Source organism: Kutzneria buriramensis (assembly GCF_003387475.1).
Taxonomy (GTDB): domain Bacteria; phylum Actinomycetota; class Actinomycetes; order Mycobacteriales; family Pseudonocardiaceae; genus Kutzneria; species Kutzneria buriramensis.
This window is the reverse complement of record NZ_QUNO01000005.1, coordinates 168,880-226,055: the sequence shown is the minus strand read 5'-3', so window position 1 is coordinate 226,055 and position 57,176 is coordinate 168,880. Positions and strand designations below refer to the sequence as shown.

At 70.5% G+C, this 57,176-nt stretch carries 55 protein-coding genes (1 of these 55 running past the window's edge); 25 read left to right on the top strand and 30 right to left on the bottom strand.

What is annotated here, in order from left to right:
* Positions 1-167: 167 nt before the first annotated feature.
* Genes BCF44_RS16355 through BCF44_RS16345 form a run of 3 tightly spaced genes read left to right on the top strand, consistent with a single transcriptional unit; the run spans position 168 to position 2,287 of the window.
* A complete protein-coding gene (locus BCF44_RS16355) occupies positions 168-572 on the top strand; it encodes a helix-turn-helix domain-containing protein (RefSeq protein WP_116175143.1) in 405 nt (134 codons plus the stop codon).
* On the top strand, positions 565-1,128 hold the full coding sequence (locus tag BCF44_RS16350) for a hypothetical protein (protein ID WP_116175142.1): 564 nt from the start codon (positions 565-567) through the stop codon (positions 1,126-1,128). Before BCF44_RS16355 ends, BCF44_RS16350 begins: the two co-directional genes overlap by 8 nt.
* Complete coding sequence (locus BCF44_RS16345) at positions 1,121-2,287, top strand: MAB_1171c family putative transporter (protein ID WP_116175141.1); 1,167 nt, start codon at positions 1,121-1,123, stop codon at positions 2,285-2,287. The genes BCF44_RS16350 and BCF44_RS16345 overlap by 8 nt, the downstream gene beginning before the upstream one ends.
* 3 nt (positions 2,288-2,290) lie before the next feature.
* On the opposite strand, the gene BCF44_RS16340 is transcribed toward BCF44_RS16345, so the two are convergent.
* Positions 2,291-3,061, bottom strand: coding sequence for a class I SAM-dependent methyltransferase (locus BCF44_RS16340; protein WP_116175140.1), 771 nt, complete (start codon positions 3,059-3,061; stop codon positions 2,291-2,293).
* Between the two features lie 10 nt (positions 3,062-3,071).
* Positions 3,072-4,661, bottom strand: coding sequence for a PucR family transcriptional regulator (locus tag BCF44_RS16335; protein ID WP_116175486.1), 1,590 nt, complete (start codon positions 4,659-4,661; stop codon positions 3,072-3,074).
* A 130-nt stretch (positions 4,662-4,791) separates the two neighbouring features.
* Between BCF44_RS16335 and BCF44_RS16330 the strand changes: the two genes are divergently transcribed.
* The 6 genes from BCF44_RS16330 (at position 4,792) to BCF44_RS16305 (ending at position 11,160) form a co-directional block, all read left to right on the top strand.
* Positions 4,792-6,099, top strand: coding sequence for an aspartate aminotransferase family protein (locus BCF44_RS16330; protein ID WP_116175139.1), 1,308 nt, complete (start codon positions 4,792-4,794; stop codon positions 6,097-6,099).
* A complete protein-coding gene (locus tag BCF44_RS16325) occupies positions 6,096-7,583 on the top strand; it encodes a CoA-acylating methylmalonate-semialdehyde dehydrogenase (RefSeq protein WP_116175138.1) in 1,488 nt (495 codons plus the stop codon). Before BCF44_RS16330 ends, BCF44_RS16325 begins: the two co-directional genes overlap by 4 nt.
* 193 nt (positions 7,584-7,776) lie before the next feature.
* Positions 7,777-8,223 carry a chitosanase gene (locus BCF44_RS16320; RefSeq protein ID WP_170217565.1) on the top strand — a complete coding sequence of 149 codons (447 nt, stop codon included), beginning with the start codon at positions 7,777-7,779 and terminating at the stop codon, positions 8,221-8,223.
* A gap of 63 nt (positions 8,224-8,286) precedes the next feature.
* Positions 8,287-8,607 carry an ArsR/SmtB family transcription factor gene (locus BCF44_RS16315; RefSeq protein WP_170217564.1) on the top strand — a complete coding sequence of 107 codons (321 nt, stop codon included), beginning with the start codon at positions 8,287-8,289 and terminating at the stop codon, positions 8,605-8,607.
* On the top strand, positions 8,604-9,062 hold the full coding sequence (locus BCF44_RS16310; RefSeq protein ID WP_116175136.1) for an SRPBCC family protein: 459 nt from the start codon (positions 8,604-8,606) through the stop codon (positions 9,060-9,062). Before BCF44_RS16315 ends, BCF44_RS16310 begins: the two co-directional genes overlap by 4 nt.
* Positions 9,063-9,090: 28 nt before the next feature.
* A complete protein-coding gene (locus BCF44_RS16305; RefSeq protein WP_116175135.1) occupies positions 9,091-11,160 on the top strand; it encodes a S9 family peptidase in 2,070 nt (689 codons plus the stop codon).
* On the opposite strand, the gene BCF44_RS16300 is transcribed toward BCF44_RS16305, so the two are convergent.
* Complete coding sequence (locus tag BCF44_RS16300; protein ID WP_116175134.1) at positions 11,141-12,091, bottom strand: SDR family oxidoreductase; 951 nt, start codon at positions 12,089-12,091, stop codon at positions 11,141-11,143. The two genes, BCF44_RS16305 and BCF44_RS16300, sit on opposite strands and share 20 nt — an antisense overlap.
* Positions 12,092-12,179: 88 nt before the next feature.
* Here BCF44_RS16300 and BCF44_RS16295 point away from each other — a divergent pair, with 88 nt between their 5' ends.
* The 4 genes from BCF44_RS16295 to BCF44_RS16280 are packed head-to-tail and all read left to right on the top strand — an operon-like array spanning position 12,180 to position 15,197.
* Positions 12,180-12,944, top strand: a complete 765-nt coding sequence (locus BCF44_RS16295; protein ID WP_116175133.1) for an SDR family oxidoreductase — start codon at positions 12,180-12,182, stop codon at positions 12,942-12,944.
* Positions 12,944-13,894 (top strand): LLM class F420-dependent oxidoreductase, encoded by a 951-nt coding sequence (locus BCF44_RS16290; RefSeq protein WP_116175132.1) that lies wholly within the window; start codon positions 12,944-12,946, stop codon positions 13,892-13,894. Before BCF44_RS16295 ends, BCF44_RS16290 begins: the two co-directional genes overlap by 1 nt.
* Positions 13,895-13,907: 13 nt before the next feature.
* On the top strand, positions 13,908-14,507 hold the full coding sequence (locus BCF44_RS16285) for a TetR/AcrR family transcriptional regulator (RefSeq protein WP_246015137.1): 600 nt from the start codon (positions 13,908-13,910) through the stop codon (positions 14,505-14,507).
* 45 nt (positions 14,508-14,552) lie between these two features.
* Positions 14,553-15,197 carry a response regulator transcription factor gene (locus BCF44_RS16280; RefSeq protein WP_116175131.1) on the top strand — a complete coding sequence of 215 codons (645 nt, stop codon included), beginning with the start codon at positions 14,553-14,555 and terminating at the stop codon, positions 15,195-15,197.
* 208 nt (positions 15,198-15,405) lie between these two features.
* Here BCF44_RS16280 and BCF44_RS16275 read toward each other — a convergent pair whose 3' ends face one another.
* Together BCF44_RS16275 and BCF44_RS16270 are read right to left on the bottom strand one after the other, a co-directional pair.
* Positions 15,406-16,884 (bottom strand): alpha/beta hydrolase, encoded by a 1,479-nt coding sequence (locus BCF44_RS16275; protein ID WP_116175130.1) that lies wholly within the window; start codon positions 16,882-16,884, stop codon positions 15,406-15,408.
* Positions 16,885-16,990: 106 nt separating this feature from the next.
* Positions 16,991-19,447, bottom strand: coding sequence for a GcvT family protein (locus BCF44_RS16270; RefSeq protein ID WP_116175483.1), 2,457 nt, complete (start codon positions 19,445-19,447; stop codon positions 16,991-16,993).
* Positions 19,448-19,530: 83 nt separating this feature from the next.
* On the opposite strand from BCF44_RS16270, the gene BCF44_RS16265 reads away from it, so the two are divergent.
* Entirely contained in the window at positions 19,531-20,436 is a 906-nt protein-coding gene (locus BCF44_RS16265) for a phosphotransferase (RefSeq protein ID WP_170217563.1), read from the top strand.
* Between the two features lie 2 nt (positions 20,437-20,438).
* On the top strand, positions 20,439-21,953 hold the full coding sequence (locus BCF44_RS16260; protein ID WP_116175128.1) for an amino acid permease: 1,515 nt from the start codon (positions 20,439-20,441) through the stop codon (positions 21,951-21,953).
* Positions 21,954-22,037: 84 nt separating this feature from the next.
* On the opposite strand, the gene BCF44_RS16255 is transcribed toward BCF44_RS16260, so the two are convergent.
* Positions 22,038-22,616, bottom strand: a complete 579-nt coding sequence (locus BCF44_RS16255) for a TetR/AcrR family transcriptional regulator (RefSeq protein ID WP_116175127.1) — start codon at positions 22,614-22,616, stop codon at positions 22,038-22,040.
* 59 nt (positions 22,617-22,675) lie between these two features.
* On the opposite strand from BCF44_RS16255, the gene BCF44_RS16250 reads away from it, so the two are divergent.
* The 3 genes from BCF44_RS16250 (at position 22,676) to BCF44_RS16240 (ending at position 26,040) form a co-directional block, all read left to right on the top strand.
* Positions 22,676-23,686: a glycoside hydrolase family 113 protein gene (locus tag BCF44_RS16250; RefSeq protein ID WP_116175126.1), complete on the top strand. Its 1,011-nt coding sequence runs from the start codon at positions 22,676-22,678 to the stop codon at positions 23,684-23,686.
* Positions 23,687-23,694: 8 nt separating this feature from the next.
* Positions 23,695-24,636: a hypothetical protein gene (locus BCF44_RS16245; protein ID WP_116175125.1), complete on the top strand. Its 942-nt coding sequence runs from the start codon at positions 23,695-23,697 to the stop codon at positions 24,634-24,636.
* Between the two features lie 78 nt (positions 24,637-24,714).
* On the top strand, positions 24,715-26,040 hold the full coding sequence (locus tag BCF44_RS16240) for a glycoside hydrolase family 27 protein (protein WP_116175124.1): 1,326 nt from the start codon (positions 24,715-24,717) through the stop codon (positions 26,038-26,040).
* Between the two features lie 53 nt (positions 26,041-26,093).
* Here the strand turns inward: BCF44_RS16240 and BCF44_RS16235 are convergent, their stop codons facing one another.
* Positions 26,094-27,455: an RICIN domain-containing protein gene (locus tag BCF44_RS16235; protein WP_170217562.1), complete on the bottom strand. Its 1,362-nt coding sequence runs from the start codon at positions 27,453-27,455 to the stop codon at positions 26,094-26,096.
* Between the two features lie 302 nt (positions 27,456-27,757).
* Positions 27,758-29,596 carry an RICIN domain-containing protein gene (locus BCF44_RS16230; protein ID WP_246015135.1) on the bottom strand — a complete coding sequence of 613 codons (1,839 nt, stop codon included), beginning with the start codon at positions 29,594-29,596 and terminating at the stop codon, positions 27,758-27,760.
* A gap of 355 nt (positions 29,597-29,951) precedes the next feature.
* Here BCF44_RS16230 and cspE point away from each other — a divergent pair, with 355 nt between their 5' ends.
* Entirely contained in the window at positions 29,952-30,155 is a 204-nt protein-coding gene (gene cspE, locus BCF44_RS16225; RefSeq protein ID WP_116175123.1) for a transcription antiterminator/RNA stability regulator CspE, read from the top strand.
* 174 nt (positions 30,156-30,329) lie between these two features.
* Here the strand turns inward: cspE and BCF44_RS16220 are convergent, their stop codons facing one another.
* The 7 genes from BCF44_RS16220 to BCF44_RS16190 are packed head-to-tail and all read right to left on the bottom strand — an operon-like array spanning position 30,330 to position 36,390.
* On the bottom strand, positions 30,330-31,118 hold the full coding sequence (locus BCF44_RS16220; protein ID WP_116175122.1) for an IclR family transcriptional regulator domain-containing protein: 789 nt from the start codon (positions 31,116-31,118) through the stop codon (positions 30,330-30,332).
* Entirely contained in the window at positions 31,115-32,341 is a 1,227-nt protein-coding gene (pcaDC, locus tag BCF44_RS57525; protein WP_435369385.1) for a bifunctional 3-oxoadipate enol-lactonase/4-carboxymuconolactone decarboxylase PcaDC, read from the bottom strand. Before pcaDC ends, BCF44_RS16220 begins: the two co-directional genes overlap by 4 nt.
* A 55-nt stretch (positions 32,342-32,396) precedes the next feature.
* Positions 32,397-32,951 (bottom strand): protocatechuate 3,4-dioxygenase subunit alpha, encoded by a 555-nt coding sequence (pcaG, locus tag BCF44_RS16210; protein ID WP_116175121.1) that lies wholly within the window; start codon positions 32,949-32,951, stop codon positions 32,397-32,399.
* Complete coding sequence (gene pcaH / locus BCF44_RS16205; RefSeq protein ID WP_116175120.1) at positions 32,948-33,658, bottom strand: protocatechuate 3,4-dioxygenase subunit beta; 711 nt, start codon at positions 33,656-33,658, stop codon at positions 32,948-32,950. Before pcaH ends, pcaG begins: the two co-directional genes overlap by 4 nt.
* Before the next feature lie 10 nt (positions 33,659-33,668).
* On the bottom strand, positions 33,669-34,850 hold the full coding sequence (locus BCF44_RS16200; protein ID WP_116175119.1) for a thiolase family protein: 1,182 nt from the start codon (positions 34,848-34,850) through the stop codon (positions 33,669-33,671).
* Positions 34,847-35,575 (bottom strand): CoA-transferase subunit beta, encoded by a 729-nt coding sequence (locus tag BCF44_RS16195; protein WP_116175479.1) that lies wholly within the window; start codon positions 35,573-35,575, stop codon positions 34,847-34,849. The genes BCF44_RS16200 and BCF44_RS16195 overlap by 4 nt, the downstream gene beginning before the upstream one ends.
* A gap of 17 nt (positions 35,576-35,592) precedes the next feature.
* Entirely contained in the window at positions 35,593-36,390 is a 798-nt protein-coding gene (locus tag BCF44_RS16190; RefSeq protein ID WP_116175118.1) for a CoA transferase subunit A, read from the bottom strand.
* A 132-nt stretch (positions 36,391-36,522) separates the two neighbouring features.
* On the opposite strand from BCF44_RS16190, the gene BCF44_RS16185 reads away from it, so the two are divergent.
* Entirely contained in the window at positions 36,523-37,296 is a 774-nt protein-coding gene (locus BCF44_RS16185) for an ESX secretion-associated protein EspG (RefSeq protein WP_116175117.1), read from the top strand.
* A gap of 367 nt (positions 37,297-37,663) precedes the next feature.
* On the opposite strand, the gene BCF44_RS16180 is transcribed toward BCF44_RS16185, so the two are convergent.
* The 11 genes from BCF44_RS16180 to BCF44_RS16130 all read right to left on the bottom strand — a co-directional run bounded on the left by BCF44_RS16180 (position 37,664) and on the right by BCF44_RS16130 (position 47,379).
* Positions 37,664-38,479, bottom strand: coding sequence for a MerR family transcriptional regulator (locus BCF44_RS16180; RefSeq protein WP_116175116.1), 816 nt, complete (start codon positions 38,477-38,479; stop codon positions 37,664-37,666).
* A gap of 21 nt (positions 38,480-38,500) precedes the next feature.
* Complete coding sequence (locus tag BCF44_RS16175; protein WP_116175115.1) at positions 38,501-39,298, bottom strand: enoyl-CoA hydratase; 798 nt, start codon at positions 39,296-39,298, stop codon at positions 38,501-38,503.
* 41 nt (positions 39,299-39,339) lie between these two features.
* On the bottom strand, positions 39,340-39,726 hold the full coding sequence (locus BCF44_RS16170; protein ID WP_116175114.1) for a DUF5684 domain-containing protein: 387 nt from the start codon (positions 39,724-39,726) through the stop codon (positions 39,340-39,342).
* Between the two features lie 101 nt (positions 39,727-39,827).
* Entirely contained in the window at positions 39,828-40,280 is a 453-nt protein-coding gene (locus BCF44_RS16165; protein WP_116175113.1) for a MaoC family dehydratase, read from the bottom strand.
* A 13-nt stretch (positions 40,281-40,293) separates the two neighbouring features.
* A complete protein-coding gene (locus BCF44_RS16160) occupies positions 40,294-41,385 on the bottom strand; it encodes an acyl-CoA dehydrogenase family protein (protein ID WP_116175112.1) in 1,092 nt (363 codons plus the stop codon).
* Entirely contained in the window at positions 41,382-42,554 is a 1,173-nt protein-coding gene (locus BCF44_RS16155; RefSeq protein WP_116175111.1) for an acyl-CoA dehydrogenase family protein, read from the bottom strand. The genes BCF44_RS16160 and BCF44_RS16155 overlap by 4 nt, the downstream gene beginning before the upstream one ends.
* On the bottom strand, positions 42,547-43,308 hold the full coding sequence (gene fabG / locus BCF44_RS16150; RefSeq protein WP_116175110.1) for a 3-oxoacyl-ACP reductase FabG: 762 nt from the start codon (positions 43,306-43,308) through the stop codon (positions 42,547-42,549). Before fabG ends, BCF44_RS16155 begins: the two co-directional genes overlap by 8 nt.
* A 78-nt stretch (positions 43,309-43,386) precedes the next feature.
* Positions 43,387-45,153: an FAD/NAD(P)-binding protein gene (locus tag BCF44_RS16145; RefSeq protein WP_116175109.1), complete on the bottom strand. Its 1,767-nt coding sequence runs from the start codon at positions 45,151-45,153 to the stop codon at positions 43,387-43,389.
* A 99-nt stretch (positions 45,154-45,252) separates the two neighbouring features.
* On the bottom strand, positions 45,253-45,594 hold the full coding sequence (locus BCF44_RS16140) for a hypothetical protein (RefSeq protein ID WP_147328507.1): 342 nt from the start codon (positions 45,592-45,594) through the stop codon (positions 45,253-45,255).
* Positions 45,595-45,605: 11 nt separating this feature from the next.
* On the bottom strand, positions 45,606-46,400 hold the full coding sequence (locus tag BCF44_RS16135) for a slipin family protein (protein WP_379800562.1): 795 nt from the start codon (positions 46,398-46,400) through the stop codon (positions 45,606-45,608).
* 31 nt (positions 46,401-46,431) lie between these two features.
* Positions 46,432-47,379: an alpha/beta fold hydrolase gene (locus BCF44_RS16130; protein WP_116175107.1), complete on the bottom strand. Its 948-nt coding sequence runs from the start codon at positions 47,377-47,379 to the stop codon at positions 46,432-46,434.
* A gap of 226 nt (positions 47,380-47,605) precedes the next feature.
* Here BCF44_RS16130 and BCF44_RS16125 point away from each other — a divergent pair, with 226 nt between their 5' ends.
* Complete coding sequence (locus BCF44_RS16125; RefSeq protein WP_116175106.1) at positions 47,606-48,373, top strand: crotonase/enoyl-CoA hydratase family protein; 768 nt, start codon at positions 47,606-47,608, stop codon at positions 48,371-48,373.
* 162 nt (positions 48,374-48,535) lie between these two features.
* Here BCF44_RS16125 and BCF44_RS16120 read toward each other — a convergent pair whose 3' ends face one another.
* A complete protein-coding gene (locus BCF44_RS16120; RefSeq protein ID WP_246015133.1) occupies positions 48,536-50,011 on the bottom strand; it encodes a glycoside hydrolase family 3 protein in 1,476 nt (491 codons plus the stop codon).
* Positions 50,012-50,118: 107 nt separating this feature from the next.
* Between BCF44_RS16120 and BCF44_RS16115 the strand changes: the two genes are divergently transcribed.
* Positions 50,119-51,048 carry a serine hydrolase gene (locus BCF44_RS16115; protein ID WP_211353046.1) on the top strand — a complete coding sequence of 310 codons (930 nt, stop codon included), beginning with the start codon at positions 50,119-50,121 and terminating at the stop codon, positions 51,046-51,048.
* A gap of 94 nt (positions 51,049-51,142) precedes the next feature.
* Positions 51,143-52,756 carry a GMC oxidoreductase gene (locus BCF44_RS16110; protein ID WP_246015131.1) on the top strand — a complete coding sequence of 538 codons (1,614 nt, stop codon included), beginning with the start codon at positions 51,143-51,145 and terminating at the stop codon, positions 52,754-52,756.
* Here BCF44_RS16110 and BCF44_RS16105 read toward each other — a convergent pair.
* Genes BCF44_RS16105 through BCF44_RS16095 form a run of 3 tightly spaced genes read right to left on the bottom strand, consistent with a single transcriptional unit; the run spans position 52,746 to position 55,855 of the window.
* Positions 52,746-53,696: a LysR family transcriptional regulator gene (locus BCF44_RS16105; RefSeq protein ID WP_116175105.1), complete on the bottom strand. Its 951-nt coding sequence runs from the start codon at positions 53,694-53,696 to the stop codon at positions 52,746-52,748. The two genes, BCF44_RS16110 and BCF44_RS16105, sit on opposite strands and share 11 nt — an antisense overlap.
* 12 nt (positions 53,697-53,708) lie before the next feature.
* Positions 53,709-55,256 carry an MFS transporter gene (locus tag BCF44_RS16100; RefSeq protein WP_116175104.1) on the bottom strand — a complete coding sequence of 516 codons (1,548 nt, stop codon included), beginning with the start codon at positions 55,254-55,256 and terminating at the stop codon, positions 53,709-53,711.
* Positions 55,253-55,855, bottom strand: a complete 603-nt coding sequence (locus BCF44_RS16095) for a flavodoxin family protein (protein ID WP_116175103.1) — start codon at positions 55,853-55,855, stop codon at positions 55,253-55,255. Before BCF44_RS16095 ends, BCF44_RS16100 begins: the two co-directional genes overlap by 4 nt.
* Positions 55,856-56,155: 300 nt before the next feature.
* On the opposite strand from BCF44_RS16095, the gene BCF44_RS16090 reads away from it, so the two are divergent.
* Together BCF44_RS16090 and BCF44_RS16085 are read left to right on the top strand one after the other, a co-directional pair.
* Positions 56,156-56,959: a 2-amino-3,7-dideoxy-D-threo-hept-6-ulosonate synthase gene (locus BCF44_RS16090; RefSeq protein WP_116175474.1), complete on the top strand. Its 804-nt coding sequence runs from the start codon at positions 56,156-56,158 to the stop codon at positions 56,957-56,959.
* Positions 56,956-57,176: the start of a 3-dehydroquinate synthase II family protein gene (locus BCF44_RS16085; RefSeq protein WP_116175102.1), read on the top strand. 877 nt of this gene lie beyond the right edge of the window; only the first 221 of its 1,098 coding nucleotides appear in the window; it begins with the start codon at positions 56,956-56,958; the stop codon falls past the right edge of the window. The genes BCF44_RS16090 and BCF44_RS16085 overlap by 4 nt, the downstream gene beginning before the upstream one ends.

Sequence of the window (57,176 nt, the reverse complement as noted above, 5' to 3'; positions counted from 1 at the left end):
ACGTGAACACCCCTCGGGTTCACGCTTGTTCAAACCGGTGGACGCCTCGGCCAGCCTGTCAGCCGCCGACGGCCCTGTCAACACGCTGCGTTCCTTGACATGCGCGTTGCGTGTTCACTACCGTCGAAAGTGGGTTTTCTGGGGTGTGACCTGGGGGAAAGTCACTGGTGGACGACACTGTCGAGTCGGTGGCCGACAAGATCAACGCGCTGGTGGCGGAGCGCTGGCCGGGCCGCGCGCCCGGCAACGCCGCCATCGCGCGGGAGATCCGCCGCGAGACGGGACTGTCCATCTCGACCGGCTACCTGTGGATGCTGCGCACCGGGCAGCGCGGCAACCCCACCGGCGACCGGCTCCAGGCGCTGGCCCGGTTCTTCGGCCGCCCGCCGGCGTACTTCTTCGACCACGAGGTGACCAGCGCGGACATGGAGCTGGCGGCCTGCCTGCGCCAGAGCGGCGTGCGGATGATCGCGATGCGCGCCGACGGGCTGTCCGAGCGGAGCCAGCGGGCCATCCTGGAGCTGGTGGAACGCGCCCGGCAGATCGAGAAGCTCGACGAGGTCGATGACTGAGGCCGCCGCGTGGGCGCCGTTCCACCGGTGCCCGCCGGCGCCGACCGCAGAGGCGGACACCGTGAGAAGACAGCGCTGGCTGCGCGAGATCGCCGACCGGTACGCGACCATGCGGCGGTTCTCCGTCGCCGGGCTGTGCGAGGTGATCTCCGCCCAGCGCGGCCGGCCGCTGCACGTGCACCCGCTGGCCGTGCCGGCGTCGGCCGGGCTGAACGCGTGCGGCATGTGGATCGCCACCGATGTCGCCGACCACGTGTTCGTCGAGCACCGCACCAGCCGCTTCCACCAGGAGCACATCATCCTGCACGAGATCGGGCACATGCTGTGCGACCACGTCACCGACGACCTGCCGCCCGCGCTGACCGACGCGCTGCGCGACGGGCAGGTCGATCCGGGGCTGGCGCGGCAGGTGCTGGCCCGGACCAGTTACACCACCGGGCAGGAGCGGGACGCGGAGATGGTGGCCAGCCTGATCCTGGAGCGGGTGGCGCGGCGGCGGGCGCGGGCCGATGCCGGGCCGCTCGGTCGGATGCTGGGGATCAACGACGGTGACTGACGTCATCCAGACGGTTCTGCTCTACCTGTGCTGGATCGTCGTGGTGGTGCGCGTGTCGGCGCTGCGGTCGCGCAGCCAGCGGCCGCTGTGGTTCGCGCTGCTGCTGTTGGCGCTCGGGATCACCATGCTCCAGAAGGACACCAACGCGTTTCTCCAGGGGCTGACCGGCAACCCGGACGTGGAGAACCTGATCTCCAGCGTGGCCGCCGTCGGCGTCGCCGCCACCCTGCTGACGTTCGCCGCCCGCGCCGCCGAGGTGCGGATCTCCCCGTGGTTGCGCTGGATGTCCTGCGGTGTCACGGTTTTCGTGATGATCGTGTCGTTCGTGGTGTTCCAGGCCGGCGGCGGGGTGGCCCGCCCGCACTTCTTCCCGGTGCCGGGGACCTTGTCGGTGCTGGACCTGTACTGGGTCGTCTACCTTTCGTATCAGGGGATTGCGACCGCCGCCACGTTCTTCCTGCTGCTGCGGGCGTTCCGTCGCGTGCGGTCCTGGCTGGTGCGGACTCCGCTGGTGCTGCTGATCGTGGGATCGCTGGGGTTCTTCGTCTTCGTGGTGAGCCGGTTCTTCGCGGCGTTCGGCGGTTCCGCGTATGCGGTCACCTTCGGCACGTACGTCTCGTCGCCGCACACCATCGGCGTGTCGCTGGGCTGCTCCATCGCCGCCTTCGTGCCGTTCTTCCTGGGCCTGTCGGCGTGGCGCAGCGCCAATGCCTTGTACCCCATGTGGAAGGCGCTCGTCACCGCCGTGCCGCACATCGCCCTCCACCCGCCGCGTTCGCGGTTCGTCGACGCCGTGCTGCCGCAGAACAGCCAGCTGCGCCTGCACCGGAGGCTGGTCGAGATCCGCGACGGCATGCTCATCCTGAACGACTGGATTCAGCCGTCCGACCTTGCCCAGCTCGAGATCCTCGTGTCCGACGTGCCGCCCGAGGTGATGGGGCCGATGACCACCGCCTGCTGGCTGCGCGTCGCGCTGGCCGTGCACGCCGCCGGCGTCCCGATGGCCACCGATCCCCTCGACCTGGTGCGCCAGGGCGGCACCGACGCCCCGTCCGAGCTGCTCTGGCTCCGTCCCGTCACCGCCGTCTGGTCCGACCCCCGCACCGTCGGCTTCGCCGCCATCGTCGGCGAGTCGCGCTCAGCGGCACACCGAATGTAGGTTTCAGGCAGGCTTGCGGGCCCGGACGGAGATGCCGATGTAGCGGACGTCCACGAAGGTCGGGTCGTCGATCAGGTCCAGGCACTCGGTCAGCGCCGCCTCGGTGAACAGGCCCTTGGCGATCAGGTGCGGGCCGGCCTGCCGGAGGTTCAGCCGCCACAGGTCGTCGGCGAGGCCGCCGAGGCCGATCATGCGGGGCTTGGTCTCGACGTGGACGTCCACGTAGCCGAGCTGGGCCATGATGCCGGGCAGGCGGGTGCCCCACTGCATGTCGGCGCCGCGGGCCCGGGCGGAGTCGGCGGCGGCGCGGGCGTAGACGTTCATCGCCGGATACGGGCTGGAGCCGACCGGCAGGGTGTAGACGTCCTCGACCACGAACCAGCCGCCGGGCGTCAGCCACTGCAACGCCCGCTCGACGACCTCGTCCCGTGAGGGCAGATGGCACATCACCGCCCGGGCGTGGATCAGGTCGAAGGAACCCGGCGCGAAGGAATGTGTGGTGACGTCGGTTTCCAGCGCCTCGACGTTCGCCGTCGGCTTCAGGTGCCGGACGTCCAGATCGGCGGCGGTGACGTGCGCGCACCGGGATGCGAGCCAGCGGGTCACCGAGCCGGTGCCGGCCCCGATCTCCAGGCACCGCCAGGATTCTTGCACCGGCAACGACTCGAGCAGCGCCGCCGTGTCCGGATCGCGGAAGCGCTCCAGCATCCGGAGCCGCTCCTGCTCGGTGGGAATCGTCGCCGCGAACGGCCCGCTCGCATAGGTTTCCGCCACGACCGAGAACCTAGCAGCCGAGATCCATCGCGAGCAGGGCAACGTAGAGCGACAGCATGGACTCCGGATCCTCAAGCGACACACCGAGAACCGTCTCGATTCGGCTGAGCTGCTGGTAGTACGCCGTCCGCGACATGTGCGCCGCGGCGGCCGCGGCCGACTTGTTGCCGCCGTGTTCGCAGAACACCCGGAGCAGGTCCACCAACCGGCTGCCCTGCGCGGAATCCCGAGCCAGCAACGGCCCGAGTTCCCGTTCGGCGAAGGCGGTCAGGCGCTCGTCCTCGCGAAGCAGGTGCAGCAGACCTCGCAGCCGCACGTCGTCGAGCCGGTGATAGCTGCGCCCGCCCGGCGACCGCAGGGCGGCGTTGGCCACGTGTGCCGCCTCGATCATGCTCCGCCGGCCGTCGGTGATCGACCGCACGGTCGTGCCGACGCCCACCACTACCGCGATCGCCGTCGGCGAACTCCTGATCTGCGAGGCCAGTCGCCGCAACGCCGAGTCCACGTTGGACTGCGCCGGCAGCGACAGCAGCGCCCGCACCGAGATGTCGTCCACCCCACCGACCAGCGCCGGGATCTTCGTACGCCGGGCGGCCGTCGCGGTCGCCTCGGCGAGGTCCCGCAGCGCCTCCTGCGTCGCCGCCGGGGTGGTCTCCGGCCGGATCGCCATGCCGACGAGTTGCCGGCCCTCCAACGGAACCCCGAGCGCGCCGGCCCGGGTGGCCAGATCCACCGGCGGGGCCCCGGTCGCCAGCAGCTCGGTGAGCAGCGTGCGGTGCGTGTGCCGCTCCAGGCTCTCCCGGTCGCGGGCGACGAGCCGGTTCACGGCCAGCGCCGACGCCGCCCGCTCGGCCACCACGACCAGCCGGTGCGGCGGCTCGTCCGGGCTGACCAGCACCAACCGTCCCCAGTCGTTGCCGCGCGCGCCGACGATCGTCACCAGCCAGCCCGCGCCCGGGTGGTACGCCGTGCGCTCGGCGACGGTGACCGCCCGTGACCGCTCGGCCCAGTTCGCCAGCAGCTCGGCCACCTCGCCGCCGGCCGGGTCGTAGGCCAGCACGTCGTGCCCGAGCGTCTCCAGCACCACCGGCGCGCCGGTCATCCGCGCCACCTCCCGCAGCACCTCCGACGGCTCCGCCCCGGACACGGTCAGCGCCGTGAACGTCTCGTGCACCTGCTCGGCGGCCCGCAGCTCGGCCAGCTGGGCGTCGACGATCATCGCCACGACGGCCTCGGTGACCGCCACGAACCGGGTCTCCTGGGCCAGTGTGATCACCGGCAGCGACCGCCGCTCGGCCGCCGCGAGCAGCGCCGCCGGCAGCGCGTCGGTCCAGCGCCGGACCAGCTCGATCACCAGCCCGCTGGCGCCGGCGTCGGCCAGGCCGTCGATGTACGCGGTCAGGGCGGTCTCGTCGTCGCTGAGCGCGATGCCGGTGGTCAGCACCAGCTCACCGCCGCGCAGCAGCGGCCCGATGTCGGCCACCTCGGCGGCGTGCACCCAGCGCACCCGGCCCTCCAGACCCGCCGACCCGGCGGCCAGCCGGGGCCGGGCGCGCCGGATGAGCGGCATCGTCAGCACGTCCGACACCGACGGGAACACCGAGCTCTTGGCCACCTTGGACACAGTGTCAGTCTAGGCCGGTCAACCCGCTACAGGTTGTCCATGGTGGCGGCGTGCCGCCCGGCCCCACACTCGCTTGCGGGTCCGGTTCCACGACAGGAGGAGCAAGATGTCCGTGCACGCCGATCTCCTGGCCAGGCACAAGGCCGTGCTGCCCGGGTGGCTCGCCCTCTACTACGACGAGCCGATCGAGATCACGCACGGCGAGGGCCGCCGCGTCACCGACGCCGAGGGCCACACCTACCTGGACTTCTTCGCCGGCATCCTGACCAACGCGATCGGCTACGACATCGCCGAGATCTCCGACGCGGTGCGGTCGCAGCTGGCCGGCGGCATCGTGCACACCTCGACGCTGTACCTGATCCGCCAGCAGGTGGAGCTGGCGGAGAAGATCGCGAAGCTCTCGGGCATCCCCGACGCCAAGGTGTTCTTCACCAACTCGGGCACCGAGGCCAACGAGACCGCGATGATGCTGGCCACCCAGTTCCGCCGCAGCAACCAGGTGCTGGCGCTGCGCAACTCCTACCACGGGCGCGGCTTCGGCACGATCGCCGTCACCGGCAACCGCGGCTGGTCGGCGTCCTCGCTGAGCCCGGTCAACGTCAGCTACGTGCACGGCGGCAACCGCAACCGCGGCCCGTTCAGGGACTTCAACGACGCCGACTACATCGCGGCGTGCGTGGCCGACCTGCGCGAGGTGCTGGCCACCGCCACCGCCGGCGACGTGGCGTGCATGATCGCCGAGCCGATCCAGGGCGTCGGCGGCTTCGCCACCCCGCCGGACGGCCTGTTCAAGGCGTTCAAGGACGTGCTCGACGAGACCGGCATCCTGCTCATCGCGGACGAGGTGCAGACCGGCTGGGGCCGCACCGGCGAGCACTTCTGGGGCATCCAGGCGCACGGGGTGACGCCGGACATGATGACCTTCGCCAAGGGGCTGGGCAACGGGTTCGCGATCGGCGGCGTGGTCGCGCGCGGCGACGTGATGGACAGCCTGACCGCGAACTCGATCTCCACCTTCGGCGGCAACCCGATCTCCACCGCGGCCGCCAACGCCACCCTGGACTACGTGCTGGAGCACGACCTCCAGGCCAACGCCCTGAAGCTGGGCAACAAGCTGATGAACGGGCTGCGCCACGTCGGCGACGAGAACCCGGTGATCGGCGACGTGCGCGGCAAGGGCCTGATGATCGGCGTCGAGCTGGTCGAGCCCGGCGGCGACACGCCCAGCGCTCGCGCGGCGACGAAGATGCTGGAGGAGACCCGAAAGCGCGGCCTGCTGATCGGCAAGGGCGGCCTGAACGGCAACGTGCTGCGATTGGCCCCGCCGATGACGCTGACCGAGTCGGAAGCCGACGAGGCGCTGGAGATTCTGGCGGAGTCCATTGCCGTGACGAACGAGGAGCTGACCCGATGACCACACACTGGATCGACGGCAAGCTCTGGGAGGGCACCGCCGAGCGTCGCGGCGACGTGTACGACCCGGCAACGGGTTCCGTCGCGTCCACTGTGGACTTCGCGTCGGCCGACGTGGTCGACGAGGCGGTCGCGGCGGCGTCGCGGGCCTGGCAGACCTGGCGCGACGCCTCACTCGCGGCGCGGTCGACGGTGCTGTTCCGGTTCCGGGAACTGTTGAACGCCAACAAGACCGAGCTGGCCGCGCTGATCACCGCCGAGCACGGCAAGGTGGCATCCGACGCCGCCGGCGAGGTGCAGCGGGCCCTGGAGAACGTCGAGTACGCGTGCGGCATCCCGCAGCTGCTCAAGGGCGGCTTCAGCGAGAACGCCTCCACCCGCGTGGACGTGTACTCCATCCAGCAGTCCCTCGGCGTGGTCGGCGTGATCTCGCCGTTCAACTTCCCGGCCATGGTGCCGCTGTGGTTCGTGCCGAACGCGATCGCCTGCGGCAACACGGTCGTGCTCAAGCCCAGCGAGAAGGACCCGTCGGCGTCGATGTTCCTGGCCGACCTGTGGGCGCAGGCGGGGCTGCCGGCCGGCGTGCTCAACGTCGTCCACGGCGACAAGGTCGCGGTGGACCGGCTGTTGGAACACCGTGACGTCAAGGCGATCTCGTTCGTCGGCTCCACGCCGATCGCCCGCTACGTCTACGAGACCGGCACCGCCGCCGGCAAGCGGGTGCAAGCCCTGGGTGGTGCCAAGAACCACATGGTGGTGCTGCCCGACGCCGACCTGGACCTGGCCGCCGACGCCGCCGTGAACGCCGGCTTCGGCTCGGCGGGGGAGCGGTGCATGGCCGTTTCCGTCGTGGTGGCAGTGGATCCCATCGGCGACGAGCTCGTCGCCAAGATCGCCGAGCGGCTCCCGGGGTTGTCGGTCGGCGACGGGCGCAAGCCCGACAGCGAGATGGGGCCGCTGGTGACCGCCGCGCACCGGGACAAGGTGACGTCCTATGTGGACGCCGGTGTGGCCGAGGGCGCCCGGCTGGTGGTGGATGGCCGCGAGCACGCGATTGACGGTGACACCGCCGGCTTCTGGCTGGGGCCGACCCTGTTCGACGGCGTGGAGCCCGGTATGTCGATCTACCGGGACGAGATCTTCGGCCCGGTGCTGTCGGTGGTGCGGCGGCCGTCGTACGAGGAGGCGGTCGAGGTGGTGAACGCCAACCCGTACGGCAACGGCGTGGCCATCTTCACCAACGACGGCGGGGCCGCGCGGCGGTTCCAGCACGAGATCGAGGTCGGCATGGTCGGCGTGAACGTGCCGATCCCGGTGCCGGTGGCGTACTACTCGTTCGGCGGCTGGAAGCAGTCGCTGTTCGGCGACTCGCACGCGTACGGGCCCGAGGGTGTGCACTTCTACACCCGGACCAAGGTCGTCACCGGCCGCTGGCTCGACCCGTCGCACGGCGGCATCAACCTGGGCTTCCCCCAGAACGACTGAACCTGTTCTGCCGCACGCGGCGCACCCGTTGACCGGGTGTGCCGCGTGGCTCGCGGCCACCGCCGGTGTCGCGCTGACAACGGCCGGCGCCGCGTCGAGGCTCGACCAGAAGACGATCTTCATGATGGACGACATCACCGCGGCTCGGGTTCAGGGAGTCGTTGCAACCCCCTTTCCGACCAGGTGGCGTGTTGTGAAGACTGGACGGATCCCGCTGGCCCGTGCGATCCAGCTGACGTTCTGGCACGACGACTACCTCACGCCGGCGCTGACCATGGCCGGCCAGATCGGCGCCAAGACCAACCTGGGCGTGGAGAACCTGTTCGACACCGCGCTGATGATGGGCCCGGCCACCACCGACTGCGACGGCATGCCCACCATCGTCAAGGAGACGACCAAGGCCGTCGGCGGCACGCCCGCGACCGACGTCAGCGAGGCGACGTTCTTCAAGCAGTACAACACGATCCGGATCAAGCACATGAAGAAACCGTGCACCCCGGGTCGCCAGGACGACTGGCCCGACGCGGTCGGCCGCGCCCAGGCCCTCCAGAAGCTCTGGGACACCGGCCACACCGGCCTCGGCCCGTCCATCACCATCGCCGGCGGCTTCGACATCACCATCTCGAACCCCCACCGCTGAGCTTGATGGTTTCACTGCGTTCGGGACTTGACGGCCGGCTTGGTAAGTCGTAGCTTACGGTTCGTGGCGACTTACCGAACCGACGGGCTCGGGGCGCTCGGCGATCCCACCAGACGGGCGATCTTCGAGCTGGTGGCCACCGGGCCGAAGGCGGTCGGCGAGCTCGCCCGCGAGCTGCCGATCAGCCGTCCGGCCGTGTCCCAACACCTCAAGGTGCTCAAGGACGCCGGGCTGGTGGTCGACGAGGCGGTCGGCACCAGGCGGCTGTACCGGGTCGACCCGAACGGGGTCGCGGCCCTGCGCGCCTACCTGGACCTGGTGTGGGACCGAGCACTGGCGGCCTTCGCGGCCGCCGTCGAGAACACACCTGAGGAGCCGTCATGAGCGTGACCAAGAGCGTCACCGTCAAGGCCGGACAGCAGCACGCGTTCAAGGTCTTCACCGCGGGCTTCACCACCTGGTGGCCGTCCACCCACCACATCGGCAAGGCCGACATGGCCGAGGCGATCCTGGAGCAGCGGGAGGGCGGCCGCTGGTACGAGCGCGGCGTGGACGGCAGCCAGTGCGACTGGGGCACCGTGCTGGTCTACGACCCGCCGAACCGCGTGGTGGTGAGCTGGCACCTCAACGGCGAGTGGGCGTACGACCCCGACCCGGCCAAGGCCAGCGAGGTGGAGATCCGGTTCGTCGCCGAGGGCCCGGACGTGACCCGCGTCGAGCTGGAGCACCGGCACCTGGAGCGGCACGGCGGCGACTGGGAGGCGGTCGCCCGCGGCGTCGGCGGCGACGGCGGCTGGGCCGGCATCCTGCGCGGCTACGCCGAGATAGCGGCGGCGTGACCGGCGGCTGGCCGGATAGGGTCAGCCGGTGACCGCTGAACTGTCCTTTCCGCGCCAGCAGGCCCGCACCCAGCGCTTCTCGTTGGGCGTGCCCAGGGCGTTCACCGTCGCACCGGACGGATCCCGGGTGTTGTTCCTCCGCTCCGCGTCGGGCACCGACCGTCGCACCGGCCTGTGGAGCCTGGACGTCGAGACGGGGCAGGAGTCCCCGCTGTTCGACCCGTTCGCCGACAGCGAGGAGCTGTCGCCGGAGGAGCGGGCGCGCCGCGAGCGCAGCCGGGAGCAGGCCGCCGGTGTCGTCGGGTACGCCACCGACCGGGCGATGACCGTGGCGGCGTTCGCGCTGTCCGGCAAGGTGCACGTGACCGACCTGGCCACCGGCGCGACCGCGGAGCTGCCCACGCCCGGCCCGGTGATCGACCCCCGCCCCGACCCGACCGGCCGGCACGTCGCGTACGCCGTGACGGCCGGGGAGCTGCGGGTGGTCGGCGTCGACGGCTCGGGCGACCGGGCGTTGGCCGTGCCGGACGGCGACGAGGTGACCTGGGGCGTCGCGGAGTTCATCGCCGCCGAGGAGATGGACCGGTTCCGCGGCTACTGGTGGGCGCCCGACGGCGAGCGGCTGCTGGCGGCGCGGGTCGACAACAGCCCGGTGCAGCGCTGGCACATCGCCGACCCGGCCAATCCCGGCCGGACGCCGGCGGAGATCGCCTACCCGGCGGCCGGCACCGCCAACGCGGACGTGAGCGTGTCGGTGCTGGGCGTCGACGGCAGCCGGGTGGACGTGGACTGGGATCGAGCCGCCTTCCCGTACCTTGCGACCGCGCACTGGTCGGCCGGCGGTCCGCCGCTGCTGCTCGTGCAGACGCGGGACCAGCGGACGCAGCGGGTGCTGACCGTCGACCCTGACACCGGCGCGACGTCCGTGCTGCACGAGGAGACCGACCAGGACTGGGTCGACATCAAGCCGGGCTGGCCGGCGTGGACCTCGGACGGCGCCCTGGTCCGGATCGCCGCCATCGACGGCTTCTGGCGGCTCGTGGTCGGCGACGAGATCCGTACCGATGACTCGTTCAACGTGCACACTGTGACTTCAGTGACGACCGAAGATATTCTGGTTCGGGGGCACGACGCCGACTCGACGCAGATCCACGTGTTCCGGGTTCGCAAGGACGGCGTGGAGCGGCTGTCCGTCGGCGACGGCGTGCACGCCATCGCGCGGGGCGGCGACGTGACCGTGCGGGTCGGCAGCGGCCTGGGCCACTTCGGGGCCGTGACTGAGGTTTTCCGTGGCGACAGCAAGGTGTGCGAGATCGCGTCGCTCGCCGAGACGCCGTCGATCACGCCCAATGTCACGCTGCTGGCGCTGGGGGAGCGGGGCCTGCGCGGGGCGCTGTTGCTGCCCACCGGGTACGTGGACGGCAAGCTGCCGGTGCTGCTGGACCCGTACGGCGGGCCGCATGCCCAGCGGGTGATGCAGACCCGCAACGGCTTCACCGCTTCGCAGTGGCTGGCCGATCAGGGCTTCGCCGTGCTGGTCGTGGACGGCCGGGGCACGCCCGGGCGGGGGCCGGCGTGGGAGCGGGCCATCCACTTCGACTTCGCCGGGGCGACCCTGGAGGACCAGGTCGACGGCCTGCACGCTGCGGCGGAGCAGTTCCCGTTCCTGGACCTGTCGCGCGTCGCCATCCGGGGCTGGTCGTACGGTGGCTACCTGTCCGCGCTGGCCGTGCTCCGGCGTCCCGACGTCTTCCGAGCCGGCATCGCCGGGGCGCCGGTGACGGACTGGCGGCTCTACGACACCCACTACACCGAGCGGTACCTCGGGCATCCCGACGAGCGGCCCGAGGTGTACGACGCCAACTCGCTCATCGAGGACGCGTCCAAGCTCAGCCGGGACCTGATGATCATTCACGGTCTGGCCGACGACAACGTGGTCGCCGCGCACACCCTCCGCCTCAGCTCCGCGCTGCTCGCCGCCGGTCGCCCGCACACCGTGCTGCCGCTGTCCGGCGTCACCCACATGACCCCGCAGGAACAGGTCGCCGAAAACCTCCTGCTGCTGCAGGTGGACTTCCTCAAGCGGTCGCTGGGCTGACCTCCAACCCCCGCGAGTCGCGCTCACAGACACACCGAAATGCGGTTTCGGGCAGAAACGAGACTCCACGCTCGGATCTGCCCGAAACCTGCATTCGGTGTGCTTGAGAGCGCGACTCGCCGGGGTGAGGGGTCAGGCCTGGGGGGGTGGGGAGTTGGGTGGCGGCGCGGCGCATGCCGGACAGCCAGCGGTCGACGTCGGTGGCCTTGCGCTGGACGAAGGTGGCGACCTCGGGGTGGGGGAGGATGTGGAACTTCTCCGCCGCCAGCCCCTCGACGACGATGCCGGCGACCTGGTCGGGCTCGAGGATGTCGCCGAAGGCCGCGACGGCCAGCGCGGACAGGTCGCCCTGCTCGATGCCGGGCATGAGCATGTCGGTCCGCACGCCCATCGGGCACAGGACGCTGACGCCGATGCCCCGGTCGCCGTAGGTCACCGAAAGCCACTCAGCGAACGCCACCGCGGCGTGCTTGGACACGGTGTACGGGGCGTCGCCGGGGGCCATCAGCAGCCCGGCGGCGGACGCGGTGTTCAGGAAGTACCCCCGCCCCCGCGCCAGCATCGACGGCAGCACGGCGTTGGCGGCGTGCACGTGGGCCATCACGTTCACGTTCAGGTTGGTGGCCCAGTCCGTCGGCGACGCGTCCATGCCGCGCCCGAAGGCGACGCCGGCGTTGGAGCAGAACAGGTCGACGGGGCCGAAGGCCTCCTCGGCGGCGGTCACCAGGGCCGCGACCTGTGCGGCGTCGGTGACGTCGGCGGCGACGGCGATCGCACGGTCCAACGACGCGGCCACCTCCGTGGCAGCGGAGCCGTTGACGTCGGAGACGACGATGCCGGCGGCGCCCTCGGCGGCGAACCGGCGGGCGAGCGCCGCCCCGATGCCGCGGCCGGCCCCGGTCACCACGACCACCTTGTCGCGAACCTCCACCCGACGACCTCCTTCGACTCCGACAAGACTGCATACCGACTAGTCGGTATTGTAGCGTGGGGGCCACCCGACCACAGGAGCGACGAAGATGTCAGGTCTGACCGGCAAGACCGCGCTGATCACCGGCGCGTCCCGCGGCATCGGCAAGGCGATCGCCTTCGCGTACGCGGCCCAGGGCGCGAACGTGGTGCTCTCCTCACGCAAGCAGGAGGCGCTGGACGAGGTCGCCGCGGAGCTGCGCGCCGCGCAGCCGGGCGCGAAGGTGCTGGCCAAGGCTGCCCACGTGGGCAGCCAGGAACAGGCGCAGGCCTGCGTGGAGGCGGCGGTCGCCGAGTTCGGCAGCATCGACATCCTGGTCAACAACGCCGGCACCAACCCGTACTTCGGCCCCATGGTGGACCTCGACGTGGCCCGCGCGGACAAGACCGTGCAGGTCAACCAGACCTCGATCGTGCTGTGGACGGGCCTGGTCTGGAAGGCGTCGATGGCGGCCACCGGCGGCGCGGTCATCAACATCGCCTCGATCGGCGGCCTCGCGCCGGAGATCGGCATCGGCTACTACAACGCCACCAAGGCGGCGGTCATCCACCTGACCCGCCAGTTCGCCATGGAGCTCGCGCCGACCACCCGTGTCAACGGGATCGCGCCGGGCGTGGTGCGCACCCACCTGGCCCGCGGCCTGTGGGAGAACAACGAGGAGCGCCTGAACAAGGCGCTGCCGCTCGGCCGGATCGGCGAGCCGGAGGACATCGCCAACGCCGCCGTGTTCCTGGCCACCGACGCCTCGTCCTGGATGACCGGTCAGACGCTGGTCATCGACGGCGGCGCGACCGTCCGGCCGATGGTGATCTGATGAGCCGCTGGGGTATCACCTTGCCGCTGGCTGGCATCCCGCTGCCGGCGCAGCGGGACCTGGTCAAGTCCCTGCCCGACCTGGGCTACACCGACGTCTGGTCGGCCGAGACGGCCGGCACGGACGCGTTCACGCCGCTGGCGCTGGCCGCGGAGTGGGCGCCGACGCTGCGCCTGGGCACCGCGATCGCCCCGGTCTACACCCGCGGCCCCGGCCTGCTGGCGATGCAGGCGGCGACCATCGCCGAGCTCGCGCCCGGCCGGTTCGCGCTGGGCATCGGCTCCAGCTCGCCGGTGATCGTGCAGGGCTGGAACGCCCGCGCGTTCACGGAGCCGTTCGCGCACGTCCGCGACACGCTCCGGTTCCTGCGGCCGGCGCTGGCCGGCGAGAAGGTGGACGGCGACTTCGGCTCGTTCACGGTGAGCCGGTTCAAGCTGGAGCGGGTCCCCGAGCAGCCGCCGCAGATCATGCTGGCGGCGCTGCGGCCGGGCATGCTGCGGCTGGCCGCCAAGGAGGCCGACGGCGCGATCACGAACTGGCTCGCGCCGACCGACGTGCCGAAGGTGCGGGCCGAGTTGGGCGCCGACAAGGAGCTCGTGGCGCGGGTGTTCGTGTGCCCGACCGAGGACGCCGCCGCGGCCCGGGCCTTCGGCCGGATGCTGATCAGCAGCTACCTTACGGTGCCGGCGTACGCGGCGTTCCACGACTGGCTGGGCCGCGGCGAGGACCTCGCCGAGATGCACCGGCTGTGGGCCGCCGGCGACCGCAAGGGCGCCAACGCGGCCATCCCGGACCACGTGGTGGACGACCTGGTCGTCCATGGCAGCCTGGACCGCTGCCGTGAACGGGTGGAGGAGTACGTCGCGAACGGCCTGGACACTCCGGCGATCATGGTGTTGCCGACCGGTGCTGACCAGTTCGACGTGGTCAGGGCGCTAGGACAGAAGTGAGTGAGGTGGGAGCGTGACCAAGGCATCCCAGGGGCGCGGCGAGCTGACCCCGATGGAGGGCCGCATCCTGCGCGCGGCGGTGAAGCTGTTCGCGGAGAAGGGCTTCGACGCCACCACCGTGCAGGAGGTGGTGGCCGCCGCCGAGGTGACCAAGGGCGCGCTCTACCACTACTTCGACTCCAAGGACGACCTGCTCTACGAGATCTACCACTCGCTGATCGGGATCCAGACCGCCGACCTGGACGGCATCATCGCCCAGGACCTGGGCGCTAAGGAGACGGTCCGGGCCATCCTGATCAACCTCGTGGTCACCACCGCGGCCCGCATCGACGAGACGGCCGTGTTCGTCCGGGAGATGCACAAACTGGACTCCGAGCGGATGGCGGCGTTCCGCGCCGACCGCCGCCGGTACCAGAAGACCTTCCGGGACGTGATCGCCAAGGCGCAGGCGGCCGGCGAGTTCAGCTCGGCAGTGCCGGCCGACACCGCCGTGCTGATCGCGCTGGGCGTGGTGAACCAATTGCCGACGTGGTATCGCCCGGATGGCCCCAAGTCACCCGAGCAACTGGGGGCCGAGATCGCCGATTTCGTCTTGGCGGGGCTCGCCAACTGACCAGAGCGACTGCGCTGTCCGGGGTGGGCATACCATCATTTGCCCATGACGGCTTTGGACACCCCGATCGTCCGAATCGTGGTCGCCGAGGACCGCGCTCCGGTCAGATCCGGCCTGGACGCCGCCCTCGGGCACTTACCCGGCGTCGCCGTGGTCGGCACGGCGACGCATCACGCCCAGGTGCCTCCCCTACTAGACCGACACCGACCGGAAGTGCTGCTGCTCGGCCTGGCGCTACCCGGCGGTGACCCCATCGAACTCACCCGCGCGGTGCGGACCGAGCACCCGGCGACCGCGGTGATCGTGATCGCGGTGCCGCCCGCGACCAACGAACAGGTGCTGCCGGTGTTACAGGCCGGCGCGGCCGGATGGCTGCCGCCGGCGGCCGACCGCGACACCGTGATCCGCGCGCTGCGCACGGTGGTCGCCGCCGGCGCGGCCCCGACGAGGCGGCCGTCCAGCCGCGACCACCGCAACGAGTTGACCGCCCGCGAGGCCGACGTGCTCGGCCTGGTCGCCGCCGGGCTGACCAACGCGGAGATCGCCCGCCGGCTCAGCGTCAGCGAGGCGACCGTGAAGACCCACCTCAACCACGCGTACACCAAGGTCGGCCTGCAGAACCGGGCCGAGGCCGTGGAGTACGCGAAGCGCCAGGGCCTCGGCCCGGCGCACGGAAGTCAGCCGGACTGAACGGTGGCGGTTCTCCGCCACGCGCCGTGGGTGAACTTACCCATGCCGAATGGGCAATACCGGGTCTGCCGGCGGTTGCCCGCCGGCCGCGATACTTCTTCCCGACGCAGTGTGATCCGGGGGAGGGATCCGATGGACGTACCGGAGTTCGGCATCGTCGCGTGACCGCGGAGAGGCTCCCGGCGGGGACGGGAGCCTCTCGCCACGATCAGAACCCGCTGTGCGACACCATCGAATGCTGCGGCCCGAATCCAGAAGCCGGCGGTACAGCCGGGCAGTGCGTGCCCTTCGCCGGCATCTTCTGCGAGATCAGGTAGCTGTCGACCGCGTTGCCCACGCAGGGGCTCTTGTCGTACTGGCCGTGGCCCCAACCGTCGTAGGTGAGCAGCGTGGCGGCGGGGATCTGGCGCGCCGCGTCGACTGACCACGCGTACGGGGTGGCGGGGTCGTGCTGCCCGCCGACGATCAGGATCGGCGGCGTGCCGTGCACGTGGTAGCGATGCTGCGGGTTGGCCACCTTGGTGACGCCGAGGCAGTTCATCGCGGCGCCCCAACCGATCCCGGAGATGCGCAGCATCGGCGCGATCTTGTTGTCGATACGCCGCTGCGCCGCCACGGACGCCGCGTCAGGGAGGTTGAACTTCCAGTCGGAGCAGAACGCGAACGGGAAGTACACCTGCACCTGGGTGTCGGCCTTGGGGCCGAAGGACTTCGCGCCAGCGAGCTTGCTCAGCTCCTGCGCGAGCGGCGCCCAGTCCGGCCCGTACAGGTAGCCGACCGGGAGATCGGACAACATGTCCGGCGTCACCGTGCGCTGGCTGTCCGGGTCGACGAGCGTGCCGGCCTGCGCCTTGGCGTAGAGCTGGTTGAACAGCGCGTTCACGTCCTGGCCGTGCAGCGCGCACTTGGCGTCGCTGTCGCACCACTTCACGAACTCGTGGAACGCGTCCTCGTCCGTCTGCGCCTCGGTGGCCAGGAAGCCGGTGGTGTCCTGGCTGTGGTCCATGTTGCTGTCCAGCGCCAGCGCGCGGACGTGGTTCGGGAACAGCTCCGCGTACTGCTGGCCCATCAGCGTGCCGTAGGAGACGCCGTAGTAGGTCAGCTTCTGCTCGCCGAGGGCGGCGCGGATCGCGTCGATGTCCTTGACCACGCTCAGATCATCGACGTGGTCGATCAGCGGCCCGCTGACCTGCCGGCAGTCGTCGAGCAGTTTCTTGTTGTACGCCACAAAGGCCGCATACCCCTGAGGGGTATCGGCGGTGCCGGTCGGCGCGGTGGCCAGCACCGATGTGTCGCACTTGATCGCCTGGCTGTCGCCGACGCCGCGCGGGTCGAAGCCGATGATGTCGAAGTGGTCCTGGAGCTGCTGGGAGAACAGGTTCGGGTCGCCGATCACCAGCGGCACGCCCGGGCCGCCGGGGCCGCCCGGGTCGAACACCAGCGAGCCGATGCGCTCGCCGGGCACCTTCGCCTTGCGGCGGGCCAAAGCCAGCGTGAACGTGCCGCCGTTCGGGTTGTCCCAGTCGATCGGCAGCACGAGTTTGCCGCAGTCCGCGGTGGCGTCCTGGGCGCACGGCGCCCACGCGATGCTCCTCGCCTGTTCCGGTGCGGCCAGGGCGGGCGACGCCGTCGACAGGACGGCGAGCGCCGCCACCGGCAGCGCGAGCGCTGCTCGTAAGTTCTTCACTTGTGTTTCCCCTCAGTAGGTGTGGCGTCACCAGACCTACTGAGGGCCCGCAGCCCGGTCAAGGAATTCGGGGGATAACCCCCCGATCTTCGGGTGCGGCTACGACTCAGGTCTGACTCCGCACTCGTTCTCCGGTCGGATCGAAGAGCGGATCCCGTACCACCACGCCATTGATCCATTCGCCGAACAGCTCCACCGACAACTCCGCGCCGATCGGCGTGCCCGCCGGCAGGTAGGCGAACGCGATGGGCTTGTCGACGGTGTAGCCGAAACCGCCTGAGGTGACGCGGCCGACGACCTCGCCGCCGATCCGCACCGGCTCGCCGCCCAGCGGCACGGCGTGCTGCTCGTTCAGCGTCAGGCAGCGCAGCCGTCGGGTGAGCCCCTGCTCCTTGGTCTTGAACAGGGCCTCCCGGCCGAGGAACGGCTTGTCCTTCTTGACGCAGAAGCCCAGGCCCGCCTCGTACGGGTTGTGGTCCGGCGTGAGGTCGGAACCCCAGAGCCGGTAACCCTTCTCCAGCCGCATGCTGTCGATCGCCTTGTAGCCGGCGGCGATCAGCCCGTGGTCCTGGCCGTACTCCCACAGCGCCGACCACAGCGCGGCGCCGTACTCGGCGGAGGCGTAGAACTCCCAACCCAGCTCGCCGACGAACGTCACCCGCTGCGCGACCAGCGGCACGTCGCCGACGGTGATCCGCCGCGCGGTCATGTACGGGAACGACTCGTTGTCCAGCGGGGCCGGCGTCAGCTGCTTGAGGATCTTGCGGGAATTCGGTCCCCACAGGGCGAAACACGTGAACTGGCCGGTGATGTCGGTGATGCGCACCGAGCCGTCGTCGGGGGCGTGCCGGCGCAGCCAGGTCAGGTCCCGCGAGCCGTAGGCGGTGCCCGTGACGATCATGAAGACCTGCTCCTCCAGCCGCGTCACGGTGAAGTCGCACTCGATGCCGCCGCGGGAGTTCAGCGCCTGCGTGTACGTGACCGCTCCGACCTCGCGGTCCACGTCGTTGTCGCACAGCCAACTCAGCAGCTGCGCCGCCCCCGGTCCGGACACCTCGATCTTGGCGAACGAGGACTCGTCGAACAGGCCGGCCGCCGCCCGGGTGCCGCGGTGCTCGGCGACGATCGCCGGCGACCAGCCCATGCCGGCCCAGCCGCGCGGCTGCATGAAGTCGTCGCCGCCGTACATGTTGTTCTGGTAGTAGTCGACCCGCTCCCAGCCGGACTTCTCGCTGAAGTGGGCCTGCTGCTGGGCGTGCCAGGCGTACACGGGCGACACCCGCAGCGGCCGGCCGGCCGAGCGCTGCCGGTGCGGGAACGGGATGTCGTAGTACGTCTCGTAGTTCTCGGTGACCCGGGCCAGCGTGTACGACGGCGACTGGTACTGCCGGCCGAAGCGGCGAATGTCCATATGGGACACGTCCAGCTGCGCCTCGCCGGCGACGATCCACTCGGCCACGACCTTGCCGATGCCGCCGGCGCCGGCGATGCCGTGCGCGCAGAACCCGGCGGCCACGAAGAAGCCGCCGATCTCCGTCTCGCCGAGGCAGAACTCGTTGTCCGGGGTGAAGGCCTCCGGCCCGTTGATCAGCTTGCGGACGCCCAGGTCGGCCATCGCCGGCACCCGCTTGGCCGCGTTCTCGCTGATCTCGACGAACCGCTCCCAGTCGGCGGCGAGCAGCTTTCCGTTGAAGTCGGCGGGAATCCGGTCCAGGCCGGTGTCGTCCAGCGCCCACGCACGCGAGTTCCGCTCGTAGCCGCCCATGAGCAGCCCGTCGACCTCCTCGCGCCAGTACACGAGGTTGTCGGGGTCGCGCAGCGTCGGCAGGTGCGTGCCGTCGCGTTCCCGTACGGGCTCGGTCACCACGTACTGGTGGGACATCGGGACGACCGGGATCCGGACGCCGGCCAGCCGGCCGATCTCCGCCGCGTACATGCCGCCGCAGTTGACGACGATCTCCGCCTCGATGTCGCCCTTGTCGGTGCGGACCTTCGTGACCCGGCCGCGGACGACGTCGATGCCGGTGACGCGGGTGTGCTGGTGGATCCGCACGCCGCCCCTGCGCGCGCCGGCGGCGAGCGAGTACGCCAGCTGTGAGGGGTCCACGTAGCCGTCGGTCGGCAGGTACGAGCCGCCGAGCACGCCGTCGGTGCTCATCAGCGGGAACAGCTCGCGGGCCTGGTCGGCGCTGATCTCCTCCAGCGGCACGTCGAACGCGCGGGCCCAGCCGATCTGCCGGCGGACCTCGGCCATCCGGTCCGGCGTGCAGGCCAGCCGGATGCCGCCGCAGGGCACCCACCCGGGCGGATTTTCACCTGTCTGCAACTCGGCGTACAACTGCGCCGAGTACTGGTTCATCCGCGTCAGCGTCGGATCGGAGCGCAGCTGCCCGACCAGCCCGGCCGAGTGGAAGGTCGAGCCGCTGGTCAGCTCGTTCCGGTCGAGCAGGACGACGTCGCGTTCGCCCAGCCCGGCGAGGTGGTAGGCGACGCTGGCGCCGCCCACGCCGCCGCCGATGATCACGATCCTGGCCCGGTCGGGGAGTGCCCTGTCAGCTGCCACGACGCCCTTGTTACCGCATCGGGTTGACGCTGGCCAGCCACGGACCGACACTTGCTGATCACGTCGACTCCCGGGAGGCGCGCTTGCTGGACGAGATCGTCGCCGAGGTGCCCGAGTTCGCGGGCCCGGTCGAGCTGACCGTCATCAAGGGCGGGCTCAGCCACCGGGTGGTGCGGGTGGACGCCGGCGGGCGGCGGTTCGTGCTGCGGGTGCTCGACCCGGCGGTCACCGAGGCGGGCCTCGGCGTGTCGATGGACCAGGAGATCGCCAACACCGTGCAGGCCGCCGAGACCGGCGCCGGGCCGCGGGTGCTGCGGGTGCTGCCCGAGCAGCACGCCCTGGTGCTGGAGTTCGTCGACGGCGTGACGCTGTCGGCCGCCGACGTGCCCGACCGGCTGGACGGCATCGCCGCCGCGTGCCGGCGGCTGCACTCCGGACGGCCGTTCGGCAACGAGTTCGACATCTTCGACAAGCTGGCGGAGTTCCTCGCGCTGTGCGACCGGCACGGCCTGGGGCTGCCCGACGGCTACGCCGACCAGCTGCCGCTGGTCGAGCGGATCCGGCAAGCGCTTGCGGCCGCGCCGCTGCCGCGCGTGCCGTGCCACAACGACCTGCTGGCCGAGAACTTCATCGCCGACGGCGACCGGGTGCGCATCGTCGACTACCAGCTGTCCGGGCAGAACGACCCGTGCTTCGAGCTGGGGGACATCGCGGCCGAGGCGCTGCTGGACCCCGACGGCGTGGCGCGGCTGGCCGCCGCGTACTTCGGCGTCGCGCTGACCGAGCGGTTGTTGGCGCGCGTGCGGCTGTACCTGATGATGTCCAATGTGACCTGGACGCTCTGGTTCCGGGTCCACAGTGGATTGCTGGGTGGCCGAGCGGCTGCCGACTTCGATTACGCGGCCGAGGCCGCGGCGAAGTGGGGGAGGGCGCTGAGAGATCTCGGCGACCCCGGGTTGGGAGTGTTGCTGGACACCGTTCGGAGGTAGCCGTGAGCGAGCAGGTCGAAAATATTGACGACGACGCCAGAACACTGGCACGACTGGGCTACCGGCAGGAGTTGCGCCGGACGTGGAGCGGCTTCTCCAACTTCGCCATCTCCTTCTCCATCATCTCGATCCTGTCCGGCTGCTTCACCACCTTCGGGCAGGCGTGGAACAACGGCGGTCCGGTGGCGATCAGCTGGGGCTGGCCGGTGATCTCCGCGTTCATCCTGATCATCGGGCTGTGCATGTCGGAGCTGGTGTCCGCGTTCCCCACCGCCGGCGGCATCTACTGGTGGGCGTCGAAGCTGGGCAAGCCCGTGCACGGGTGGTTCACCGGCTGGCTCAACCTGGTCGGGCTGGTCGCCGTGACCGCGTCCGTGGACTACGGCTGTGCCACGTTCATCTCGTTCTTCTGGTCCCTTGTGGACTCGAACTGGGAGGGCACCCTCACCGAGATCTTCATCATCTTCGTGGTGGTGCTGGTGCTGCACGCGTTGATCAACATCTTCGGCAGCCACCTGGTCGCCATGCTGAACAATGTTTCGGTGTACTGGCATGTCATCGGAGTCGTCGTGGTGGTCGCGATCCTGGCGTTCGCGCCCGTGTCGCACCAGAGCTTCTCGTTCGTGTTCACCGAGCGGATCAACAACTCCGGCTTCTCCGACGGCACCTACTGGTTCTACATCCTGCCGCTGGGCTTCCTGCTCACCCAGTACACGATCACCGGCTTCGACGCGTGCGCGCACATCTCCGAGGAGACCAAGGGGGCGGCCCGGACCGCCGCCCGCGGCATCTGGCAGTCCATTCTCTACTCCGCCATCGGCGGCTGGATCCTGTTGCTGGCCTTCCTGTTCGCCGCGACGCACGTCGACGAGATCAACAAGCAGGCCGGCTTCATCGGCTCGATCATCACCACGGCGTTGAACTCGAATCTGGCTCTGGTGGTCGTCGGGATCTCGGCGATCGGCCAGTTCTTCTGCGGCATGAGCTGCGTGACCAGCACGTCGCGGATGAGCTACGCGTTCAGCCGTGACGGCGCGGTTCCCGGGCACCGGTTGTGGTCCCGGCTGAACTCCAACCGTGTGCCCGTGAACGCCGTGATCGGCTCGTGCGTGGCCGGTCTCGTGCTGACGCTTCCCGCCCTGTACAAGAGCTCCGCCGGCGTGCCGACGGCGTTCTACGCGGTGGTGTCCGTGGCGGTGATCGGGTTGTATCTCGCGTTCCTGATCCCCATCGCGTTGCGGCTGCGTGCCGGCGACTCGTTCGTGCCCGGGCCGTGGACGTTGGGTCGCAACTACAAGTGGATGTGCTGGACCGCCATCATCGAGATCGTGGTGATTTCGGTCTACTTCATCCTGCCGACCGTGCCGGCCGGTGTGCCGGGTGACTCGTCGTTCAGCTGGACCGCCGTGAACTATGCGCCGCTGGCGGTCGGCGGATTGGTGCTGCTGATCGCCATCTGGTGGTACGCCTCGGCTCGGCGGTGGTTCACCGGGCCCAAGCACACCGTGGAGATCTAGGCAGTGGTTTGACGGGAGGGCGGCTCGGAGGCCGCCCTCCTGCGCTGCCTCCTGAGGGCCCGGTGAAGCAGGTTTCCTGCGCGGCTAGGGCCGGCTGCGGACCAGTGGCAGGTAGACCCGGTCCACGATCTCGACGATCACGTCGTCCGGGACCGGGGTCAGCCCGGTCAGGTATTCGTTGCGCAGCAAGGTGACGGCGACGGTGGCCAGCCGCGGGTGCAGGCTGGCCGGGGACGCCTCGCCGCGGTCGACGGCGCGGCCGAGGATGGTCAGCCACATCGAGCTGCCGCCGTCGCCGACCATCTTCTGGAGCTCGGCGAACAGTTCCGGATCCTCGGCGGCGCTGGCCATCAGGCCGCGCACGAGGTCGGCGCGGGGCGTGGCCACGTCCTCGTTCATCTGCCGCAGCACGGCGAGCACGTCCTCGCGCAGCGAGCCGGTGTCGGGCGGCCCGAGCCGGATCTCGACGAGCTGCTTGTACGCGGCGACGCCGAGCGCGGCGCGGTTGGGCCAGCGGCGGTAGAGGGCGTTCTTGTTGGTGCCGGCGCGGCGCGCGACCCGGTCCATGGTCAGCCCGGCGTAGCCGGACTCGGTGAGCTCGTCGGCCGCGGCGCGCAGGATCGCCTGCTCCAGCACCGCGCCACGGCGCCTCACCTTTGCCATGGTACTCACCGTACCTTATTCGGTTGATACGGTACTCAAGGTACCTTATGGTCCGTCGCATGCGAGCCAACGGCATCAGCTACGACACCGGCTTCCTCGCCGGCGGGACCAGCACCCACGAGCCCTTCGATCCCGACGTCGTCCGGCGCGAGATGCGGATCATCCGCGACGACCTGCACTGCACGGCCGTCCGTGTCACCGGCGGGGATCCCGAGCGCCTCGACATCGCGGCCACCACGGCGGCCGAGCTGGGGCTGGAGGTGTGGTTCTCGCCGTTCACGTGCGACCTGACCCAGGACGAACTGTTGGCGGTGCTGGCCGACTGCGCCGACCGGGCCGAGCGGTTACGGCGTGGCGGCGCGAAGGTCGTGCTGCTCACCGGTGCGGAGCTGAGCATGTTCACCGTCGGCTTCCTGCCCGGCGACACCATCGAGGAGCGCATGGCCGTGCTGGCCGACCTTGCCCAGCTGCGCGAGGCGATGGCGGGAGTTCCCGCCCTGCTCAACGAATTCCTCGGCCGGGCGGTGAAGGTCGTGCGGGACCGGTTCGGCGGGCCGGTCAGCTACGCCGCGATCCCGTCCTTCGAGGGCGTCGACTGGACGCCGTTCGACTTCGTCGGCGTGGATCTCTACCGGTCCGCGGAGGTTGCCGGCATCTACGTCGACGCGATTCGTTCCCTTGTCGCGCAGGGAAAGCCGGTGGCCATCACCGAATTCGGCGCCGCCACCTTCCGTGGTGCGGCCGACAAGGGCGCTCATGCCGGCGGCATCGTCGTGCGGGATGGCGTGATCGCGGTCGGCCTCGACGGCGACTACGAGCGCGACGAGGACGGGCAGGCCGCCCACCTCATGGAGATGCTCGACATCTTCGAGGAGGCCGGCGTCGACACGGCGTTCGCCTACACCTTCGCCAACTACCACCTGCCGCACCGGCCCGGCCCGCGCAAGGACCTGGATCTCGCGAGCTACGGCGTGGTGACGGCGTTCGAGGATCGGTTCGGCGAGACGTACCCGGACATGAGGTGGGAGCCCAAGGCCGCCTTCGCCGCCTTGGCGCGGAAGTACTTGTAGTTGATCGTGTGGACATCACGGCTCTGTTGAGCCAGGTCGCGACCGACGTCGAGTACAGCCCGTACGGCTTGAAGAACTTGGGGCCGGCGCAGATCGCCGAGGTACGGCGGGCGTTGTCGGCGCCGGCGTTGCGGGAGGCGGCGCTGGCGGTGCTCGCCGCCCTCGGCGAGCCCTTCGACCACGGCCTGGTGCCGGCGGAAACCCCACGGCAGATGGTGTGCTGCGAGTCCTGGTACGCGGTGCGCACCACCGACCAGGAGGCGGTGCTGGAAGCGTTCGGATACTCGTCGCCGATCCCCGTCACGATGCTGATGGGGCACCTGGCGTGGCGGTACGACGGAGGCCGGTACGGCGGCTGCCTCGACCACGAGCGGGTGTACGTGAGCCCGGCGCTGAACGGGTGGACGCTGGTGCTCGGCATACCGTCGGCGGACTACCACCGTACGGGCGCCCTCGCTGAGGGGGAGGAGGATCCCTGGCGCACCAAGCAGATGTTCGCCGACGAGGCCGTCCATCGGGCGTTGATCCACGAGCGGTGCACCGAGTTCAGTCGCCGGTTCGGCGCGGCGCATCACTACTTCTTGAATCACGGCGACTCGCAGACGTCCTGGTACATCGCGGAGAACGGGGAAGTGGTTCGAGCGTACGAGATCGAACTGCCGCAGGAGCAGATCGGCGAGCCCGAGGCGGGGTATCGGCTGCCGCACGAGCCGCCGCCCTGGTCCCACGACGCCTTCGCGGACATCGAGCATCTGTCGGGCACGCACGAATACGCCGAGAAGTTCTTCGAGCGGTGTCGCCAGTTGAAGGCTGAACACAACCTGCCCGACACCTGCGATGCCTACACCATCGCCGGGTTGCGGTCCGTGCTGCCCGGCAAGATCGGCCCAGGCACCGAGGTCGTGGGCCGCGGCGTGCTCGCCCGCACCGCCTGCGGCGGCCCCGCATAGATAGTTGACGTTGGAAAGAAACGACGGCTACCGTGAGTCCTCCCTGTTCAGCGTGGATCAGGAGAAAAGAGACTGCCCATGCCCAGTCGTCTCACGGTGGTCGCGGCGGTGTCCGTGGCCGTTGCCGTCCTGCTGCCGGGCGCGAGCCCGGCCTACGCCAAGACCGGCTTCGCGACCCCGGCGATGGGGTGGAGCAGCTGGAGCGTCGAGGCGTCCACCCGGGCCACCTACGGCACGAGCTGGCTCACGGAGTCCCATGTGGAGGGTGCGGCGGACGCGGTGGCGTCGAAGCTGCGCTCGGCCGGCTACCGGTACATCGACATCGACTCGGGGTGGAACGCGGACATGTCGTTCCACGGCCACACGGATGGAAACGGCATTCCGGACGCCGACTCGACCCGGTTCCCGGACGGCATGGCGGCCGTCGCGACCTACGTGCACGACGAGGGCCTGCTGCTCGGCCTGTACACGACGGTCGGCCTGGACAAGGGCGTGTACGACAAGAACGCGCCGATCCTCGGAACCGGTTGCCACACTCAGGACATCGCGCAGCAGCCGCTGACCGCGACCAACGGCTGGGGCAGCTCGTGGAAGATCGATTACGGGAATTCCTGCGCCCAGGCGTATATCGACTCGATCGTGAACCGGTTCGCGTCCTGGGGCGTGGACCTGATCAAGGTGGACGGCACGACCGCGGACAACGTCGCCGACATCCAGGCGTGGTCGCGGGCGATCGACCGGTCGGGCCGGAACATGTGGCTGACGACCAGCGCCTGGCCGGTGCCGCAGTCGATCGAGTCGCAACTGTCCGGCTACACCAACGATGTTCGGATCGACACCGACGTCGAGTGCTACTGCGGCACGCTGGCCACCTGGTCCAGCTCGGTCAGCGCCCGCTGGAACGACCTGCCGAACTGGCTGGCCGGCCTGAGCCCGGGCTACTTCCCGGACCTGGATTCGATGCCGATCTCCAACAACTCCGGCAGCGCCATCCAGGACGGCATCAGCAGCACCGAGCGGCAGAGCGTGATGACCTTCTGGTCGATGGCCTCGGCCCCGCTCTACGTCGGCGGTGACGTCTACTTCCTCGACAGCGGAGCGGTTTCCATCCTCACCAACCCGGAAGTCGTGGCGGTGGACCAGTCCGCGCGCTTCCCGACCCGGATCACCGGCGGCACCCTGCAGAAGTGGCGCAAGCAGCTGCCGGACGGCAGCTGGGCGGTGGCGGTGTACAACCTCGGCTCGTCGAGCGCGAACATCACCGTGAACTGGGGCGACCTGGGCATCGGCGGCAGCCATCCGGTGCGCGACCTGGCGTCGCGGACGGATCTGGGCTCCTTCAACGGAAGCTGGACGGCCACCGGGGTGCCGGCGCACGGCTCGCGGCTGATCAAGGTGGGGTGAAGAGGAAGGGGCCCGCCCAGGCGCGTGGGCGGGCCCCTCATCAGTTGATCACCTCAGGAGTTGATCGTCCACAGCTGGTTGGCCGAACCGGCGCAGGACCAGATCTGCAACGGCGTGCCGTCGGCGGAGCTCTGGTTGGTGGCGTCCAGGCACTTGCCGGAGTTGGTGTTCACCAGCTCGTGCTGCGCGTTCAGCGTCCACTGCTGGGCCCCGGTGCCGTTGCAGTCGTACAGCTGCACCTTGGTGCCGTTGGCGGTGCCGGCGCTGGCCACGTCCATGCACTTGCCCAACGCCTGTAGCGCGCTGCCGGACTGCGTCCAGGTCTGAGCCGCGGTGCCGTTGCAGGTGTAGATCTGGATCTGGGTGCCGTTGGCGCTGTTGGCCCCGGCGACGTCGACGCACTTGCCGCCGATGCCGGTGATGGTGTGGCCGTTCGGCGGCGGCGGGGGCGGCGTGGTGCCGCCGGTGATCTGGTTGAAGATTCGCGAGTACGCGTAGCCGGTGCCCTTGTCGTAGCCGTCGACCTCCCAGAACGCCAGTTCCTGCACGCCGTTCTGGGCGGCGAAGCTCTCCAGCGTCTGGGCGTCGCCCTGGCTGAACATGGCGCCGTCGTCGTTGCGGCCGGCGATCGGCGTCAGGCCCATCTTGGCGTACGCCGCCGAGGTGGAGATGCCGAACAGCGACGCGATCTGGTTGGCCGCGTTGCGCGCCGCGGACAGCGCGTCGTTGATGACCGGCTGGCCGTCGTAGAAGTCCATGACCATCAGGTTGATCATGTTGACCTTGACGCCCTTGGCCTTCACGTCGGCCAGCAGCGTGTTCTGGTCGCCCTCCAGGCCGTCCGGGCCGACGCCGAGCGTGAAGTCGACCTGCACGTTCGGGTTCTGCGCCTGCAACGCGGCCAGCGCCTGGTCGCGCCGGGCGTTGGAGGCGGTGTCCTTGATGACGCCGCCCTCGATGTCGAAGTCCAGCCGCGGCGTGCCGTAGGTGTTGACCACGTTGGCGTAGGCCGCGGTCAGGTTGGACACGTTGGTGCAGGTCTGGGCGATCTCGCCGCCCTCGGCGCCGCCGAAGGACGGGATCACGTTGCCGCCGGCGTTCTGGATCGCGGTGATCTGGCTCTTGAAGCCGCCGACGCCGTTGCCCGCGTCGGCCTCCCAGGCCTGGTTGCAGCCGCCGCCGTTGGGTGTCAGAAACGCCAGCGTGAAGAACTTGGTGCCGGTGGCGTTCATGTCCGCCTGCATGTCGCCGACGGTGTTGCCGGCGATCTGGAGGTACGGCGCCGCGTAGTGGGCCGGGAAGGCGCCGCCCGCGGCCGGGGCCGCCGTCGCGGCGGGCATCGACGCCAGCATTGCCGCGGTCACCGCCATCGGCAACGCCGCCGCCAGCGCGGCTCTCGTTCTGGTGATGCGCATCGTCGATATCTCCTACGGGTTTCGCACGCGCCGGATCGTGCAGGCAGGGGTGGAGACCGGCATTTCCGAAAAGGCCCGCGAGCGGCGACGGCGGTGGAGAACGCGGATCTTCCCGAAACGGATCCCGTCGATCGGACGGGTCCGTGTGCGGTATTTATAGCGACCGATCGGGCACCGATCAATAGCGCGTTCGGGCGCATCACCGCAGGTCAGGGGCATTTTTGGGAACGCTGGAACCGTCCCGGCTCGTCGCGGGCGGAACGCGCGACGAGTCGGGACGGAGTCGGTGACGGATCAGTGCGTCAGTTCAGCGTCCACTGTTGGTTGGCGCCGCCGGCGCAGTCCCAGATCTGCAGCGGCGTGCCGTCGGCGGAGCTCTGGTTGGTGGCGTCCAGGCATTTGCCGGAGTTGGTGTTCACCAGTTCGTGCTGGGCGTTCTGGGTCCATTGCTGGGCCCCGGTGCCGTTGCAGTCGTACAACTGGACCTTGGTGCCGTTGGCGGTGCCGGCGCTGGCCACGTCCATGCACTTGCCCAACGCCTGTAGCGCGCTGCCGGACTGCGTCCAGGTCTGCGCGGCGGAGCCGTTGCAGGTGTAGATCTGGATCTGGGTGCCGTTGGCGCTGTTGGCCCCGGCGACGTCGACGCACTTGCCGCCGATGCCGGTGATGGTGTGGCCGTTCGGCGGCGGGGTGCCGCCGGTGCCCTGCGTGCCGTTCCAGGTGAACGTGGCGCTGGTGGCCGCCGGGATCGAGTACGTGAAGGACTCGTTGCCCCAGTTGACCCGCACGCTCTGCGCGCTGCCGGTCGGGTTGTAGGCGACCAGGGCCTTGGAGCCGTCCGGGTTCATCCACGCCACGTTGCGCACGGTGCCGTCGTTGGAGGCGATGCGGGTGGCGCCCGGCTTGACGAACTTCGTCAGCTGGCCCATGTCGTAGTACTCGATGTTGTACGTGACCTGGCCGCGCTGGGCGTCGTTCTGGTGCACGGTGATCAGGCCCGTGCAGGTGTTGCAGCCGCCGTTGTTCGGCCCCTGCGTCTCGTTCACCGCGAGGCTCCACTTCACCACGCTACGACCCCAGTTGCGGGTGTAGTCGATGATGTTGTTCATGTCCTCGTTCTGCTGGTTGGCGATCCAGTTGCCGCCGGAGTGCTCGGTGTCGTAGGCGTTCATCGACGGGAACTGGTTGTGGATCGTCGTCTGCTCCGAGACGTTGCCCTCGTAGCCGTGCCACGCCACGCCGCCGAAGTTCGGGTCGTTGCGGATGGACGCGTCGTTGACCGTCGGGGACGCGAAGCTGTCGTAGCTGTCCCAGTTCCAGTCCAGCGCCAGCACCTTGGTCGACAGCCCCGCGTTGTGCAGCGCCGGCAGCAGGTTGTTCTTGGCGAAGAAGGCCAGCCCCGAGCCGTTCCAGTTCATGCCCGGGTAGTTGCCGCCGACCGTCGGCTCGTTCTGCTCGGAGACGTAGTCGATCGGGACGCCCTGCGCCTGGTAGCCCTGGACGTACTTGACGAAGTAGTTGGCGTAGGCCTGGTAGTACTGGGACTGGAGCCAGCCCTGGATGTAGGAGTTGTTGTCCTTCATCCACGGCGGCGCGGTCCACGGCGAGCCCATGATCTTCATCGCCGGGTTGAGCTGCTTGGCCTGCTTGGTCAGCGGGATGACGTCCACCATGTCGTGCGACAGGGTGAAGTTGTTCAGGTTCGGGTCGGCGCCGCCGTCGTCGTAGGTGTAGCTGTAGCGGGCCAGGTCCGAGGCGCCCATGGGGTTGCGCAGGAAGCTCAGTCCGATGCCGCTGTTCGGGTCGAACAGGTTGCTCATGGTCGCGTTGCGGGTGGCGGCGGACAACGCGCCGCTGGAGTTCATCAGGTAGGCGGCGGTGTCGGTGAACGACGCGCCGGCGCCCTCGAACTGCTGGTACCTGGTGTTCTCGTCGACCGTGATGGTCTGCTGGCCGGTCCCGGTGCCGGCCGCGAAGCTGATCGGGCTCTGCTGTTGCAGCCCGCGGGTGACGTTGCGGCCGGAGGAGTCGTTCGTTGTGGTCAGCCAGATGTTGACGGACTCGTTCGCGGCGTTGGCGGCCGGGGCGGCCATCAATCCCGCGACGAGTAACAGGGGCACGACGAGCAGCGTTGATCGCACGGCAGCACCTCGGGTTCGACAGGGTTCGCAGGGTCCGTCGGTGTGTGAGGCTCGATGGCGGTGCGCGCGTCACACCTTATTTCGAGTCATGATTTAAGAGATGAACTCTTGGCGCGTCAAGAGGGCGCGGTGCCGGCGGTCACACCTGTACGGGTGGCGGGCTTCCACGCGCCGTGTCCGGTGTGGTTGACTGTGTCCGGTCGCATTCTGTGTTCGTGTCGTATCCACGCTCGCGGAAGAAGTCGCGGGCGGTGGTCCTCCTCGCAGGGAACCGGGTGAAGTCCCCCGTCCGCGATCAGACCCGTAGCGTCGTGGTTGCGGCGAGACGTAGTACCTGTTTGAGGAGATAGATCAAGTGGCTCAGGGCACCGTCAAGTGGTTCAACTCGGAGAAGGGCTTCGGCTTCATCGCCCCTTCCGATGGTGGCGCTGACGTTTTCGTGCACTACTCGGAGATCCAGGGCAACGGCTTCCGTACCCTGGAGGAGAACCAGAAGGTCGAGTTCGAGGTCGGGCAGGGCCAGAAGGGCCCGCAGGCCATGGGCGTGCGCGCGATCTGAGATCGGCTGACTGAAGTTCGGCTGAGCGAGGCCCGTCACCTTCGGTGGCGGGCCTTTCGTTTGTTCCGACTGTTTCAGCCGACATATCGGACGCCGATATTCACGGATCGGTACGACGAACGGCCGGACCCCGTTCGCGTTCGGCGGAACGCCGAGGTTGACGTTTTCTTTCCGTTAGCGGCGGCTGCCGCGCAGATCGTGTTCGATCGCGGCGGCGGCGGTGCGCAGCAGCGGCAGCAGTTCGTCGCGGATCTCCTCGGAACTGCCGCGACTGGCGTGCGCCGACACGTTCACCGCGGCCACCACGCTGCCGTCCGGATCGTGGATGGGCACCGCGATGGACCGCAGGCCCTCCTCCAGTTCCTGGTCCACCAGCGCCCAACCGTGCTCCCGAGCCTGGTCGAGAAGCAGGCGCAGCAGCCGCGCCTCGACGACCGTGTACCGGGTCAGCGGCTGGAGCACGACCTCCTTGAAGTACCGGTCCAGCCACTCCTCGGACTGCGCGGCCAGCAGCACCCGGCCCATCGAGGTGGCGTAGGCCGGGAACCGGGTGCCGACCGCGATGCTCACGGTCATGATCCGCTTCGTCGGCACGCGGGCCACGTACACCACGTCCGTGCCGTCCAGCACCGAGACGGAGCTGGACTCGTGCACCTGCGACACCAGCGTCTCCAGGTGCGGCTGCGCCACCTCGGGCAGGCCCATGCTGGACAGGTAGGCGTAGCCCAGCTCCAGGATCCGCGGCCGCAGCGCGAACAGCCGGCCGTCGGTGCGCATGTAGCCCAGCTCGACCAGGGTGTGCAGGAAGCGGCGGGCGGCGGCCCGGGTGAGTCCGGTGAGCCGGGCGACGTCGCTGAGCGTCAGCTCGGCGTGCTCGGCGTCGAACGCGCGGATCACCGCCAGCCCCCGCTCCAGGGACTGGACGAAGGCGTTGCCGCGGCTGGAGGTCTCGATGTCGGTCATGATGTGTCCAGGGTAGACAGCACCTGATCGGCGATCCGGAACGCCCGGTTCGCCGTGGGCACGCCGGCGTAGACGGCGACCTGGAGCAGCACCTCCTTGATCTCCTCGACGGTCAGGCCGTTGCGCAGCGCGGCCCGGACGTGCATGGCGAGCTCGTCCTCGTGCTGGAGGGTGGCCAACATCGCCAGCGTGATGGCGCTGCGGGTGCGCCGGTCCAGGCCGGGGCGGGTCCAGATGTCGCCCCACGCGTAGCGGCCGATGAAGTCCTGGAAGTCGGCGGTGAACGGCGTGGTCGCGGCCTGCGCGCGGTCCACGTGGGCGTCGCCCAGCACCTGGCGGCGCACCGAGGTGAAGTGCTCCACCAGCAGCGGTGTCACCGCATCGGGTGACTCCAGCGGGGCGAGGTGCGCGCCCGGCACCGTCGCCAGGCGTGCGTTCGGGATGCCGTCGGCGATGGCCCGGGCGTGCTCGACCGGCGTGGCCGCGTCGGCGTCGCCGGCCACCACCAGCGTCGGCGCGGTGATCGACGGCAGCGCCGGCCGCAGGTCCAGCTCCGCCAGCGCGTCGCAGCAGGCCGCGTATCCCTCGGCGTCGATCGCCGACAGCATGTCGATCAGCCAGGACCGGTCGTAGCCCGGCCGGACCCAGCGCGCGACCACCGCCTCCGCGATCGACGCCATGCCGTCCGCCCGCACCGCCGCCGCCCGCTGCCGCCACGGCTCCGGCGTGCCGAAGTAGGCGGTGGTGCAGCACACCGCGAGCCGGTCGACGCGCTCCGGGGCGTTGGCCGCCAGCCACATGCCGACCATGCCGCCCAGGGACAGCCCCAGGAAGTGGGCGCGCTCGACGCCGGCCTCGTCGAGGATGCCCAGGGCCCGTCGACCGAGTTGATCGATGGAGTGGGGGGTGAAGCCCGGCTCGCCGCCGGGTTGGTCGGTGCTGCCGTTGAGTGGAGGCTGGGCGGCGGATCGCTTGGCGGCCGCCTCGCCGCTGGGTTGGTCGGCGCTGGCGTCGGGCGGTGGCTGGTCGGTGTGTTGGTTGGCGGTCGCCTCGCCGCCGGATCGGTCGCCGGCAGCGTGGTCGGGCGGTGGTTGGGCGGCTGCGTTCGTCGAGACCGCGTCGCCGTGGCCGGGGTGGTCGATCAGCAGCAGGCGCATCGTCTGCCCGAGCGCCGGCAGCTGTTCCCGCCACATCGCCGAGGTCGTGCCGAGCGAGTTGCCCACGACCAGCACGGGGCCCGCCGCCGCGCCGGCCCACCGGTAGTCCGTCACGCGTCCCTCACACCTCGAAGAAGACCGTTTCCCCGTCGCCCTGGAGCCGGATGTCGAAGTGCAGCTCGTCGCCGACCGCCTTGGCGACCAGAGTGTGCCGCAGCTCGGCCGGCACCGCCGACAGCACGGGATCGGCGGCGTTGGCCCGCTCCTCGTCGGGCCAGTAGATCCGGGTCACCAGTCGCTGAAGCAATCCCCGCGCCAGCACGGTGACGTCGATGTGCGGGGCCTCGGCGCCGCCGTCCGGGGTGGGCAGCGGGCCGGGCTTGAGGGTGCGGATCCGGAACCGGCCCTCGGCGTCGGTGGCGGACCGGCCGAAGCCACGGAAGCCCTCGTCGAGGGCGCCGCGCGGGTCGTCGGGATGGTTGAAGCGGCCGGCGGGACTGGCCTGCCAGGTCTCGATGATCGCGTCCGGCACGGGCTCGCCGGCGCCGTCGTAGACAGTGCCGCGCACGACCACCGCGCCGGGCGTGCCGGCCGGCACCACGTCGGGGCCGTCGGGCCAGGGCAGGCCGTCCGGCAGCGCGAAGAACGGGCCGACGGTCTGGGAAGGGGTTGTCACTCGTCCTCCTCGTCCTCGAACACGCTGGCGTCGCTGCCGCGCAGCACGATGTCGAACTTGTACGACAGCGCCCACTCGGGCTGGGTGGTCGGCAGGTCGAAGCGGGAGATCAGGCGCTGCCGGGCGCGCTCGTCGCGGATCGAGTTGTAGATCGGGTCGAACGGGAACAGCGGGTCGCCCGGGAAGTACATCTGGGTGATCAGCCGTTGGGTGAAGGCCCGGCCGAACAGCGAGAAGTGGATGTGCGCGGGACGCCAGGCGTTGTCGTGGTTGCGCCACGGGTAGGCGCCGGGCTTGATCGTGACGAACCGGTAGTTGCCCTGCGCGTCGGTGACGGTGCGGCCCACGCCGCTGAAGTTGGGGTCCAGCGGGGCGTCGTGCCGGTCCCGGTCGTGCGCGTACCGGCCGGCCGAGTTGGCCTGCCACACCTCGACGAGCGTGTTCGGCACCGGCCGGTTGTTGGTGTCCAGCACCCGGCCGCTGACGATGATCCGCTCGCCTAAGGGCTCGCCCGGGTGCTGCCGGGTCAGGTCGTGGTCGAGCTCGCCGATCCGGTCCGCGCCGAGCAGCGGGCCGGTGATCTCGGTGAGGTGCTGCGGGATGAGCTGGAGCGGGCGGTGGGGCGCGCGCAGGACGCTGGACCGGTAGTGCTGGCTCGAGTTCGGCGGGTGCGATTCGCCGTCGGACGCGTAGTGCGGAAGTTTCACCGGCTCCTCCTCAGGCTTCCAGGACGACGGCCAGCCCCTGGCCGACGCCGATGCAGATGGCGGCCAGCCCCCAGCCGCCGCCGCGGCGGTGCAGCTCCCAGGCCAGCGAGCCCAGGATGCGCGCCCCGGAGCAGCCCAGCGGGTGTCCGATGGCGATCGCGCCGCCGTGCGGGTTGACGATCTTCGGGTCCAGTTCCGGCCACAGCGACAGGCAGGCCAGCGACTGCGCGGCGAACGCCTCGTTCAGCTCGACCACGCTCAGGTCGGACCAGCCGATGCCGGCCCGGGCCAGCGCCCGGTTCGCGGCCTCCACGGGCCCGATGCCGAAGTACTGCGGCTCCACGGCGTGCACGGCGCGGGCGGCGATGCGGGCCAGCGGGCGGCCGCCGAACGAGTCGATGCCGGCCCGGTCGGCGATGATCAGCGCGGCCGCGCCGTCGTTGAGTGGGGAGGCGTTGCCGCCGGTGATGGTGCCGTCGGGCCGGAACGCGGGCTTCAGCCTGGCCAGCTTCTCGACGGAGGTGTCGGGGCGGATGTTCTCGTCCCGCTCGAGTTCGGCGCCCGGCACCTGCACGATCTCGTCCGCGAACACGCCGTCGGCCCAGGCGCGGGCCGCCTTGTGGTGGCTGCCCTCGGCGAAGACGTCCTGCTCCTCGCGGCCGATGCCGTACTTCTCGGCGAGCTGCTCGGTGGCCTCGCCCAGGCTGACCGTCCACTGCGCGGGCATCGCCGGGTTGACCATGCGCCAGCCCAACGTGGTGGAGTGCAACGTCTCGTGCGCGCGGTCGAAGGCGTGATCGGGCTTGGGCAACACCCACGGCGCCCTGGTCATCGACTCCACGCCGCCGGCGACGACGATCGAGGCGTCGCCGACCGCGACCGCCCGGGACGCGCCGATCACCGCCTCCATGCCGGAGCCGCACAGCCGGTTGACCGTGCTGCCCGGCACCGAGACCGGCAGCCCGGCCAGCAGCGCCGCCATCCGCGCCACGTCCCGGTTGTCCTCGCCGGCGCCGTTGGCGTCGCCGAGCACCACGTCGTCGACGCGCGCCGGGTCGAGGTCGGAATGACGGTGCAGCAAGGACTTCAGCGTGCCGGCGGCCAGGTCGTCCGGGCGGACGTTGGCCAGGCCGCCGGCGTACTTGCCGATCGGGGTGCGGACCGCGTCCGCGATGAACACGTCGGTGGTCATGACGCCGCCTTCAGGGCACGCAGCACGGACAGTTCCTCGTCGGTGGGGTTGGGCGTCCGGCTCAGGTCGGGGGAGACGGCCAGGTCCCAGCCGGTGGCGGCCTTCACGTCGGCCAGTTCGACGCCTGGGTGCAGGTGGGTGAGCACGAACTCGCATGTGTCGGGATCCGGTTGCAGCACACCGAGATCGGTGATGATCCGGCGCGGGCCGCCGCCGCGCAGACCCAGCTTCTCGCGCTCGCCGGGACCGCGGCCGAAGCCGACGGAGGTGACGAAGTCGACCCGGTCCACGAAGGCGCGCGGACTCTGCCGCACGATCACGGTGACCTCCTTGCAGGAGGCCGCGATCTCGGGCGCGCCGCCCGCGCCGGGCAGCCGCACCTTGGGGTTGCGGTAGTCGCCGCCGATGACGGTGGTGTTGATGTTGCCGTACCGGTCGATCTGGGCCGCACCCAGGAAACCGACGTCGATGCGGCCGGGCTGGAGCCAGTAGTTGAACACCTCGGGCACGCTCACCACGGCGTCCGCGGTCTCGGCGAGGATGCCGTCGCCGATGGACAGCGGCAGCCGGTCCGGCTTCGCCCCCAGCGTGCCCGACTCGTACACCAGCACCAGGCCCGGGGCGTGGGTGCGGCGGGCCAGGTTGGCGGCGGTGCTCGGCAGGCCGATGCCCACGAAGCACACCTGGCCGTCGGCCAGCGTCCGCGCCGCGGCCACCGTCATCATCTCGTCGGCCGTGTGGCTCACTTCAGATCCTCCAGCCAGCGCGTGAACTCGTCCCGGTCCCGGCTGATCTCGTCCCAGTCACGGTAATAGTCGTTGTCCCGCACGGAATACCCCGCCGCATAGGACGGATGCGCGCCGCCCGGCACCGCGGCGACGTGGCCGACTGCCCACGACGGCAGCACCACCGCGCCCGGCAACGGCGTCAGCTCGTCCACGATCTCCTCGACTGTGACCAGCGACCGCTTCGCCGCCAGCACGGCCTCCTTCTGCACGCCCGTGATGCCCCACAGCTGCACGTTCCCCTCGTGGTCGGCGCGCTGCGCGTGGATGACGGCCGAGTCGAGCCGGAGCGCCGGCACCGCCGTCAGCACCTCGCCGGTGAAGGGGCAGGTGATCGGCTTGATGTTGTCGGTCTGGGCCGGCAGGTCGGTGCCGGTGTAGCCGCGCAGCACCGCGAACGGCAGTCCGGAAGCGGCGGCGACGTACCGGTTGGCCATGCCGGCGTGGCTGTGCTCCTCGAGCTCGAGCGGCGCAGGCCAGTCGTGCTGGACGGCGTCCCGGAACCGGTGCAGCGAGCCCACGCCGGGGTTGCCGCCCCAGGAGAACACCAGCTTGCGCGCGCAGCCCGCGCCGATCAGCTGGTCGTAGAGCACGTCCGGGGTCATGCGGACCAGGGTCAGGTCGCGGCGGCGCTGCCGGATCACCTCGTGCCCGGCCGCGAACGGGATGAGGTGGGTGAATCCCTCGAAGGCCACCGTGTCGCCGTCGTGCACCACTGCGGCCACCCCCTCGGCGAGGGTCCCGATCGTCGCCATCTCCGCGCCTCCGGCTGTGCGTATTGCGAACGTCCGTTCTGCATACGAACATACTGCCGGGGTTCGGCGCCGTCAATGTGACTCCGTCGTTCCACCCGTACGGGCGCGCGCGGTGCGGTAGCTTCAGGGGCGATGTCACCGATCGTCACTGTGTCGCTGGCCGCGTTCGACTTCCTGTGGGAGGAACTGCGGCTCGGCTCGCCGCCGTATCCGTTCCAGGTCCCCAGCCACGGGGAGACCTATGAGGAACGGTCGCGTATCCGCGCCGCCGTGCACGCCGACCTCGAGGCACGCGGCGTGACCGAGCGGGGTCGGGTGGTGCAGCCCGTCGCCGCCGCGATGGCCCTCGTGGCCCGGCCGCACATCCAGCTCGACACCATCTCCACCGTGGACGTCCATGAGTCGTCGGCGATGCTGCGCGCCGCGGCCGCCGCGCGCGGGCGGGACGCCGTGCTGATGGTCCAGGAAGGACAGATGGTCCGGCTGGAGTGGACCCGGGACACGGCGTTGGCGGCCAGCATCGTCAACCTGCTGCCGCCGACCAAGGCCGGGCCCGGGCAGGAGGTCTCGCTGCCGGCGAGCATGGTCGGCGGCTCGGGCCGGCACTCGCAGCCGGTGGCGGTCACGCGGCGGACCGCGGAGTCGGCGTCGAAGGAGCAGCAGAAGGCGCTGGCGACCATGCTGGAGCCGGAGGTGCTGCGGCTCGGGCAGATCGGCGTCGGACTGTACGACGAGCGCGGGCGGGTGCGGCGGCTGCCGGGGATGAGCTGGTTCGACAACGCCGGCGGCCGGTACTTCAGCGTGGTGGCGCCGGGGCGGGACGGACAGGACTGGGCGACGGTGTCGCCGGGGGACGCGTCCCGGATGGTGTACCGGCTCGGAGAGATGATCCGGACCGCGCGGTGATTTGCCGCGCGTCTCGCGCGGGGCTCGGCCCCTTCAGGCCGACGCCTCGCCCTTGCTGGATTTCGACCGGCCACGTCGGCTGCCCTGGTGGGTACGTCGGGTGGCGGCCGATCGAAATCCGGCAACCGTGCGAAGCGTCGGCGGGGCCTCGCGGACAGCTGACCCCACGAGCGGCGGAGGCGCGGTACCGGTACCGCGCCTCCGCCGGCATTAGTGGATCTCGTGAAAGATGTCGTCGGCCGTTCGGCCTAAACCGCCCGGTGAGAGCGCTTCCAACTGGAGCATTGCCGCCGGGTGGCAGGACGGACACACTCTGTGGCAGTGGCTGGTCGTGGTCACGTGGCGGCGGGCCACGACCAGCCACCCCTTACCGCAGGGGGATCTGGAGCTCGGTCACCCACCCTTGCTGGTCGACGCCGGGCGGACAGTGCAGGTACACCTCCCGCGCGTACGCCCCGCTCTGGTGGCCGTTCTCCGACAGCCAGTGGGCGATGGCCTCGTACACCGCCCCGCACTCCGACATCGGCCCGTGGTGCACGGCGGTGGCCGCCTCGGCGACGGCCGGCAGGTCGACCAGCGCCAGCGAGGACGAAGCCGCCAACTCGCCGGACACCTGCACCGCGGCGTGCACCATCACCCCCTCCGGAACGTCCTCGTAGTACGCGACCCCCGGCCCGCAGACGGTCAGCCCCGACTCGGCCAGTTCGGCCTCCACGCGGGCGTACAGGGGCTGGATCACCGGCCCGATGTCCTCCGGCTCGTAGCTGGCGGCCACGGCGGCCAGCTCGGCGATCCGGACCGCGGGAACGGCCTTGACCACGACGTCGATGGACGGCATCGCGCCCTCCCTCTCGATGCTGCGGAGACGGGCCTCGACCTGGGCGAGCCGGGCGCTGTCGGCGGCCACCTGGGCAGCCAGCTCGGCGCGGCGCAGCCGCAGCATGCCGCGCAACTGCTCGGCGCTGACGGTGTCGTCGAGCATCTCGGCCACCTGGTTGAGGGTGAAGCCGAGCTTGCGCAGCGCGACGATCCGGTTGAGCCGGGGCAGCTGGTCGGCGGCGTACCACCGGTAGCCGGTGGCGCCGTCGACATGGGCGGGCGGCAGCAGCCCGATGCCGTCGTAGTGCCGCAACATGCGAACCGACACGAGCCCCAGCCGGGCGAAGTCTCCGATGCTGAACATGACGTCGTCCGGTCTACGGCCTCACACGGTGTCAGGGTCAAGCGGCGCGAATCGGGGCTCGCGCCGCTCCAAGTGACTCAACACGCCCTCGCGGAAGTCGTCCTGGGTGAAGGAAGCCAGCATCAGATCCACGGCCTCGCGGCGGGAAGTGTCCAAATCGGACTCGAGGGCCTGGTACACCTGGCGCTTGATGATGGCCATGGACTGCGGGGAACAGTTGATGGCCAGGTCCCGCGAGTACGCCAAGGCGGCCGGCAGAACCTCGTCCACGGGCAGCACGTGGTCGACGAGGCCGATGCGCGCGGCTTCCTCGCCGAGGAGGATTCGGCTGGACAGCAACAGGTCCATGGCCCGGCTGGTGCCGACGAGCCTCGGCAGCTGCCAGGCGATGCCGTGCTCAGCGATCAGGCCGCGACGCGAGAACGCAGTGGTGAACTTGGCGTCGGCAGCGGCGAAACGCACATCGCAGTAGAGGGCGATCACCAGGCCGATGCCGGCAGTGGGGCCGTTGATGGCGGCGACCACCGGCTTGCGCAGGGACAGCGCGTAGCTGATCGGCTTGCCGCTGGGATGGATGTCGGCCTCGGTGATGGAGGACGGGTCCACGGCGCCCAGCGCGGTCAGGTCGGCGCCGGCGCAGAAGCCGCGGCCGGCTCCCGTCACCACGATCACCCGCACCGAGGGATCGGCGTCCGCGGCGGCCAGCGCGCCGAAGAACTGCTCCTCCATCGCCGGCGTCCACGCGTTCAGCTTCTCCGGCCGGTTCAGGGTGAGCAGCAGCACCCCGTCGGTGTTCTCCGCGAGCACGACATCGGTCATCGCCCGATCCTACAAAGGAATCGGGCGACGACCGAGGATTCTCACGCCGGGCGAGGACCCTGGTACCGCGCGCTGCCGAAGCCGAGGATCGGGAAGCCGATGGCGCTGAACAGCCACAGGCCGATGACGCCGAACCCGCTGCCCTTGCCGAAATTGCGGGCGACGTCCAGCGAGACGATCAGGTGGATGACGATGTTCACCAGCGGCACGATGTAGAGGATCACCCACCAGCCGGGGCGACCCGCGACCTTGATCATCAGATAGAGGTTGTAGATCGGGATGATCGCACCCCAGCCGGGGCGGCCGGCCTTGGTGAACACCCGCCAGACCGCCGCGACCTCGAACACCCAGAGGGCCACGCCGATGAGCGCGAAAATGAGGACGGCGGTGGGGCCGAGGCCGCCGGACGCCGTCTGGTCGTAGTTCACTGTTCCCCCTGCTCCGGCGACGGGCCTCTCCCGTCGCCGGAGCACTGTCCCATTCGGACGGGGAACCCGCCGCGGGAGTTGCCGATCCGTGACCTACCTGGTCAGGGCACCAGCAACGCCAGTGACTCGGCCACGCATCCCGGCCGGTCCTCGCCCTCGATCTCGACGGTGACGAGCACCGTCGCCAGCAGGCCCATCTTCGCGTCGGCGACGTCCAGCAGCTGGCCGTGGCCCCGGATCCGCCTGCCGACCCGCACCGGCTGCGGGAACCTCACCTTGTTCAGCCCGTAGTTGACGGCCATCGACAGGCCGTCCACCCGCCACAGGCCGCCGGACAGCTTGGGCAGCATGCTCAGCGTCAGGTAGCCGTGCGCCACCGGCCCGCCGAACGGCCCCTTGGCGGCCTTCTCCAGGTCGACGTGGATCCACTGGTGGTCCTCGGTGGCGTCGGCGAACAGGTTGACCTGCTCCTGCGTCACCGAGTGCCAGTCGCTGACCCCGAGCTCCTCGCCCTTGGCCGCCTTCACCTCGTCCAGGTTGGCGAACACGCGCATGGTGAACTCCTTGTCAGGCCGGCAGGTCGGCGAACACGGCCAGGGCGTCCCGGTGCTTCTCCGGGGTGCCCAGCGCCAGCTCGGAGCTCTTGGCACGACCCAGGTACAGGTGCACCGGGTGCTCCCATGTCATGCCGATGCCGCCGTGCAGCTGCAAGGCCTCCTCGGCGGCGTGCACGGCCAGTTCCGAGCAGAACGACGCCGCCACCGCGACGGCGATGTCCACATCGGACCCGGTGGCCAGGGCGTCGGCCGCGGCGCGGGAGACCGCCACCGCGGAGGACACCGACGCCCACAGGTCGGCGAGACGGTGCCGGATCGCCTGGAACGAGCCGATGGGCCGGCCGAACTGGTGCCGCGTGCTGACGTACTCGGCGGTCGTGTCCAGGCACCACTGCGCGACACCGAGCTGCTCGGCGGCCAGCAGGCCCGCGCCGGTGGCCAAAGCCTTGCGCAGCGCGGCTTCCGCGTCACCGGAGAGCTTGCGGGACTCCACACCGGACAGCTCCAGCGTCGCGATGCGGCGGGTCAGGTCCAGCGGCGTGATCGGCGTGACGGTGACGCCCGCCGACGCCGTCTGCACGACGTGCAGCTCCGGACCGTCGGGGCCGATCGCCGGCACCACAACGACATCGGCGACCTCGAGGTCCACGACGCTGCCGACGCGGCCGGTCAGCTTGCCGTCCTCGACCCGTACCAGGCCGGGGAACGCGGCGTTCGGCGCAGTCGTCAGCGGCACCGCGAGCGTGCCGATCCGTTGCCCGGCAGCGAGTTCCGACACGGTCTCGGTGTCGCCGGCGGCCAGCAGCGCGCTCGTGGCGAGCACCGCGCTGCCCAGGAACGGGGTCGGTGTCACCGCGCGGCCCAGCTCCTCCAGCACCACCGCGACCTCACGGGCGGAGGCCTCCGCGCCGCCGAGGGACTCCGGCACGAGCAGGCCGGCCAGGCCCATCTCGGTGGCCAGCGTCCGCCACAGCTCCAGGTCGTACGGCTTGTCGGTCTCCACGCGGGCCAGCACCGACGTCCACGGCGCGCGGTCGGTCAGCAGGTCGCGCACCGACGCCCGAAGGTCGTTCTCGACCTCGTCGTACAAAAGGTCGCTCATCGGGGCAGGTCCTTCCACGGGATGTCCACGTCGCCGCGCGGTTCCTTGGGCAGCTGGAGGATTCGGTCGGCGATGATGTTGCGCAGGATCTCCGAGGTGCCGCCCTCGATCGAGTTGCCCTTCATGCGCAGGTACCGGAAGCCGGCGTCGCGGTTGGCCCAGTCGGCGTCCTTGGGCCGGCGCATCGTCCAGTCCGTGTAGGTCAGGCCCTGCTCGCCGTGCAGCTCCACGTCCAGGCCGGTGATCGCCTGGTTGAGGGTGGCGAACGTCAGCTTGGCGGCCGAGCCCTCCGGCCCGGGCTGGCCGGCGGCCAGGCCCTGGCGCAGCCGCTCGGCGGTCAGCCGCAGCGCCTCGGCGTCCACCCACAGCCGCAGCAGCCGGTCGTGCAGGCCGGGCGTGCGCAGCTCCGGGTGCTCGCGCCAGGTCTTGGTGGCCGCGCCGATCAGGCCGTCCTCGCGCTCGGCGGCGTGCGCGCCGATGGTGACGCGCTCGTTCATCAGCGTGGTGGTGGCGACCTTCCAGCCCTCGCCGACCGCGCCCAGCCGGTTCGCGTCCGGGACTCGCACCCCGGACAGGAACACCTCGTTGAACTCGGCCTCGCCGGTGATCTGGCGCAGCGGCCGGACGTCGACGCCCGGGTCGGTCATGTCGCAGAGGAAGTAGGTCAGGCCCTGGTGCTTGGGCAGCGACGGATCGGTGCGGGCGACCAGGATGCCCCAGCGGGCCACGTGGCCCATCGTCGTCCACACCTTCTGGCCGTCGACGACCCACTCGTCGCCGTCACGGACAGCGCGGGTGGCCAGGGTGGCGAGGTCGGAGCCGGCGCCGGGCTCGCTGAACAGCTGGCACCACACCTCCTCGCCGGTGTAGAGCGGCCGCAGGAAGCGCTGCTTCTGCTCGTCGGTGCCGAACTTGAGGATCGTCGGCGCGGCCATGCCGTAGCCGATGACGGGCGCGGCCGGGTTGGGCTGCGGCGCGTTCGCGGCCAGGAAGGCCTCGTCCACGGCCTGCTGTGCGGACCGGGACGCGCCCAGCCCGCCCAGGCCGACGGGGAAGTGCACGAAGGCCAGGCCGGCGTCGAAGCGCGCGCCGAGCCACTGCACCGGGTCCGCGCCCTCGGTCGGGTGCGCGGCGAGGAACTCCTCGACCTTGGCGGCGAGGTCAGTCACGGGGGCCTCCGGCGACGTAGATGACCTGGCCGGACACGAAGCCCGCGCCCTCGCTGACCAGGAAGGACACGGTGTGCGCGATGTCCTCGGGCACACCGACGCGGTTCACCGGGATCTGCTGCGCGGCCATCGTCTTGAAGTCCTCGAAGCCCACGCCGAGCCGTTCCGCGGTGGCCGCGGTCATGTCGGTGGCGATGAAGCCCGGGGCGATCGCGTTCGCCGTCACGTTGAACTTGCCCAGCTCGATGGCCAGCGTCTTGGTGAAGCCCTGCAGGCCCGCCTTGGCCGCGGAGTAGTTGACCTGGCCGCGGTTGCCCAGCGCCGAGGTGCTGGACAGGTTCACGATCCGGCCCCACTTGGCCTCGGTCATGTGCTTCTGCACGGCCTTGGTCATCAGGAACGAGCCCCGCAGGTGCACGTTGATGACGGTGTCCCAGTCGGCCTCGGACATCTTGAAGATCAGGTTGTCCTTGGTGACGCCGGCGTTGTTGACCAGGACGGTCGGCGCGCCGAGTTCGGCGGCCACCCGGTCGACCGCGGCCTGCACCTGGTCGGCGTCGCTGACGTCGGCGCCCACGCCGATCGCCCGGCCGCCGGCCTCGACGATGGCGTCCACGGTCTGCTTGGTGGCGGCCTCGTCCAGGTCGAGCACGGCGACGGCGAAGCCGTCGGCGGCCAGCCGCACCGCGGTGGCGGCGCCGATTCCCCGGGCTGCTCCGGTCACGATGGCGACCCGTTGGCTCGTCTCCGGCACGTGCTCCTCCTTGAGCTGGTCGGCGGTTGTTCGCCGCGAGCATACCGACCAGGCGGTATGTCGACCAGTAGAGGCGCGTCACGCCAGGGCGGCCAGCAGGGCTCGGGCGGTGGCGTCGTTCTGACGGAAGGTCGGCGCGTTGATCCGAGGCCGGGCGAAGGCCGGCACGGCCCGTTCGGTGGAGGGGGCGCCGAGGGCGAACAGCCGGGGGTGCGGCTGTCCGGACGGGGTGATCACCCGCCCGTCGGCGTCGATGCGCAGCAGCCCGGTCCGTACGGTGTGGGCCCCGTCGACCAGGACCTCCTCGACGCCGCCGACGGTGCGCAGCAGCCCCGAGGCGCTGCCCGACACCGACGGCCCCGGCTGGTACGCCTCGACCAGCGCGGTGGCGGTGGCCGTCCCGGAGCCGCCGCCGGCCCGAAACACACCGTCCTCGGCGCGGACCCACATGTCGGCGCCGAGGAAGTGCACGATGCCGGCGGCGTGCAGCGCCAGCAACTGCCGGAGGCGGAAGTCCGGCGGCCCGCTGGCCATGAAGCTGAAGAAGCCGTGCCACCAGCCGTCGAGGTCCCGCACCTGCGATTCCGGCCGCAGCGACGTCAGCCGCTGCAACTGCCCGTAGCAGGAGAGCAGCCCGAAGAACGCCCCCAGGTCGGCGCTGAACCGGTCATCGGTGCGGCGGCCGATGTCGGCGACGATGTAGTCGCGCAGATCGACGGTCCGTCCTCGCAGCGGACGATCGAGCGCCTCGAAGTCGATCCGGTCGTCGGGCGACGGCACCGCCCGCCGGATCAGCGACTCCAGGGTCGGGCTGCCCCACGGCAGCGTGGCGTACCAGCGGTCGAAGTCGACCCAGTCCATCCGCACACGGTCGGGATGCCCGTTGAACAGCTCGTGGTAGTAGGCCCAGGCGATCTCCTTCGCCACCAGCGGCCACACGTCGGCCCGGAAGTCGGCGCCCGCCGGCACGGCATCGATCACCTCCGGCGTCAGGAAGCGCGGCAGCGGCGGGCGCCCGGCGAGCAGGCGGTAGTTCGTCTTCGAGTGGTACGGGACGCCGCGGCGCGACCCCACGTGCAGCACGGGTTCCTGCCCGGAGGGGAGGTAGCGGCCGTCGACGAACCGCCCGCCGCGGCCCTCCGTGAGCAGCACCATCAGGTCGACGAAGGACAGCCCGAACCCGCGCATCACAACGTGTTCACCGGGCCGCAACACGGAAAGGTCGGTGTCCGAGGCGTATTCCGGCGGGATGTAGCGAAGGTCGTTGTCACGGGCGTAATCCGCCAACCTGCGGTGCTCGGCGAGCGGTTCCGCATCCAGGTGGCCCAGCGTCAGCACGGCGATGTCCGCGGTCAGCGTCTCACCGTCGGCCAGCTCCACCAGCTGCCGGCCGTCGGGCCCGTCGGTCACGCCGGTCGCCGTCGTCTGGTGCACGGTCACCGTGACGGTGTCCGGCAGCCCCTTGACGACGGTCTCGAAAACCCACTCCAGGTAACGGCTTTGCAGCCGACGGGTGGGGAAGCCGGTGCCGGTCAGGGCTTGCAGCTCGGGATCGGCCGGGCCGCCGGCGCGAACCTGCGCCGCCCATTCGTACAGCGACGGCCCCGGCCGGATAGGGCCCGCGCAGACCACGCTGTCGTCGGTGAACATCGTGACGTCCTCGGCCATCGAGTTCATCCGCAGCAGCGGCGACTGCGCGTGCCGCCAGACCCGGCCCGCGCCGGGCGGATGCGGGTCGACGAAGTGGATGTCCAGCGCCTGCGGGAATTCCGGCAGGTTGGCGGAGATCCGCTCCAGGACGCCCGTCGCGCGCGGCCCGGCGCCGACAAACACCAGCGTGCTCATGCACACCCCCGATCGCCCTCACTGCCAGCGTAGCCAGCGCCGCGGGCCCGTCCCATCTGCTGGGAACCGCGGGGCGATCGGAGCTCAGTCCACTGTGGATCAGCCGGTCGGGGCGCCGGCCGGCACCGGGTCGCGGCGGGCGGGGATCAGCAGCGCGCGGCGCGCCGCGGTGGCCCGCAACACGTGCTGCCCGGCCACCAGCAGCATCCGGGCCTCGGCGAACTCCTCGTGGTGGGCGTGGTCCACGGCCGCCCGCAACAGGTTCGGCGCGTCGCCGATGTCGTCGACCTCGGCGAAGGCGCAGGCCGCCAGCGCCGCGGACAGGCCCGGGCACACGCGGTCGGGCTCCGGGCGGGCGGTGAGCAGTTCGGTCAGGGTGGCGTCCACCGCGCTACGCAGGCCCGCGACCGGATCGAGGGATCGAGCTGGGAATGCCGTCACGGATACCAATGCTAGTCCCGCCTTTCAACCTTGCCGTCGGTCTCGCGCTCGGCCGCGGCCCGGTCCAGGAAGCGCAGCAGCTCCACCGGGAAGGGCAGCACGAGAGTCGAGTTCTTCTCGGCGGCCACCTCGACCACCGTCTCCAGCAGCCGCAGTTGCAGCGCGGCCGGCGTGTCCGCCATGGTGGCGGCCGCCTCGGCCAGCTTGTGCGACGCCTGCAGCTCGCCGTCCGCGGAGATCACCCGGGCCCGCCGCTCACGCTCGGCCTCGGCCTGCCGGGACATCGAGCGCTTCATGGACTCCGGCAGCGCGACGTCCTTGATCTCCACCCGGTCGATGTGCACGCCCCAGCCCAGCGCCGGGCTGTCGATCATGAGCTCCAGGCCCTCGTTGAGCCGCTCGCGGTTGGACAGCAGGTCGTCCAGGTCGCTCTTGCCGATGATGGAGCGAAGGGACGTCTGCGCCACCTGCGACACCGCGAACTGGTAGTCCTCCACCGCGATGATCGCCTTGATCGGGTCGGCCACCGTGAAGTAGACGACCGCGTCCACCCGGACGGTGACGTTGTCCCGGGTGATGCCGTCCTGCGCCGGCACGGGCATGCACACGATCTGCAGGCTCACCTTGCGCATCCGGTCCACCGCCGGCACCAGCATGGTCAGGCCCGGGCCGCGCGCCGCGTCGCGCACCCGGCCCAGCCGGAACACGACGCCCCGCTCGTACTGCTTGATCACCCGCGCGCTGCTGGCCAGCCCGACCGCACCGAGTCCGAGCAGGCTGACCAGCAGATCGACGAGGATTCCCATCAGATTTCCCAGGCTACGCCGGGAAATCGATTCAGAGTCCCTTGAGGAACTCGATCAGGGCCGCGTTGACCTCATCCGGGCGCTCCTGCTGCGTCCAGTGGCCGCAACCGTCCAGATCCAGCACCCCGCGCAGGTTCGGCGCGAGCTCCGGCAGCTTCTCGATGAAGCCGGGCATGCCGAAGGTGCGGACGACGTCCCGGGTGCCGGTGATGTAGAAGGCGGGCGGGGTGATCTGCGCCCCGGCCCAGGCGGCGGTCAGCTCCCAGTTCCGGTCGATGTTGCGGTACCAGTTCAGCCCGCCGGTGAAGCCGTTGCGCTCGTACTGCGCGGCGAAGGCGTCGATGTCGGCCTCGGTCAGCCAGGACGGCAGCGTCTCCGGGTACGGCATGGTGGACAGGAAGCCGGTCACGCCGTCGGGCACCACCGGCGCGGCGGCCGCGCCGTCGCCGGAGGCGGCCACCAGGAAGCGGCGGAAGGTGTCCTTGAGGTCGGCGCCCAGCTCGGCGTCGGCGACGCCCGGCTCCTGGAAGTAGATCTGGTAGAAGCCCTTGCCGAAGCGCTGCTCCAGCAGGCTCAGGGGCTTCGCCGGCGCGCGGCGGGTCGGCGGCACGCTCAGGCCGGCGACGCCGCGGATGATGTCCGGCCGCAGCAGCGCCGTGTTCCAGGCCACCGGCGCGCCCCAGTCGTGCCCGATGACCACGGCCTCGCGCTCGCCGAGGGCGTGGATCAGGCCGATCACGTCGCCGACCAGGTGCAGCAGCGTGTAGTCCTCGATGGCGTCCGGCTTGTCGGTGCCGGCGTAGCCGCGCTGGTCCGGGGCGACGACGTGGAAGCCGGCGTCTGCCAGCGGCTGGAACTGGTGCCGCCAGGAGTACCAGCTCTCCGGGAAACCGTGCAGCAGCAGCACGAGCGGGCCCGTCCCCTGCTCGGCGATGTGCATCTGGATGCCGTTGACCGTTACTTCGCGATGGTTGACCACCCGGCCAGTATGCCGAGGCCGCGCCGATGCCTGGACCGCAGGCCCGTTCGCGTGCCGCGGCCGACTTGCCCCGTTGCCGGCCTCGCGGCACGTGAACGGGACAAGGGAAGGCATCGGCTCGGAGCGGCCGAGCCCGCGCGGAACGCGCGGCAGAAACACCGCTTGCGGAACTCGCACGTCTCGGGTTGAGTGTTGAGTCTCATATTGCAACTCAGCTGGAGGTTCGATGTCGATCACCGTGGAACGTCGCGAGCACCTGCTGCTGATCGGCCTGGACCGGGTGGACAAGCGCAACTCGTTCACCACGGACATGCTCGCCGAGCTGGCCGCCGCCTACGGCGAGTTGGAGCGTGACCCCGACGCGTGGGTGGGGGTGCTGTTCGCGCACGGCGACCACTTCACCGCCGGCCTCGACCTCGCCCAGGTCGCGCCGCACCTGGGCGACGGCCTCACGTTCGCGAAGGGATCGGTCGACCCGTGGGGGATCGCCGGTCCGGCGCGGACGAAGCCGGTGGTCGCGGCGGCGCAGGGCTGGTGCCTGACGCTGGGCATCGAGCTGCTGCTCGCCTCCGATGTGCGGATCGCCGCCGAGGGAACGCGGTTCGCGCAGATCGAGATCCAGCGCGGCATCTACCCGTTCGGCGGGGCGACCGTCCGGCTGCCGCAGGCCGCCGGCTGGGGCAACGCCATGCGGTGGCTGCTCACCGGCGACGAGTTCGACGCCGCCGAGGCGTACCGGATCGGGCTGGTGCAGGAGGTCGTGCCGGCCGGGCAGCAGGTGGACCGGGCCATCGAGCTGGCGTCGCGCATCGCTGCCCAGGCGCCGCTGGGAGTGCGAGCCACCCTCGCGTCCGCCCGCGCCGCCCTCGACGACCCGACCGCCGCCCTGTCCCGGCTGGCCGCCGACCTGCACCCCCTCCTGACCAGCGCCGACGCCGCCGAAGGCGTCCAATCCTTCATCGAACGCCGCAAGGCGGTGTTCACCGGCAAGTGACAACCCCCCGCGAGTCGCGCTCACAGGCACACCGAAATGCGGTTTCGGGCAGAAACGAGCCCGGGGTCTCAGCTCCGCACGACACCGCATTTCGGTGTGACGCTCGCCGCGGTGTGCCTGAGACGTGCATTCGGTGGGTCCGAGAGCGCGACTCGCGGGGGTTCAGCCGGCGAGGACTTCGGCGGCGGCTTGGCCGGTGGCACGGGTGGCGCCGTGGGTGGCGAGGTGGAAGGCGCCGCGGGCGGGGCCGTCGGGGAGGCCCATCTCCACGACGCCGGCATCGGGGCGGACGGCCAGCGCCTCGTCGAGGGCGGTGCTCATCCACGGGTGGCGGTGCGCGTCCCGGACCACCAGCACGAGCGGCCGGCCGGCGGCGGGGGCGAGGTCCACGGAGCCGTCGCCGGGGGTGAACGTCGCCACGGTCGTGCCCGGCAGCAGAGCCGACAGGGGAGCGCCGAGACCCCACGGCGTGGAGCTGTCGACGGCCTGGTTCATCTGCGGCCGGAACTCGACGACGTGCGGGGCGGCGGTCAGCGGCAGGGACCGCTCACCGGGCGCGACGGTGACCCGGATGGCCCGCCGCGCCGCCTCCAGCCCGATCTCGGGTTCGACCGGCGCGGAGTCGGTGACGGTGCCCACCCAGGACGCCAGCGCGGCGACCCGGCCGGCGGCCTCCCGCAGCCGGGACTCCGCCAGCTGACCGGAGGCGACGGCGTCGACCAGGGCGTCCCGCAGCGCGACGGCGGTGTCCTCGTCGCACAGCCCACCGCCGACGCACAGCGCGTCCGCGCCGGCGGCGATGGCCAGCACGGCGGCGCCGGTCAGGCCCCAGCGGTCGGAGACCGCCTTCATCTCCAACGCGTCGGTGACCAGAAGTCCGTCGAAGCCCAGCTCGGTCCGCAGGAGGTCGACGAGGATCCGGCGCGAGAGCGTCGCCGGGAACTCTGTGTCGTAGGCGGGAACCATCAGGTGCCCGCACATCACGGACTTCACGCCGGCCTCGAATGCGGCCCGGAACGGCGGCAGCGCGACGGCGGCCATCTCCTCGGCGGAGGCGGCGATCTCGGGCAGCGCGAGGTGTGAGTCGACGCCGGTGTCGCCGTGCCCGGGGAAGTGCTTGACGCACGCGGCGACGCCGCTGGCCTGGAGCCCGCGGATCCAGGCGGCGGTCTGCCGTGCGACCAGCTCGGGGTCGGAGCCGAAGGACCGCACGCCGATGACCGGGTTGTCGGGATTGGAGTTGACGTCCCCGCTCGGCGCGTAGTTCAGGTTGACGCCGACGGCGGCGAGGTCCTGGCCGAGGCCGCGGGCGAGTTCGGCGGTCAGCCGCGTGTCGTCGACGACGCCGAGCGCCAGGTTGCCGGGCCGGGAGCTGCCGGTGGCGGCCTCCAGCCGCGTGACGTCGCCGGCCTCCTCGTCGATGGCGACGAGCACGTCCGGCTTGTGCTGCCGCAGCTCGGCGGTCAGCGCGGCGACCTGGTCGGGCGACGTGATGTTGCGTGAGAACAGGACGGCGCCGCCGAGGCCCTCGTCGAGCCGGCGGCGCAGCCAGTCCGGCGGGGTGGTGCCCTCGAAGCCGGGCTGGAGCACGGCGTCGGCAAGGCGGAGCAGCTCCGGGCTGCGCTGCGCGATCGTCACCGGTCGTCGCCTCCACGATCCATTGGACTAGACCAATCTCGGTCAGGCTGTCACAGTGCGGGCGGCCCGTCAACAACCAGCCGCCGCTGGGCCGTTAGCCTGGACCGGTGATCCGATCGGCCCTGCGCGGGTGCGCGCTGCTGCTTGCTGCCCTCGTCCTCGCCGGGTGCGGCGCGGCCGGCGTGCCGGAGTCACAGCTGCCGCCGATGACCGCCAGCATGCAGGAACTCGCCAAGAGCAGCAGCGCGGGGCCGCCGACGACCACGACCAGCGCCGCGCCGGCCTGCCCCGTTCCGGGCACGGACTTCGACTGCGACATGCGCCAGCGCATCCAGGCCGCGCAGGCGTACGTCGCGACCAGGCCGGGCACAACGGGCATCGTGCTGCGGGACCGGCAGACCGGACAGGTGTGGCGCAACGACAAGGCCGACACCCTGGTCTGGACGGCGTCCACGATCAAGCTGGCGATGACGGTGAACTTGTTCCTCAGGGACAAGGCCGGGCAGATCACGCTCAGCGCCGGCGACCGCGACCTGATCCAGCGCATGCTCAACAGCTCCGACGACAACGCCGCGGACTCGCTCTGGTTCAAGTACGCCGGCGCGGACCACATGGCCTTCAACGACGCGTTTCCGACATACGGCATGACCTCGGTGCAGCCGCAGAAGGGCTTCAGCAACTTCTATCCCTACTGGGGATTCCAGAAGTGCACGCCGGGCGACCTGGACGCGCTGATCAACTACGTGCTCACCCAGCTGCCGGCCGACCTCCGCGACTACATCGTCGGCCAGCTGCGGGCGGTCGCGCCGGACCAGCAGTGGGGCGTGTGGGCGGCCGGCCCGGCGGCACAGCCGGGCAACAAGGACGGCTGGTCGCAGGAGCAGGGCGGCTGGGTGATGAACACCGTCGGCTTCGCCGGGCCGGACGCCCGCTACACGTTGTCCGTGATGAACAGTCTCAACGGGCAGGGCGGCTACGACGACGGCCAGCAAACGGACAACCAGGTTTCGAAGATCCTTTTCGCCGGCCGGTTCTGAAACACGTTCTTGATCCATAACTGCTGGTAAACGGCGCGATATTCATACATTCGGCCGCGTTGGTGAAACGTGTTCTAGCGTCATTATGAGACGCATGCGCACGACAATGATGTCTCGCAGGCGGATGCTCGGGCTGACGATGCTCGGCGCCGCCGCTGCTGCCGGTGCGACCGTGGTCGCCGCGGATCCCCGGGTCGCACGCGCGGCGACCAGCACCTTCGTGCCCGCAGTCGTGGTCGGGAGCGGCTACGGCGCCTCGGTGTCGGCCCTGCGTCTGGGCGCCGCGGGCGTGCGGACCCTCATGCTGGAAATGGGCCAGCTGTGGAACACACCCGCCGCGGACGGAAACGTGTTCTGCACGATGGTCAATCCGGACCAGCGGGCCATGTGGTTCAAGACGATGACCGAGGCGCCGCTGGACACCCTGCTCTGGCTGCCGGTGATCAACAAGCAGATCAACTCCTACGCCGGCGTGCTGGACCGGGTGGACTTCCCCAACATGAAGGTCTACGTCGGGCGCGGCGTCGGCGGCGGCTCCCTCGTCAACGGCGGAATGGCCGTGACGCCGACGAAGGACTCGTTCCCGGACATCCTGCCCGGGGTCGACGTCGACGAGATGTACACCACCTACTACCCGCTGGCCAACCGGATGCTCGGCGTGAACAGTGTCGACCCGAACTGGTGGAACACCACCGACTGCTACCAGTTCGCCCGGGTCGGCCGCGACGACGCGGCCAAGGCCGGCTTCTCCACCGCGTTCGTGCCCAACGTGTACGACTTCGACTACATGGAGCAGGAGGCGCTCGGCCAGGTGCCGAAGTCGGCGCTGAACTGCGAGGTCATCTACGGCAACAACCACGGCAAGCGCAGCCTGGACAAGTCGTACGTGCCGGCCGCGCTCGGCACCGGCAACGTCACGCTGAAGACGCTGACCAAGGTCACCGGCATCGGCCGCAACGCCGACGGCACCTACGCCGTGAACACGTCCACTGTGGACACCAACGGCAACACGACGTCGTCGCAGACCGTCAACTGCAAGTACCTGTTCCTCGGCGCCGGCGTGCTCGGCACGATGAACCTGCTCCTTCAGGCGCGGGAAACCGGCACGCTGCCGGCGTTGTCGCAGCAGTTCGGCCAGAACTGGGGCCCCAACGGCAACATCATGACGGCCCGCGCGAACTGGAAGCCGACCGGCTCGGTGCAGTCGGGCATGCCGACCCTGGGCATCGACGCCCGCAACCAGGCCGTGCCGGTGTTCGCCGAGATCGCCCCGATGCCGGCCAACTTCGAGCTGTTCATCAGCCTGTACCTGGCGATCACCAAGAGCCCCGAGCGCGGCTCCTTCAGCTACGACCCCACCAGCGGGCAGGCCCGGCTGAACTGGGGCCCGAGCCAGAAGGACTTCGCCGAGAACGCGGCGAAGACGTTGTTCGACAAGGTGAACGCGGCCAACGGGACGATCTACCGATACGACCTGTTCAGCGGCAACCGGGCGTTCGGCGACGACTTCTGCTATCACCCGCTGGGCGGTGCGGTGCTGGGCTCGGCGACCGACATGTACGGGCGCGTGCCCGGCTATCCCGGCCTGTACGTCAACGACGCGTCGCTGATCCCCGGCTGGACCGGCGTCAACCCGTTCGTCACGATCACCGCGCTGGCCGAACGCAACATGGCGCGGGTCATTCCCACCGACAACATCACGAACTAGCCGATTCCCACCAGGCCGCGTACACCGGGTGGTCGTGCACGAGGGTCTGGTAGCGCTTGACCACCTTGGCGTGCAGCAGGTCCGCGAGGTCGGCCACCGCGGAGTTGGGCTGCCACACCAGCTGCATGGTGCGCTGCAACGGGTTGCCGACCAGTGGGCGCAGCACCATGCCGGGAACGGTCACGGCCGACGGGTAGAACGCGGCGATGGCGTGTCCACATCGGACCATCATCGCCGCGGTCGCCATGTCCGCCCCGATGTGCCGGCAGCGCGGCGTGAAGCCGGCCTCCTCGCAGGCCAGCCGCAGGGAGGTAGCGAGCCCGGACAGCTTCTCCTGCGGCAGCACCCAGTCCTCGTCGGCGAGATCGGCCAGCCGCAGCGTCATCCGGTCGGCCAGCCGGTGCGAAGCGGACAACCCGATGTAGGCGGTTTCGTTGACCAGGTTGCGGGTGTGCAGACCGGCCGGCAGCTGGATCGGCACGGACGGCTGCTGTCCGCACACGGCGATATCGAACTCGGACGCCTGGAGAACCTCGTTGAGCGCCTGGCAGTTGTGGGCGATGTGCGTGACTTGTTCCCGGTGCGGCAACAACTCCCGCACCGCGCCGGCCAGCATCGGCGTGATCGGGCCGAGCGGGCCGCACACCCGGATCGCCGCCGGCGGCTCGTCGCGCACCGCCAGCACCCGCGTGCTCTCCACCAGGTCGTCGAACTGCGCCAGCACGTCCCGGGCCCGCGCGACCACGTGCTGGCCGAGGTCGGTGAGCGCGACGCCGGTCGGGGTCCGCCGGAACAGCGCGCCGCCGAGTTCCTGCTCGATGCGTTGCACCTGCGCGGTGAGCCCGGACTGCGCGATCCGCAGCTGCGTGGCGGCCCGGCTGATGCTGCCGGCGTCCGCCACCGACCGGATCACCTGGAGGTGTCGCAACTCGACCTGCATCGGTTCCTCTCCTCAGTCGGATTTGCCACCCAGACACACGGCGATGAGGACCAGTCCGCTCAGGCAGAGTGCGGCGCTCGTGCCGGCGGTGACCCGCATCGCGTGCAGATACGCGGAGGTGGCGGCCTCCACGAGGTCGGGCCGGCCGGCCGCGCGGGCGACGGACAGCGCCGCCTGCGTCGAGCCGAGGGCCTGTCGTGCGAGGTCGTCCGGCAGCCCGGACAGCGCGGGCCGCAGTCCGGACCGGTACCAGGCGCTGAGAATCGTGCTGCCGACGGCGATGCCGAGCGTGCCGCCGAACTGGCGCAGCCCGGACGTGACGGCCGAGCCGGCGCCGCTGCGTTCGGCCGGCAGGTCGGCCATGGCGGCGCTGGTCGCCGGCACCACGACCGTGCCCATCGCGAATCCCTGCACCAGCATCATCAGTCCGAAAAGGACAACCGGCGTGGAACCGTCGAACACCAGATAGCACGCGAGCGTGCCGACGGTGACGATCATGCCGGCGGACGCCACGGCCCGTACGGACCAGCGACGCACCAGCGCGGGCGCCCACAGGTTGCCGGCCAGGATGCCGGCGGCGGTCGGCGCGATGGCCAGGCCCGCGCCGAGCGGGCTGAGCCCCAGCACGTCCTGGAGATAGAAGGAGGCATAGAACAGCTGTCCGGTGATGCCGAAGAACGCCACGGTCAGCACCAGGCTGCCGCCGGCGAATCGCCGCCGCAGGAACAGCCGCACGTCGAAACTCGGTGCACGGGAACGGCTTTGCTGCACCGCGAAGGCGACCAGCAGCGCGATGCCGGTGATCAGCGGCAACAGCACGGAAGGCGAGGTCCAGCCGACGTCGCCGCCGATCTGGATCACGCCGTACACGAGGCCGAGCAGGCCGAGGAAGGACAGCGCCAACCCCGGCCAGTCCAGCGGTCGTCGCTGGTCGCCAAGGAGCTGGTCGCCAAGGAGCTGGTCGACGTGCAGCCGCGGCACCCACAACGCGATGCCCACCAGGCAGATCGCCGTCACGGGCACGTTGAGCAGGAACACCGAGCCCCACCACAGCCGGCTCAGCAGCAGCCCTCCGACGATCGGGCCGATGGCCAGACCGACCGCCGCGGCCGATGCCCAGATCGCCACCGCCTTCGGCCGCTGCGCCGGCGTCGACGCCCGCAGGGCCAGCGACAGCGTCGCCGGCGTGATCAGCGCCGCGCCGACGCCCATGCCACCGCGACACAGCACGAGTTCCAGCGGTGTGAGCGAAAACGCCGCCAGCGTGGACGTGACCATGAACACGACGAGACCGGCGCACAACGCCCAGCGCGGCCCGAACCGGTCGGCCAGCGCGCCGCCGGCGAACATCGCCGCCGCGTAGACCACGGTGTAGGCGCTGATAGCCCAGGCCAGCTCGCCGGTGCCGGCGCCGAGCCCGGCCACCGGGTCGGCCAGCGTCTTCACGGCCAGGTTGAGCACCGAGCTGTCCATCGCCGACACCGTCTGCGCGAGCACGGCGACACCCAGCACGGCCGCCCAGATCCGGGGCCGCACAACGGGATCGGCCGCGACGGTCACCGCACCGGGGCCAGCGCCGCGCGGCCGACCACGAAGATCGCGGCCTGCTCGGCCACCCGCTTGCCGAGGTGCTCGGCGGTCGCGAGGTCGGCGGCGTGCACGTCGTCGGGCTTGCTGCCCAGCAGCGACTGCGCCGCCGCGCCGGCGTGGAAGCCGAGCCGGTTGGGGTCGTGCTCGCTGCCGCGCGCGGTGTTCCACCCCGACTTCAACCCGAGGTTCACCCAGGTCATTCCGTGCTGGGCGGCCAGGGTCTGGAAGTAGCCCAGGGTCGAAGCCTTGTCGCCGGCCTTGTCGCCGGAGTTGGTGAAGCCGGCGGCCAGCTTGTCCAGCCAGCGCTTGCGCATGAACCGCATGGACGTGCTCTCGGCGAAGCGGTGGAACTCGGCCGATGCGGTGCCCATGTAGGTGGGCGCGCCGAACACGATGGCGTGCGCCTCGTCCAGCACCGCCCAGCCGGCCTCGTCGATCATGTCCACGCTGACCAGCGTCGATTCGCAACCGAACACCGATGAGGCGCCCGCGTGCACCGCGCCCGCAAATCTGGCGGTGTGTCCGCCGCCGCCGTGGTATGCCACCGCCACGTGGACGGAAATCGTCACGATCGACTCCGATCATGTGAAGAAATTGTGCCGCGAGTACCGCGCCACGCCATGCTAGCGAGGCCCCGCAAGGTCAACCATAGGCCGACTGCCTGCGTGTACGTGCGTACGGTTGACAGTTGACCCCGCCATAGCAGACCGGCTTCAAAGTCTCATCAGAGTTTGTCCGAGCGATGATCGGAACAATCTCTGGAAGGACATAACTGCGGAGTTATCACGGACTGTTAGTTGTCCGGAGCCCCATTCAGGCCAATCATTCAATCGATCGCCGAACCCGTTTGAACACAGGAGGTGCGCATCGTGGCCGATCCCGGGAAGGCGTTCCGCGCCCGGCGCCTGTCGCGCGCCGGGGACGGTCGGCACCTGTTCGTCCCGCTGGACCACAGCGTGTCCGACGGGCCGGTCGCCGCCAACGAGGACTGGGACGGGCTGATCCGGGCCGTGGTCCGGGGCGGCGCCGACGCCATCATCGTCCACAAGGGACGGATGCGGGCCATCGATCCGGGCCTGCTCCAGGACTGCGCGCTGGTCGTGCACCTGTCCGCCGGCACCTCGCACGCCGCCGACCAGCACGCCAAGGTCCTCGTCGGGGACGTGGAGGACGCACTGCGGCTGGGCGCCGACGCGGTCAGCGTGCACGTCAACATCGGCTCCGACACCGAGGCCCGACAGCTGGCCGACCTGGGCGCGGTGGCCGGGCAGTGCCAGGTCTGGAACGTGCCGCTGATCGCGATGGCCTACGCCCGCGGCCCCCGCATGGCCAGCTCGTTCGACCCGACCGTGCTCTCGCACGTCGTCAACATCGCCGCCGACCTGGGCGCGGACCTGGTCAAGACGTCGATGGCGCTGCCGGCCGAGCGGATGGCCGAGGTCACCGCGAGCTGCCCGATCCCGGTGCTGGTGGCAGGCGGCCCGGCCGCCGACGCCGACCCGGACGGTTCGGGCCTGGTCGCCTACGCCCGCGCCGCTCTGGACGCCGGCTGCGCCGGGCTCGCCGTCGGCCGCCGCGTCTTCACCTCGCCCACGCCGCGTTCCCTGTTGCACCAGCTCGCCGCCGTGCTGCACCCGGCCCAGGCCGCCGCCCAACTCTTGGAGACAGCGTGAAATTCGCATGGATCGATCTCCGCACCGTGCCACAGCAGCAGTTGGAGGCCGTGGTCGCGGCCGCCGTGCACGCGCGGGTCGCCGGCGTGGTGTCCGACGACCCCAACCTGCTCGCGACGCTGCCGCCGACCGTGCAGAAGGTGTTGTGGGGACCAGAAGACAATCAGAGCGCAACCGGCGCGGCGGATCTGGTCACCGTTGTCGTGAATGACGCCGA

Excerpts from the sequence above, each read along its gene's own strand:
- BCF44_RS16175 (WP_116175115.1), bottom strand. The coding sequence starts at position 39,298 with ATGACCGATGTCGTGCTCGCGGAGAACACCGACGGGGTGCTGCTGCTC.
- BCF44_RS16290 (WP_116175132.1), top strand. The coding sequence starts at position 12,944 with ATGAGCCGCTGGGGTATCACCTTGCCGCTGGCTGGCATCCCGCTGCCG.
- BCF44_RS16325 (WP_116175138.1), top strand. The coding sequence starts at position 6,096 with ATGACCACACACTGGATCGACGGCAAGCTCTGGGAGGGCACCGCCGAG.
- BCF44_RS16235 (WP_170217562.1), bottom strand. The coding sequence starts at position 27,455 with ATGCGCATCACCAGAACGAGAGCCGCGCTGGCGGCGGCGTTGCCGATG.
- BCF44_RS16180 (WP_116175116.1), bottom strand. The coding sequence starts at position 38,479 with ATGTTCAGCATCGGAGACTTCGCCCGGCTGGGGCTCGTGTCGGTTCGC.
- BCF44_RS16330 (WP_116175139.1), top strand. The coding sequence starts at position 4,792 with ATGTCCGTGCACGCCGATCTCCTGGCCAGGCACAAGGCCGTGCTGCCC.
- BCF44_RS16145 (WP_116175109.1), bottom strand. The coding sequence starts at position 45,153 with ATGAGCACGCTGGTGTTTGTCGGCGCCGGGCCGCGCGCGACGGGCGTC.
- BCF44_RS16350 (WP_116175142.1), top strand. The coding sequence starts at position 565 with ATGACTGAGGCCGCCGCGTGGGCGCCGTTCCACCGGTGCCCGCCGGCG.
- BCF44_RS16295 (WP_116175133.1), top strand. The coding sequence starts at position 12,180 with ATGTCAGGTCTGACCGGCAAGACCGCGCTGATCACCGGCGCGTCCCGC.
- BCF44_RS16220 (WP_116175122.1), bottom strand. The coding sequence starts at position 31,118 with ATGACCGACATCGAGACCTCCAGCCGCGGCAACGCCTTCGTCCAGTCC.
- BCF44_RS16185 (WP_116175117.1), top strand. The coding sequence starts at position 36,523 with ATGTCACCGATCGTCACTGTGTCGCTGGCCGCGTTCGACTTCCTGTGG.
- BCF44_RS16240 (WP_116175124.1), top strand. The coding sequence starts at position 24,715 with ATGCCCAGTCGTCTCACGGTGGTCGCGGCGGTGTCCGTGGCCGTTGCC.
- BCF44_RS16310 (WP_116175136.1), top strand. The coding sequence starts at position 8,604 with ATGAGCGTGACCAAGAGCGTCACCGTCAAGGCCGGACAGCAGCACGCG.
- BCF44_RS16160 (WP_116175112.1), bottom strand. The coding sequence starts at position 41,385 with ATGAGCGACCTTTTGTACGACGAGGTCGAGAACGACCTTCGGGCGTCG.
- BCF44_RS16105 (WP_116175105.1), bottom strand. The coding sequence starts at position 53,696 with ATGCAGGTCGAGTTGCGACACCTCCAGGTGATCCGGTCGGTGGCGGAC.
- BCF44_RS16125 (WP_116175106.1), top strand. The coding sequence starts at position 47,606 with ATGTCGATCACCGTGGAACGTCGCGAGCACCTGCTGCTGATCGGCCTG.
- BCF44_RS16250 (WP_116175126.1), top strand. The coding sequence starts at position 22,676 with ATGCGAGCCAACGGCATCAGCTACGACACCGGCTTCCTCGCCGGCGGG.
- BCF44_RS16165 (WP_116175113.1), bottom strand. The coding sequence starts at position 40,280 with ATGCGCGTGTTCGCCAACCTGGACGAGGTGAAGGCGGCCAAGGGCGAG.
- BCF44_RS16190 (WP_116175118.1), bottom strand. The coding sequence starts at position 36,390 with ATGGCGACGATCGGGACCCTCGCCGAGGGGGTGGCCGCAGTGGTGCAC.
- BCF44_RS16135 (WP_379800562.1), bottom strand. The coding sequence starts at position 46,400 with ATGGGAATCCTCGTCGATCTGCTGGTCAGCCTGCTCGGACTCGGTGCG.
- BCF44_RS16255 (WP_116175127.1), bottom strand. The coding sequence starts at position 22,616 with ATGGCAAAGGTGAGGCGCCGTGGCGCGGTGCTGGAGCAGGCGATCCTG.
- BCF44_RS16110 (WP_246015131.1), top strand. The coding sequence starts at position 51,143 with ATGCGCACGACAATGATGTCTCGCAGGCGGATGCTCGGGCTGACGATG.
- BCF44_RS16195 (WP_116175479.1), bottom strand. The coding sequence starts at position 35,575 with ATGATGACGGTGGCCGCGGCGCGGACGCTGGCCGACGGCCAGGTGTGC.
- BCF44_RS16200 (WP_116175119.1), bottom strand. The coding sequence starts at position 34,850 with ATGACCACCGACGTGTTCATCGCGGACGCGGTCCGCACCCCGATCGGC.
- BCF44_RS16280 (WP_116175131.1), top strand. The coding sequence starts at position 14,553 with ATGACGGCTTTGGACACCCCGATCGTCCGAATCGTGGTCGCCGAGGAC.